Consider the following 57,671-nt stretch of genomic DNA (forward strand, 5'->3'; position numbering starts at 1 on the left):
ACGGTGGCCATTATTCGGTGACCGGGATTGGTCAAAATAGTTTGACTATTAGCGGCTAAAATCGCCCGGCGCTAACAACGTTATTCGAGGCTATCGTGCAGACGATTCCTATTTCTCGTTTGCAAGACAGTTTGTCAACGGCATGATTTCGCTCAGGCAATTGCAGCGCATTATGTTTTTGGGGGATTTGGGCATTCAATATGCGCTTATGAGTGAGCGTGCGTTCTCGGCGATTAAGTTTCGCGATTGGAAGCAGGCCTCGGGAGCTGAGTTTTATCCCAAACGATTTGAGCGAGAACAGAACGCTCGACGAAAGTACCTGGATACTGTAAACGGATTTGACTCTGATGGTGTCGACATTAGGGATTTGATGGCAGGGAGGGTTGATTTAAATGATCCAAGAGTTAACGGATCGTGGGCCGAGTAGGACATACCCCGTCTACTACCTTGAGGATGCAATGAACAACCTCGGCGACTGCTTTGACTATGCCGTTAACGATTATGGGGCAGAAGGATCGGAAGTTGCTGAACTCTTTTGCCTGAGCGGCGTAGCCCGCGAGTTCGAATGCGGCAACGCATGGGTAGTGTCGGGAAAATCGGGCGTTGAGCTGTTCGCGCTTATCGCCGAAAGGTCGGGCTATCAATCAAGGCCGATGCCAAATCGAACCTACCGATTCGAAAAGACACCGGAATATTGGACAGGCTGGATATTGGCATACCTTCAGTGGCGCCTAGGAGAGTCTTTCGAAGATTTGCTGCATGTCGTTCCATTCGATGTGCTACGCAGCCTGTACTACCCCTGGCACGAAGCCTCGGAGGAACGCGTGGCTCGTCTCGTCTGCGATATGGCGAAGAAAGCGTCCAGGCAAACCAAACTTGCGTTAGCAAGAAAGAGGCTCAAGAAAACCCAACAAGACCTGGCATACGAATCGGGTGTGTCACTCCGCTCAATCCAAATGTACGAGCAGCGCCAGAGAAACATCAATGAAGCTTCGGTTACAAGCGTAAGAGCCATAGCAAAAACCCTCCACTGCAACATCGAGGACCTCCTAGAACCAGTCTTCGAATACAAAGAAACCAGCGCCGCCTAAACCAAGCACACAGCCGATGCCCGCCTCTAGGAAGTGCTCCAGCCTAGCAAGAGCCCCTACCAATAAAAAGCCAAACTATCAGCCCGGCGCCTTTCCAGAGCGTAGGTCCCTGTAGCCGCTGCCGGCGAAGTTAACATAGGGGAGGCCAGGGGGCTTTGCCCCCAAATCTTTCCGCAGGACGGCAGGACCCCCGCCGCACGAAGTGCGCAGCGGGGGTCCTGCCATGTCCGAGGACGATTTGGGGGCAAAGCCCCCTGGCCTCCCCGGCGAGTATACGGGACGGCGACTACAGGTATTCGATCTGGGCGCCTTCCGTGTCGCACGTCAGAATGTGCGTGTCACACTTGGGGAACTGCTCACGCAGCTTGACCTGCAGGAACTTTGCCACGATGGTGTCGTCGGTCACAGCCATGAGGGTCGAGCCCGAGCCGCTAATCCAGATGGTCTTAGCGCCGCCGTTAAGGCAGGTGTCGCGCACGGCGTTGTAGTCGGGGATCAGGCGGCGACGATAGGGCTCCTGGATGCGGTCGTCGTTGGCGGCGGCAATCAGGTCCAGGTCACCAGTCTCCAAGCCGCGCGTCATGCCGGCGATGCGGCCCATCTGCCACACGGCGGTGGAGAGTGGAATCTCCTGCGGCACGACCTTGCGTGCCTCGCTCGTGTGCACCTCGTAAGGTGGAATCACGGTAATAAAACGCAAACGATCGCTCACCTCGTAGCGCAGGCACTGGGGGAGCGAATCGGTCGGCGTAAAGGAGCAGACGGCGCCGCCCAGGATAGCGGGGGCGACGTTATCGGGATGGCCCTCGACCTCGGTGGCGATGCGGACGAGCTCGGCGCGGTCGACGGTATGGCCCGTCAACGCGGCGGCAGCCATGATGCCGGCGACGACGCAGGTGGAGCTGGAGCCCAGGCCGCGGGCGACGGGCACGTCGGTCTGGATGTCGATGGCAACGGGAAAAGCCGGCTCGCCCCATGCGGCCAGCGCATCGACAAAGCTCACATAGACCAGGTTGTTCTCGTTTTGGAACTCTTCGGGGCAGCCCGTGATGGTGAGCTTGTCGGCGCGCTCAAAGGTAAAGTGCGAGTAGAGGCTGACGGCCATGCCGAGGGTATCGTAGCCAATGCCCAAGTTGGCGCTTGTTGCTGGGACGGTGATCTTGATCATGTGAGTCCTCCTGGCGTGCCTGGCTGTTTAGTTCGCTGCTCGGGCAGTCCTGCGCAAGACGGAAAGCACATTAAGTGCTTTCCTTTGCGTGCGGAACTCGCGACGAACTAAACAGCCAGGCACGCTATGCACGTTCGTCATCATCCCGGTAGGTATCTGATAAAAGAAGGTGCGCCGGCTTTCGCCGGCGCCTTATAAGGGGTTTAGTTGGTTGCTATCTTTTTTGCAGCCTGCTCTACGTAGCTGGCCATCTCATCGACGTCGCAGACGTCTTCGAAGCGGACGGGCTTGGACTCGAGCTCGGCGAGCTGTGCCGGGGCGACCGTGTTGGTTGCCTGCTCGAGCACGTGCATGGCCTCAAAGTCGTCCTCGGGAACGTCGAGCCCCAGGGCGTCGCAGCAGGCGCGCGGGAACTTGTAGGGGCTGGCGGTCGAAAGCAGCACACGGGCCTTGGCGCCCTCGGCGGGAGCGACCTTTTCAAAGACGTGATAGCCGCAAGCAGTGTGCGGGTCGATTACGTAGCCGTTCGCATCCCAGCAGCTCTTGATGGCAGCGCGGACTTCGTCTTCGCTGGCCCAACCGCAGCCAAAGACGCTCTGAATCTTTGCCAGCAGGTCGGCGGGAACCTCGTAGCGACCAGTCTGTGCCAGCTGCTCCATAAGGCCGGCAACGAGTTCGCAGTCGCCATCGGACAGGAAGTACAGCATGCGCTCCAGGTTAGAGCTGATGAGGATATCCATCGACGGCGAGATGGTGGTGAAGAACGGACGGTTGCGGTCGTAGACGCCGGTGGTCAGGAAGTCGGCGAGCACGTTGTTCTTGTCGCTGGCCACGACGAGTTTGGCGACGGGCAGACCCATGCGCTTGGCGTAGTAGCCGGCCAAGATATCGCCAAAGTTGCCGGTGGGCACACAGAACTCCACGGCGTCGCCGGCCTCGATGGCGCCGGCGCGCAGCAACTGCGCATAGGCGGCAAAGTAGTAGACGACCTGCGGTACCAGACGGCCGACATTGATGGAGTTGGCGCTCGAAAGCACCGTGCCAGCAGCCTCCAGGCGCTCGGCAAGCTCCTTATCGGCAAAGATGCGCTTGACGGCACTCTGGGCATCGTCGAAGTTGCCGCGGATGCCGCAGACGGCGACGTTATCGCCCTCCTGTGTGGACATCTGCAGGTTCTGGACGCGGCTGACCTTGCCCTCGGGATAAAAGACGGTGATGCCCGTGCCCGGAGCGTCGGCAAAACCGGCGAGTGCGGCCTTGCCGGTGTCGCCCGACGTGGCGGTGACGATCATGATGCGCTCGGCGCCGCCGTCCTTGGCGGAAGTGCGGGCCATCAGACGGGGGAGCATCTGCAGGGCGACGTCCTTGAAGGCGCTTGTGGGGCCGCCAAAGAGCTCCATCACATAGGTCTGAGGGGCGTCGGCGCTCGGCGCGGCGTCGAGTTTGACGAGCGGCGTGACCTCTTCACTCGCAAACGTGCCGCGGTATGCCTCGTCGATACACGCCGAAATTTCTTCGGCCGTGTAATCATTCAGTAACATTCCCAACACATCTTGAGCGATTTCAAAGTACGATTTATCTGCAAGCGAGCTGATATCGACCTGCTGGGTGCCGAGCTCGTCCGAGACAAACAAACCCCCGTCGGGAGCGATGCCGGTGCGGATTGCCACCTTACTTGAGCACGATAAAGTGCGTCCTCGTGTACTATGATAAGTTCCCATATAACACTGCTCCTCGGATGCCTTGGTCCCAATCGGTGAAACCATGGTATCAGAGCGCGCAAAACAGGTTTGCAGAGGCTTTTAGAAAGGTAACCTCAAGCCCATGATTAAGATTGCCAAGTTTGGCGGCTCGTCGGTCGCCGACGCCGAACACTTTAAGAAGATCAAGGCCATCGTCGATGCCGACCCTGCCCGCCGTTTTGTGGTGGTTTCCGCCTGCGGCCGCCGCTTTAAGGGCGACACTAAGGTAACCGACCTGCTCTACCTGGTTAACGCGCACGTTAAGTATCACGTGTCGTGCGAGGAACTACTCGAGGACATCGGCCAGCGCTATTTTGATATCGCTGACGAGTTGGAGCTCACCTATCCCATCCGCGAGGAGTTCGCGGCCTTTGCCGAGCGCGCCCGCTCGGGCGGCTACTCTACCGAGGAGCTCGTGAGCCGCGGCGAGTACTTCACCGCTCGCTTGATGGCCGAGTACCTGGGCCTGCCGTTCCTGGACGCCGCGACGGTTGTGGCGTTCCATCACGACGGTACGCTCAGCATGAATCGCACCTCCGAGCTGGTGCAGGAGTACGGCCAGCAGGGCGGCTTTGTTATGCCCGGTTTCTACGGCGCGACGCGAGAGGGCCAGATCAAGCTGCTCGACCGTGGCGGCGGCGATATCTCGGGCTCGATCCTGGCCAAGTGCCTGGGCGCCGACCTGTACGAGAACTGGACCGACGTCTCGGGCTTCTATTCCGCCGATCCGCGTATTGTTCCCGAGGCTCAGCCCATCGCCCGCGTTACCTACGAGGAGCTGCGCGAGCTTTCGTACATGGGTGCAAGCGTCCTGCACGAGGAGGCCGTGTTCCCCGTGCGTGAGGCGGGTATTCCGCTGGTCATCAAGAACACCAATGCGCCGCAGGACCCCGGCACCATCATTAGCGAGACGGCTGACGAGGGCGAGGCAGAGCCCATCATTACCGGCGTGACCGGCAAGCGCGGTTTTGTCGCCATCAACGTCGCCCGCGACCGCACCAAGCCCCGCGTCGGCTTTATGCGCCGTGCGCTTTCGGTCTTCGAGCGCTATGACGTCTCCGTCGAGCACATGCCCACCGGTGTTGACCGCTTTGGCGCCGTGGTGCAGGAGCAGGACGTTCACGATTCGCTGTACTCGCTCGTGGGCGACATTCAGCAGGAGGTCGAACCGCTCGAGATCGAGGTTGTCGAGGGCCTGGCGCTCATCGCTACCGTCGGCCGTAACCTGCGCGGCCGCGCAGGTATCTCGGGCCATCTGTTTGGTATGCTTGGCCAGGCCGGCGTGAGCGTGCGCATGATTTCGCAGAGCTGCGACGAGATCAACATCATTATCGGCGTCGAGGAGAAGGACTTCGACCTGGCGATTCAGACCATTTACCGTGCCTTCTCCGATGCGAACGGCATTGTGAAGGTCTCCGACTTGGAGGCCCCCGCGCCGGCCGATCCCACCCTGGCCGCGCTCAAAAAGTAGCGACTGCTCGATAGATTTTTGGGTCATGTCTCAAAAATCTACGGCGGGGCGTTTCGTTTCGGTTTCGTTTCGACGGGGCGGGTTTCATGCCCGCCCTGTTCTTGTATAAACTGGCAACAATAATCGGCCTGCTCGGCGTGCGGGCAAAAGCCACAACCTTTAAAGGGGGAAGCATGAAACAGTACACGGTTGCTATTTTGGGCGCGACGGGAGCCGTGGGCACCCAGATGCTCGAGTGCCTCAACGAGCAGGAGTTCCCGGTCGGCAAGCTCAAGCTGTTGGCAAGCGCACGCTCCGCGGGCAAGACCGTTGAGTTCCGCGGCGAGCAAATCGTGATCGAAGAGGCTTGCCCCGAGGCCTTTGAGGGCTGTGACATTGTGCTTGGCGCTGCCGGCGACGATATCGCCAAGGAATTGCTGCCCGAGGCCGTAAAGCGCGGCGCCGTCGTGGTCGACAACAGCCACGCCTTCCGCATGGATCCCGAGGTGCCGCTGGTCGTGCCCGAGATCAATGCCGACGATATCAAATGGCATCACGGCCTTATCGCCAATCCCAACTGCGCGACCATCATCGGCCTGGTTCCCACGTGGCCGCTGCATCAGCTCGCCGGCGTGAAGCGCATGATCGTCTCGACGTACCAGGCGGCTTCGGGTGCTGGCGCTCCCGGTATGGCCGAGCTTGAGGCTCAGCTGGCCGCTCTGGGCCGTGGCGAGGAGATTCCCGAGCCGCGCGCGTTTGCCGCCCAGCTCGCGAGCAACCTGATTCCGCAGATTGGCGGCGTCAAGGAGGAGGGCTTTACCTCCGAGGAGATGAAGCTGCAAAACGAGGGCCGCAAGATTATGCACCTGCCCGAGCTGCGCGTGAACTGCACCTGCGTGCGCGTGCCCGTGCTGCGTTCGCACTCCGAGAGCATTACGCTCGAGTTTGAGCGCGACATTACGGTGGAAGAGGCCCGTGCTGCGCTGGCTGCCGCTCCGGGCGTGAAGCTGGTTGACGACATGAGCGCCGAGGATGCGCACGACCGCTTCCCCATGCCGATGGACACCTCCGACCAGGACCTGATTTGGGTCGGTCGCGTACGCCGCGACATCTCGAACCCCGAGGCTGCGCGTGGCATCACCTTCTGGTGCTGCGGCGACCAAATCCGTAAGGGCGCGGCAACCAACGCCGTCCAGATTGCTAAGCTGCTCTGCGAGTAGTGTGACCTGTCCGGCGGGGGCCGGGCTTAGTTTTCAGAACGTCCTCGACCATGTGTGGCGCCTTGTCCTGCTCCTTCGGAGCCGCGGACAAGGCGCCACACTGGTCTGCGGAGTGTTCTGAAAACTAAGCCCGGCCTCCGCCTGCGGTGACGCTGCTGCGAGCGGCCTGCGATGGGGCCGTTGTTGGTTGGGGCCGCTGGGCTGATATGGGGGCGCGTGACTGTTGCGGGCCCTGGTCCCGGCGGCGGCCCCGGCGCTGCGCGCCTGCTGCCTTGGGTGACTTTGGGGTCGATTGGGGTTGTCTGCACAATTCGCGGTATTATGGTGCGGAGTTTTGAAAGGAGCCGCTGGTGGTCACGACGACGTTTGCTTCGCCTTTGGGCGAGATTTTGCTTGCCGCTGATGGCCGTGGTTTGACAGGGCTTTGGTTTGAGGGACAGGAGCACTTTGGCTCTACGCTTCTCAAAGAAGATGCAGAGCATGTTGAAGGTACCGATGCGGTTTCCGGTATTGGTGGCATGTCTTCGGCGAATCCGGCCCATGGTGCGGCTTCTTCGGTGCTTGAGCGTTCGTGGGCTTGGCTGAATGCTTATTTTGCAGGGCAGGAGCCTCGGTATACGCCGCCGTTACATATGATCGGTACGGCGTTTCAGCGTGAAGTTTGGTACGAGCTGCTTTCTATTCCGCGTGGCGAGGTTGCCACGTATGGCGAGATCGCCCAGCGTGTTGCGGCTCGGCATCGTGTACCGGGAAACGATGACCCCGTTGTGTCTCCCCGTGCCGTGGGGGCCGCGGTCGCGCGTAATCCCATTTCGATTATCGTGCCGTGCCATCGCGTGGTGGCGGCCGACGGATCGCTCAACGGATATGCCGGCGGGCTTGATCGCAAGGAGTGGCTGCTGCGGCTTGAGGGCGCGTACGAGGTGTAGCGCTCGAGCACTTTGCATAGCCAAGATGCCGTGAAAGAACGGGACACGCTTTCCGAATGGCGTCCCAAGCGGAAACCGTGTCCCGGAATATAGCCTCAGAGTGGGACGCCGTTTCCGGTTGAGACCGCCTGCCTGGACATCGATCTACGCCCGCTCCTGCAGGGCGTAGATCGATTTATCCATGTTGAACAGGTAAGCCACGACGCAGACAATAAAGAACATCGGCAAGTTACCAAAGCCGAAGACTTCGCAGCCAATAAGGATGGGTGCGAGCAGCGTATTGGTGGCGCTGCCAAAGACGGCTGCGTAGCCCAGTGCGGCGCAGAGCTCGACGGGCATGCCGAGTTGAGCCTCGTTATGGCGACATCTGGGTAACAGAAAGGCCCGCGTTCCTCAGAGGCAAGATAGGCAATTCTGCTTCTGAGGTAGATCTCAATTCTGCCGACCGCACTGCCGACCGCATCAAACATTAACTGCCGGAGGGCTCGGTCAAATTCATACGTGTAGATGATGGTTTCGAATGTTGTGCCTTCGCGAAAGATGGTAATCCCGGACTTGCATTTGGTTTTGTAGGGAAACCAGTAGGCCGACAGTCTGTAGTGGTTGGCTTCGACCAAAGCTCGCTCGAGTTCGCTTTGATCAGAGCACTTAAGACCCTTGTTTTCTGTCAATAGTGCTATTTGTTCGTTGATGGATATCCGCGACTTCTGGTATTTCATTAAGCCTCTTGATAGAAAAAGAGCTGGAGTTGCGCATCGTTGAGAGGCTTTCCAGCTTTAGCAAAACAAACTTATAAGATGCGACGGGCCGCGTCAAGATAATTGCCGGACGGCCTAGGAGGCGGCTGGTTGGCTGGCTTAAAACCTAGCGCGTGAAATGACGCTCCACGCTATTCAGCGCGCTTGATAGGATGACGAACCACAGTCTTAAGTTTCTCCGGTGCGCATTTGCGTGGATCGGAGAGATAGATTTCGTGATGTAAACGGGTGTCTGAGAGGTCGGGGACATAGCCCTGCTCGGTCGTGTATTCATGCATAGCGTCTACGGTCGCCGGCTCGCTGTCATAAGGTCCGGTATGCATACATTGAACGCAGAGACCCTCGTCAACTTTAAGCAGCTCGACGGCAGAAAAGTCCAGTTTCTTTTTGGTCGTGGCTTCCGCGACTGCCCAGCCAAAGTCATCTCGGGTGACGAAATCGGGCAGGCGGATGCACGAGATAAAGTTGAAATCGTCCTTGCGTACATAATCGATGTCGCCGCTCGGGGAGTCTTGCCACCAGAAACCCTCGAGCGGCGGTACCACAAAGTCGAAATAGCCCTCGATACTCCTTGAACCTTTCTTCGACATCTTGACGGTATAGGCGATGCCGTAAAGCAGCGGCAGGGCGTTTTGATACTCGCCACCTTCGGTATTTGGGTCGCCTTTTCCGCGAACGGCAACGTAGCTCATAGGCGGGACAGTTACGATACTCGGCTTGCTTGCAGGTTTGTAGAGCTCCTTGCATTCCTTCTTAAAGTCGAACGCCATGTTGGCCGCCTTTCTGCGTATTGGCCTGCTTAGATAGCGGAATCATATCATAGAAACGAACAGCTGTTCGAATGATTTGGCTGACAGATTGAGATGTGTGCGTTGTGTTTGGCGGTCGGCCTGACCCCGTCGATGATTTCTCTGCCTCCCCGGCGCCTCATCTATAGCTTCCATTTCCCCATATAAAACCCGCCAAAATAAACCTGTCCCTTTTTGGTCGGTGCGAAATGGGTAATACTAAAGAGTTATCCGACCAGATGGGAACCGATCGATGGCCTATATCGAATTTAAAGACGTCATCAAAGCATACGGCGAGGGCGATGCCCGCATTCACGCGCTCGACGGCGCGAGCTTTACCGTTGAGCGTGGCGAGCTTGCCATTATCCTGGGCGCTTCGGGCGCCGGTAAAACCACGGCGCTCAACATTCTGGGTGGCATGGATACGGCGACCTCCGGCACCGTGACGGTGGACGGGCGCGACGTGAGCTCCGCCAACGAGGCTCAGCTCGTGGAATACCGCCGCGCCGATGTCGGCTTTGTCTTCCAGTTCTACAATCTGGTCCCCAACCTGACGGCGCTCGAAAACGTCGAGCTCGCGGCGCAGATCTGCCCCGATTCGCTCGATGCCGAGCAAACGCTTTGCCAGGTTGGCTTGGGTGAGCGCCTCGCCAACTTCCCCGCGCAGCTTTCGGGCGGCGAGCAGCAGCGCGTGTCCATTGCCCGTGCACTGGCAAAGAACCCCAAGCTGCTCCTGTGCGACGAGCCCACGGGCGCGCTCGACTATAAAACCGGTAAGCAGATCTTGCAGCTGCTGCAGGATACCTGCCGCAAGCAGGGCATTACGGTCATCATCATCACCCACAACTCCGCGCTGGCGCCCATGGCCGATCGCCTGATCCGCTTTAAGAACGGTCGCGTGGAGAGCGAGACGGTCCAGCAAAATCCCGTGCCTATCGAGACGATCGAGTGGTAGCGCCCATGGACCAAGACCGCCAAAACAGCCTACGCCGCGACGCGCAGAACACGGAGCGCGAGCAGGATTTTACGACCTACCGCACTGCCCAAAGCTCAAACGATATGGTGCCGACGGTTTTTCGCCGTGGCATCTACCGCACAATCCGAGGCAGTCTTAAGCGCTTCTTGTCAATCGTGGTCATCACCGCGCTTGGCGTGAGCGTGATGTGCGGCCTTAAGGCGGGTTGCGAGGACCTGTGCGATTCGGTTGACGCCTACTTCGACCAGCAAAATGTCTATGACATTAACGTGCAGTCGACCTATGGCCTGACTGACGATGATCTCGCCGCCATCCAAGAGGTCGATGGTGTCGAGACGGCCGAGGGCATCTACACCGAGACCGCCTACACCGCCGTGGGCACAACGCGCGAGCGCGTGGTCGTGCAGAGTCTCTCCAAGGAGAACATCGATCAGCCGGTGCTCGTGAACGGCGATTTGCCCGAGAGCGCCGATGAAGTCGCGGTGACTTCGAAGTTCCTGAAGGCATCGGGCAAGAAAATCGGCGATACGGTGAGTTTTGCCGCCAATGACGCGAGCTCGTCCAATCAAAGCGCCAAGGACCAGTTTGCCGCGGGCGATTACACCATTACGGCTGAGGTCCTCGACCCCACTGATGTAAGTTCTGACTCGACAGTCAACGCCTTTCGCGCTGCTTCGGCGGCGGACTATAAGTTCTATGTGAGCGAGGACGCCGCGACATCTTCTTCCTACTCCGCGGTCCACGTGATCGTCGAGGGAGCCAAGAGCCTCAACTCCTATTCGGATTCCTACGCGGCAAAGATCGATGAGGTCAAGGGCAATATCGAGAAGATCCGCGAGGAGCGTGAGAAGGCGCGCGCTCAGGAACTGACGGTCGACACGCCGGCAAGCTTGGATGCGGCCGAGCGCCAGGCGAATATGCTCTTTGGGATTGAGCAGGACAACATCAATCGCATGGCAGAGGGCAGCGAGGAGCGCGTGCAAGCGCAGGCCGACCTGGATCAGCGCCGCGCCGCCGCCGACCAGCAGTTTGCCGATGCCCGCGCCGAGCTTTCCGATCTGGGCGAATGCACCTGGTACATCCAGGACCGCGGCAATATCGCAAGCTACTCGAGCGTGGAGAGCGATAGCTCGTCAATTGAAGCCATCGCCACGGTGTTCCCGTTCATCTTCTTTATCGTCGCCGTGCTCATCAGCCTTACCACCGCCACGCGTATGGTCGAGGAGGAACGCACACTCATCGGCCTGTATAAGGCGCTCGGTTATTCGCGCGGACGCATCCTGTCCAAATACGTGGACTATGCGCTGTGGGCCTGTCTGATCGGCGGCGTGCTCGGCAACATCATCGGATTTGTGGGCCTGCCGCTGTTCCTGTTTACGGTGTTCGACGACATGTACTCACTGCCCCAGATGCTGCTTTCGTACGACATCGTGTCCTCGATCGTTTCGGTGGCGCTGTTTGCCGTGGGCGTGGTGGGCGCCACGATTATCGCCTGCCGCCACGAGATGGCCGAGACCCCGGCCTCGCTTATGCGTCCCAAGGCCCCGCGCGCTGGCTCGCGCATTCTGCTCGAGCGCATCGGCTTTATCTGGCGCCGCATGGGCTTTTTGAACAAGGTCGCTGCACGCAACCTTTTCCGCTATAAAAAGCGCGCCTTTATGACCATCTTTGGCATCGCGGGTTGCACCGCGCTTGTGATCTGCGGTATGGGTATTCGCGACACGTCGGTCGCGCTTTCGCCCAAGCAGTACGGGCATATCACGCGCTATGACTTGCTGGCGGTCGCCAACCCCGATGACTTTACGCAGACGTGCGCGGCGTTGGATGAGCGCAGCGCGGCCAATGATTCCAACGTGACCGTAACTTCGACGCTGCCGATCATGACTGACAACGTTACCTTTACGTTTGGCGGCAAGAGCGAGACCGTGCAGCTGATCGTGGTGCCCGATGACCGCATGAACGATCTGGACGACTACGTGTGCCTCGAGGACGAGTCCAAAGAGCCGCTGTCTTTGCGTGACGGAGACGTGTATCTGAGTAAGAGTTCACAGCTGGTGCTGGGGATTCAGCCGGGCGATACGGCACACGTCCAGGATTCGTCGCTCAATGTCGCCAAGGTCAAAGTCAGCGACATTTCGCTTAACTATCTGGGCAACACGCTTTACATGACGCAGGGCACCTATGAGCGCGCGTTTGGTCGAAGCGCACGCCTTAACGGCGTCTTTGTGCTGCTTAAGGGCTCGTCGGCCGACCAGATTGCGTTTAGCAAGAATCTTAAGAGTGACGGTTGGCTTACGATTTCGAGCACGGCCGAACATTGGCAGAACTACGAGGCGAACTTTACGATTATCAATTCCGTCGTGGTGCTCGTGACCTTTATGGCGGCGTGCCTATCGTTTGTGGTGGTGTTTACGCTGTCCAACACGAATATCTCCGAGCGCGAACGCGAGCTGGCGACCATCAAGGTGCTGGGCTTCCGCCGTGGCGAGGTGCACCATTACGTCAACAAGGAGACGTTGATCCTCACGGCGATCGGCGCTGCGCTGGGCGTGCCGCTGGGTGGCTTGCTGGCCGAGAGCTTCACGTACATCCTGCAGATGCCGTCGCTGTACTTTGATGTTGAGGTCGAGCCGCTAAGCTACGTGCTCGCCGTGGTGCTTTCCTTCGGCTTTACGATCATCGTCAACCTCGCTACCAACCGAACTCTCAACAAGATCGACATGGTCGGCGCCCTCAAGAGTACCGAGTAACCTGCCTGGGATTCAAGCTGTAGCGAGCTGTAACGTACCACAACCGCATTTTTGCATAAACCGCCCCGCCGATTGCATATTTCGGCGGGGCGGTTGCTTTTTGCCCGCGGGTACCCCAGGGGGCGGCGTGCAAATTCCGGAGTATTCAGCATCCCGGAGCCCGCGGGTGCGGGAGCGGGCGCACAAAACAGCGCTTAAAGTCCTGATTCTGAACCCCCAACGCCTCAAGAGTCGCTCGTTTTTTACAGGATGCGGCCCATGGCGCCTGCCTTTCGCCCAAAATCCAGTATGCAGGTGCCCTCGGCTGCTGAATACTCCAAAAAATGCACGCCGCATCCTACCCCAGGCACCCGCAGCTACTCTGCGAGTGCGTGGCCTAATAGTAAGTTGCGGTGGAATAGTTCCCGTTTATGGCTCTGCTATGCCAAACGGGAACTATTCCACCGCAACTTATCGAGAGGGCTCTTGGTTGTTATTTGCACTGACATTTGTCATGAAATGGCAGGTCGTTAGGGGTTGCTACTGGTAGTTGCGGTAGGGTTGGGGCAGATTCTAACTAGAAATGGTGGTCGTTACCGGTTGTTTTCGGCATACTCGCCTCATTCGATTACGGTCACCACATGAAAGGAACCACCATGGACCTTGCGATGGCACAGCGTCTCGTCGATCGCCGCAAAGCTGCCGGTCTTTCTCAGGAGGCCCTTGCTGCCCAACTGGGCGTAAGTCGCCAGGCTGTCAGTAAATGGGAGCGCAGTGAGTCCTCACCCGATACCGATAACCTTATTGCGCTCGCCGCACTGTATGGCGTGTCGTTGGACGAGCTGTTGTATGGGGAAGCGGCTAGCGATGCCGACGACCTTGAGGACGGCAGTGCCGACACCGAGACGGCGGATGTGGCTGACGAGGCTGAGGATTCTGCCGAGCACGCCGATTGCGGCGACAAGCCACTTGTCGATATTTCCCTCGCGCGCGGTATCCACGTCATTGATCCCAATAAAGGCGAGGAAGTACATGTTGGCTGGAGCGGCATCCATGTGACCAACGACCGCAAGGGTGAAGAGGTGCACGTGGGGCCGGGCGGCGTACATATTGACACGCTAGAGGACGACGGGCACAGCGTGCACACCAATGCCGATGGCACCGTGGTTATCGACGGCGAACAATTCTCCAGCTGGAAAGAGGCACGCGACAAGCTCGACCATCATGGCAAGCATTTCCACACCAAGCTCGGTCGCGCGTGGAATAAGTTCCCCTTTCCCGTGCTTGTCGCCCTCGCCTATCTGGCACTCGGCATTATTTGCGGCGTGTGGACTACGGGACTTTTCCTCGTCTTTTTGATTCCCGTCTACTACGCGCTTGGCGATTTCATCGACCGACGTCATCTGTCAAAGCTTGTCGACGCCGTCTACCCGGCAGCTGCCATAACTTGGTTCCTCTACATGTGGCTCTGCCTGGGACAGCCCCATCCCGCATGGGTCATCCTCATCACGATTCCCATCGTAAAAGCGCTTATGCACTGGTGCCGCAAACAATGGAAGCACCGCAAACAGGCCTAAACCGCCAGCGCCACTCATCCGACACCGCCCGTCCCTTCCAAGTTGCGGTGATATAGGGACTGTTTTGAGGCTCCAAAGCGCCAAACAGTCCCTATATCACCGCAACTAACAAACAATTGGGTCAGTTCCGGCACGGAGATAAGCATTGAGCTGACTGCGCGCCAAGAAAAGGGCCTATTTACTACGTTTAGCCCGAAGGGGCCGACCATACCCGCCTTTTTCGAAAACTGGCAAGCTTTCTACCTGCGGTTTTATTTTTACAATCTTTGTCATGGTCGAGGGTGTGGTAGCAAACGTAGTAGATAGGTCCATTTTGTGGCAACGGATCATTCAAGCTCAATCTCGAAGGCTGAAGAGAGCCTCTCATCCACGCCTGCGAGCGAAAACCAAATAGAATGAAAGGCAAATGGAAAGCCCGTTTGACGAGCGGAGAACATATGCGCGACGTAGCCGAAAGCGACTGGAAGCTGTTTAAGAAAATGCTTCCTCAATGGCAAGAACGTTATATGGAAAAGCTCATCGGCCGGTACGTTGAGATGCTGAACGGCGACAGCGAAGCGTCCAGTAGATTTTGGGCGCTAGAAGAGCGTATCAATAGGGATAAGCTGTCCTCAGGAGTGCTGGTGAACGACCTTCGCCGCAGTACAATGCACCGTGAGATAGCCAATTTGCTTATCGACAGCGTGATTACCCTCGACGATCTTGACGGTTTTACCGAAGACATTAAAAGCTATGCGCAACACTGGACTGGCCAGTAAGAGCACTGAACGACAGACATCCCCAGCAAAGCGGGGCAAACGCCGGGCCACCTAATGGTTGTCCGGCGTTTGCCCAGATTAACCTGCCAAAGATGAACCTGTCCCTTTTTGGCGGGTTACTCGGCGCTTTTAAGAGCGCCGAGTAACCCGTTCTGGGATTCAAGCTGTAGCGAGCCACCGACGCGCCCACAGCCACTAAATTGCATAAACCGTCCTGCCGATTGCATATTTCGGCGGGGCGGTTGCTTTTTGCCTACGGGTAACCCAGGGGGCGGCGTGCAAATTCCGGAGAATTCAGCATCCCGGAGTCCGCGGGTGTGGGAGCGGGCGCACAAAAGCGCATTGAAAGCCTGACTTTGAGCTCCGGCGCCTCGAGGACCGCTCATTTTTTTGCAGAATGCGGCCCGCGGCGCCTGTCTCTCGCCCAAAATCCAGTATGCAGGCACCCTCGGCTGCTGAATACTCCCAAAAATGCACGCCGCATCCTACCCCAGGCACTTGCAGCAAGAAGACGAATAGCCTCGGCCTCCCCGGTTACCGCAGGAGGCCCCAGGGCTTACCTCCCAAATCTTTCCGCAGGACGGAAGGACCCCGCCGCGCGAAGCGCGCAGCGGGGTCCTGACATGTCCGAGGACGATTTGGGAGGTAAGCCCTGGGGCCTCCGATGGGAGCAGTTCCAGCCGGGGCTATTCGTCGCCGAAGCTGATGCCCAACGCCTTGGCCTCGCGTACCAGGTCGCTCTGGGGATCGACATACTTGAGCTTGCCGGCGACCTCCTCGAGCGGCATGTGGCACATCTTGCCGTCACGCAGGGCAATCATGTAGCCAAACTCGCCGCGCAGGCAGCCGAGCGCTGCCTCGACGCCGCACTGGGTCGCAAAGATGCGGTCCTGGGCGTCGGGCTGGCCGCCGCGCTGCGTGTGGCCGGGGATGGCGACGCGGGTCTCGCGACCAGTCTTGGCTTCGATCTCCTTGGCGATGTCGTAGACAATCGACGGACTCGTGCGCTCGGCGAGCTTTTTCTTGTACTCCTTCTTGGACAGCGCCGCGTCCTCCTTAGAGATGGCGCCCTCGGCGACGGCCACGATGGTAAAGCGGCTGCCGGTTTCCATGCGATGCTCGATGGTCTTGATGACGTTATCCATGTCGTAGGGGATTTCGGGAATCAAGATGACATCCGCACCGCCCGCGACGCCGGCGTACAGCGGAATCCAGCCAACCTTGTGGCCCATGATCTCGATGACAAACACGCGGCCGTGGCTCGAGGCGGTAGTGTGGATGTCGTCGATGCATTTGGTGGCGACGTCGATGGCGCTCGTAAAGCCAAACGTCAGCTCGGTGCCCCAAGTGTCGTTATCGATGGTCTTGGGCAGGGCGATAACGTTGAGGCCCTCTTCGCGCAGGCGGTTGGCGGTCTTGGTGGAGCCGTTACCGCCCAGCATAAACAGGCAGTCGAGTTGCAGCTTATGATAGGTGTGGACCATCGCCGGCACCTTCTCGACACCATCGGCTTCGGGGGTATCCAGGCGCTTGAACGGCGTGCGGCTCGTGCCCAGGATGGTGCCGCCGCGGGTGAGGATACCGCTAAAATCGGCGGGCGTCATGACGCGGAACCTGCTGTAGATAAGGCCCTGGTAGCCGTCCTCAAAACCATAGATCTCGATAGGTTCTTCGCTATTGGTCATAAGCGTTTTGACGATGCCGCGCATGGTGGCGTTGAGCGCCTGGCAGTCGCCGCCACTGGTAAGAAGACCGATCCTGAGCATGATGAATCCTTCCGGGCAAGTTATAACATGCGCATAAGTTTACCCCCGCACACTGTTGATACGGGGGTAAAACGTGTTAGCTCAAGCGTATGGAAATGTAAGCAACGTCAGGGAACGTAAGGTCGACGGGCCTGGCTCCTTACAGTGCGAAGGCATCGACGTTGCCCCAGTGGCGGCGCAGCGTAATAGCGGCGGCGGGTTCGGTATTGTCAAAGACGACCGACCATTGCGTATTGCTGGTGATGTCTTCCGGATTGGGCTCTTGGGCTGCGGCGCGAAGGGCCTTCCAAGCGACTGCCTCGTCCTGGGCACCGGCGTGGGCGTCAAGGACATCGGCGATTGCGACGGCGCGCTCTTTACCATGGCCCAGCTCACCATTCTTTTGGTTGGGCAGCACTTCGTCGCCATAGCAGGCGTAGAAGTTCGTAACCTGGCGTACAGGAGTTGCTTTGAAAGCGCGGTCCGGATCGTGCGGATCCCACTCCACCACCCGCGCGTCACCGGCGGCGTCGTTGATAAAGAAGTGGTAATCGCGTCCTGCCATGGCGTGCATGTCGTAGGCGGAAAGCAGGTCGACAGCTTCTTGCGTGGTGGCGGCACGGTCGAGCACCAGACGGATGGCGAGCGAGGTATTGATGACGGGGCGTTGCGTGTCCTGGTCACAGGGCTTGGAATCCAGGGTGAGTACGGCAATGGACACGCCGCATTCGTTAACACCGTCGAGCTGGGCAAACGGGCCCATGAGTGCGGCGGCGCGTCCGCCGACGGAGTCAAGCGGAGTGTTATCACCCAGGTTGTTAAGGGCAGCAAACCCGATGGAGGTATAGCCGTCGCGTGGGTGATTGCGCACCAGCAGCGCCGAGGCGTCGTCCTTAAAGTCGTAATTGCGACCGGTGCGCACGCGGCCTTCGGCATCTACGGCGACAAAAGCGCTGCAGGCAAACTGGGGCGCCCGGACATGTACCGGCACACCGGGCAGCACCTGCGCCACCACGGCATCGATGTAGGCCTGGTCGTCGCGCACGCCAGCGGCGATGATGCGATCAAGATCGTAGTCGTAGGCGATGTCGATTGCGTACAGGTCATAGCCATCCGCGTAGCAGGTCAAGCGTTTGAGCGACGCGACGGACTTGATTTGCTTGCGGTAAACGATGCCGATGGCAGCGGCAAGGCCGACGGTGACTCCTGCGACACCGCAGGCGATGGCAATGTTACGTGGCTTCATGACGGCTCCTCTCGTCCTGTTAGCGCAATTGTCGCAAAAGGAGCGCGGGCATGATGGCTCAACTTGGTGAGTGGTGCGGAATTAAGCACGGAATGAAGAGTGCGGTGCTGGCGCGGCGGGGTATGCTGGAGGGGACCATCAACCCAGCGAAAGGGGAGAGCATGACGGATCAGGAAACGCCCGAGCGCGTGCACGTGACGGCCGACGATATCGAGGCCGCCAACGACCTTGTCGACTTTATCGAGGCATGCCCCAGCATGTTCCATACGGCGGCGACCATTATGGCCGAGCTCGACGAGGCGGGCTTTACCTATCTGCCCGAGAACGCGGCGTGGGATATCGAGCCGGGCGGGCGTTATTACACGCAGCGTAACACCTCGAGCGTTGTTGCCTTTAAGGTGGGCGAGGACCTGGCTGCTACGTGGGGCGAGGACGGCGTTGCCGGCGACTACCATTTTCAGCTGACGGCGTCGCACAGCGATTCGCCGACGTTTAAGGTCAAGGCTGTGCCTGAGCTCGATGGCGCAGGTGAGACGTTGCGCCTGAACACCGAGGCATATGGCGGCATGATCGACTACACCTGGTTTGATCGTCCGCTGGCGCTGGCCGGTCGCGTGCTGGTGCGCGAGGGCGACCGTATCGAGAGCCGCTTGCTTGCCACCGAGCGCGAAGTCGCTATCATTCCGAGCCTTGCCATCCATATGAACCGCGGCGTCAACGAGGGCTTTGCTCCCAACCGGGCCGTCGACCTGTGCCCGCTCATCAGCGCCGGCGAGCTGAAACAGGGCGACTTTGACGCCCTGATCGCCGACGAGCTGGACGTTGGGCCCGAGCAGATCCTGGGCCGCGATCTGTTCCTGGTCAATCGTCAGGATGCGCGCATTTGGGGCTGGGCCGACGAGTTTATCTCGACGCCCAAGCTCGACGACCTGGCATGCGCCTACACCTCGCTGCAGGCATTTTTGGGTGCCGAGAACGCGCACGACGTTTCGGTCTTCTGCTGCTTTGATAACGAGGAGGTTGGCTCCGAGACCAAGCAGGGCGCCATGTCGACGTTCTTGGCCGATGCACTGCGCCGCATTAACGGCTCGCTGGGCTTTGACGACGAGTCGTACCATCGTGCACTTGCCGCATCGATGCTTGTAAGCTGCGACAACGCACATGCCGTGCACCCCAACCACGCCGAGAAGTGTGACGCCCGCAACCAGGTGGTGCTCAACGGCGGTATTGTCATCAAGGAGGCCGCCAACCAGCACTATTGCACCGATGCCTTTAGCCGCGCGGTGTTCCAGGCCATCTGCGATGACGCCGACGTGCCCACGCAGGCCTTCGCCAACAAGAGCGATATGGCCGGCGGCTCCACGCTCGGTAACCTGTCCAATATGCAGGCGAGCATGCATGCCGTGGACGTGGGCCTGCCGCAGCTTGCCATGCACTCGAGCTACGAGACCGGCGGCGTGCGCGACGTGATGTACGCCATCCGCGCCCTCACCGCCTTCTACGAGCGCAACCTAACCATCAACGGCGCCGAAAGCGTGGAGCTCTAAAACCTACCAAAAAGGGACAGGTTCATTTTGGCAGGTTTTATCTGGGAAAATGCCTCAATGCCAACAGCTGGACAGAATTGTTATGACACCGCAGGTTGGGCAAACGTCAGCGAGCGATGTCCAGAGCGAACAAGTCGGCATGAAAAAGGCGAGGCATTGACCTTCTGGTCGTGCCTCGCCTTTTGAATGGCAAATTGTCGCTCTGGGCGGCGCGCAGCGTCGACCGGTCCGCCGTTCGTTAGAACGGCGGAACAAGATTAGTGCTCGATCCAACAACGTAAAGTTTCGCCGGCTTGCAGGTGACGCAGGTTCTCTGCGGCGATGTCGACAACGTTGTTGAGCGTGGCGGCTAGGTGGAACCAGCCGGAGACGTGTGGCGTGATGAGCATGTTGGGCGCATCCCACAGTGGGCTTGTTTCAGGCAACGGTTCGGGGTCGGTGACGTCGACCGCGGCGCCGGCGAGATGTCCCGACTCCAGGGCGGCAACCAAGTCGTCGGCGACCACAAGGTCGCCGCGGCCGCCGTTGGCAAAGAAGGCGCCCGGTTTCATCGCGGCGAAGAACTCGGCGTTCGCCAGGCCGCGGGTCTCGGGTGTGCTGGGCATAAAGGATGCGACGATGTCAGCCTCGGCCAGGCGCTCGGACAGGGCATCCATACCGTCCATGTCCTCAAACACAATGGGGTAGACGAGCGGGTGGCGCTTGATGCCGCGGACGTGCGCACCCATGTTGCGGCAGAGCGTGGCAAAGTGGCCGCCAATGTCGCCCGCGCCCAGCACCAGCACATTGGCGTTTTTGAGCGAGGTGACCGGCCCCAAATCCTCCCAGCGATGCTCGCGCTGCAGGTCCTGGTAGCCGGGCAGGCGCTTCATCATGGAAAGGACCATGGCAAACATGTGCTCGCTCACGGCCTGACCGTAGGCGCCGATCGAGCAAGACAGCTTGGCTTCAGCCGGCACGGTGCCGGCGGCCAAGTAATCGTCATAGCCGGCGGTCTGCAATTGCAACAGCTGGAGATGCTCGCATGCGGTAAGCAAGGCAGGGTCTATGTTGCCCAAGATCACGTCGGCATCGGCGACCTGCTCGTGCGTGGCGGCGTCGGCGCTCGTGTAGATAAAGTCCTCGCCCGGAGCACTCGACTCAAGAATTGCGCGATGGCGGTCATTGACGGGCAGCAAAACCAGGATGTTCACTAGCGGTCCTCTCCGCTCGACTTGCCAAAAAGGGACAGGTTTATTTTGGCAGGTTTTATCAGGCAAAACGTTTAAATAAAACGCCGGATGCAAGACGAGCGTGCCCGTCAGCATCCGGCGTATCCACGGCTACCAGCTCAGCAGCTCGTAACCATCCTCGGTCACCACGAGTTGTACCTCGCACTGGGCCGAATCGCTGCCGTCCTTGGTACGCACGCACCAACCGTCGCCCTTGCTGATCTTGATGTCGGGCGCTCCGGCGTTGACCATGGGCTCGATGGTAAAGACCATGCCCGGAGCCATGATGGTGTCCACATCGGGCGCCTCGGTGGTAAAGCCCACAAACGGGTCCTCGTGGAACTCCTTACCGATGCCGTGTCCACCGTACTCGCGCACCACGCTAAAGCCGGCGTCCTCGACCGTCTTTTGCACGGCCTCGGCCATCACGGACAACGGCAGCCATGGCTTGACGGCTGTCAGGCCCGCCTCCACGCTGGCGCGGGTGACGTCGACCAGGCGCTGGCGCTCGGCCGAGACCTCGCCGATACAGAACATGCGGCTCGAGTCGCTAAAGTAACCGTCCAGGATCGTGGAGCAGTCCACGTTGATGATGTCGCCCTCGTGCAGCACATCCGCATCGCAGGGGATACCGTGGCAGACGACGTCGTTGATCGAGGTGCACACGCTCTTGGGATAGCCCTCGTAGTTGAGGTCGGCCGGCGTGCCGCCGTGCTCAACGGTGTAGTCGTAGATCATCTGGTCGATCTGGTTGGTGGTCATGCCCGCGGCGATGTGTTCGCCTACGTAATCGAGCACGCCCACGTTGATAGCGGCCGAGCGCTTGATGCCCTCGATATCGGCGGGTGTCTTGTAGAGCGTGCGAGGCAGAACCTCCCAGCCCTCTTCCCACAAGCGCTCGAGGCGCTCATCAAAGGCGCTATGGCATTTCTTGTATTTCTTGCCGCTGCCGCACCAGCAAGCGTCGTTGCGGCCAGGCACGGGTCCTTTGTCATACATGGCTAACTTCCTTTCATCCGCAGCTAGTATAGCCCACCCACGCGTCCATAAAAGTTGCGGTGATATAGTTCCGATTTAAGCGGTTTAACAGCATAAATAGGAACTATATCACCGCAACTGATGGAGCGGGATGGCGGGCACTAGCTGCTGCGTGGTTTTGCTAGTAGCTCACCTGGCAAGGGATGCCGAGGACGCGCACGCGCGCAGCAATGGCGTCGAGCACCTCGGGCGCCGCTTTGGCAAGGCCGGCGACCGGTGTCTCGCGCGCTACCGTGTAGATGGTCGCTTCTTGTGGGCGAATGCGCTCAAGCGCCGCGAGCCAGGGGGCAACGTACTCCTCGCCGGTGTTGTCGATGAGCTTGCCCTGATACTCGCCGGTCAAAAAGATCGTCTGGATAATAACGTGACCGTCAAAGCTTGCGAACGTTTCGATCTGGTGCTCGACGTCGTAGGGGCCAACAGGCTGGTCGAGCAGCTGGATAAACGTCGGGTCGACGGTATCGAGCTTGAGGATGTTGTCGTCGACCATCATGAGCGCGTCGTGCACCTGGGGGCGGTCGGCGCGCGTGCCGTTGGAGAGCACGGCGATCTTGGAGTTTGGGGCAAGCTCGTCGCGCAACGCGACGGCGCCGGCGATGGCCTGCGGAAACTCCGGTGCGGCAGTGGGCTCGCCGTTGCCTGCGAAGGTGATCACATCGGGGAGCTCGCCCTCGGCTGCCATCTCGCGCAGCTTTGCCTCGAGCGCGTCGAGTACCACGGCAGCTGTGTTGTACGGCTCATGACAGGGGCGCTCGGCGTTGAGGCCGTTTTCGCAGTAAATGCAGTCGAACGTGCAGATTTTGCCGCTGGCCGGCATCATGTTGACGCCGAGCGAGAGACCAAGGCGACGGCTGCGAACGGGCCCAAAGATGGGGCTGGCATTCAAAAACGTAGACATAGGCATATGCTCCTCAAGACAATTGTGCCTAAGCATAGCATCGGCTCCAAAGCAAGGTGCGGGCTCTTGCTTTACAAGTTTCGTTTTTTCACGTCGCTCATTATGCCGTGCCATGAAAAGCCTCGGGTCGGGTAAAGTTAATCTGTTAACAAGGCGTAAGGCAATGCGGGTCCATCCAACCGCACTGACGTGCAACTGGATGAGCATTGATGATGGGGGCGCAACATGGATTTTACGGTAGAGAATGCGGGCACCACGATTGCCTGTCGCGAATATGCCGGCTCGGATGTGTCGCCTGATACTCCTGCCTTGGTGTGCGTGCACGGCGCTTGTGTCGACGGCACATTTTTTGACGGTATCGCTTGTGAGCTCAGTCGCAACTACCGCGTAATTGCCTACGACCGCCGCGGCTGCGGTGACAGCAGCGATGCGGCAGACGACAGCTATGATCTTGCCGCTCAGGCCGCCGACCTGCAAGCCGTGATCGAACACGTTGGCGCTCCGACAAATGTGCTTGCGCACAGCGCCGGTACGTTGGTGGCGCTGGAGCTTCTTCGCACCGAACCCCATCTCGTCGCCCGTGCGATTCTGCATGAGCCGGCTGTGTCGGCCGAAGGCGTCGGCATGGGCACAGCTCCGGTTTTGCTCGATATGATTGCGGCTGGAAAGGTTTCAAGGGCGCTCCGGCTTTTCTTGGGAGCCCTTGGCGACTTGGACCCCGAGGCTCCCGGGACGACCGAAGCGGAAGTCAAACATGCCCTGCGCAATGGTCGTTGCTTTATGGCGAACGAATATGGAACAAATATGACATATGCTCCCGACTGGGAGCGCGCCCGCGCGTCAAAGGCGGTGTCGGCCGTGTTTTTGGGCGAGCTTTCGGTCGACACACCCCGCGAGGCTGGTACGCGAGCGGCTGCCGAATATCTCGATTGCCCCCTTGTGACGATCCCGGGCGCGCATAACGGTCTGCGCGATCGCCCCGTTACGGCGGCAAACGCCGTTCGCGATGTCTTGGAGCGTTAGCACGCTCGATGACCTGCGGGGAGAGGGGCTGTTAGCGTTTCGTCATTGTTAACGAATGCGTCCATAACCGCGCGCCCGCGGCTCCATTACCGCCGTTTGCCAGGTCATAAAAATGCAACGATAATCGCGCGTTTGCCTTCAGCTGTTAGATGTTACCCTTGTACCAATTGATATGCACCGTTGCCGTGCGTAACGATAGAAAGGGCCCCATATGCTCAATAATCACGAGGTCAATCTAACCGACGAGGAGGCTGCCGCTGAGGTCGCCCGCGTCGCGAAGACCTACCCCGTGGTGCGTTTGCTGTCGGCCGATCAGATTAAGAGCGAGCCTAACTGCCTGCTCGCCGGCAATCGGTGCCCTTGTCTGCGCCAGTCAAGTCTTGAGGCCTTGGCAGGTTCCGATGATGTATCGGAGCAGCTGCTCAATGATGGTACCGAGTACCGCGCTCGCCTGCGCCCTCTGAAGGTCGAGGGCGAGCCTCACGTCCTGCTGATGGTGCGTCCGATCGATGAGCAAGAGGCTGCAGAAGAGGACCTTGTCTACACCGACGTGCTGACGAGTGTGCGCAATCGCCGATATTACGAGGAAAAGCTCCGTAGCGCCCGCATGAATGCCGGCGTTGCGGTGATCGACCTTGATGATTTTAGGGTCTTCAACGATACGTGTGGCCGCCATGCCGGCGACCTTGCGCTCGGTGCTGTGGCGACAGCCATACACAGCGGAATTCGTTCGACTGACGAGCTTGTACGCTATGGCTGCGACAAGTTTGTGGTCGTCATGCCCAATATTCCCTCCGATGACTTCACCCGTCGCCTGCACCAGGTATCCGATGCCGTTCATGCCACGATTGTTCCGGGCCATGAGTACGTGAGCTTGACGGCATGTGTTGGTGGCGTTCGCATTCATGGCGAGACGATCGATGAGGGAGTTGGCCGCGCTGTCCAGTTATTGAGCCGCGCTAAGGCAAAAGCCGGTACGGTCGTGACCGACGCCGATTCCATCGAAGCCTTCCAAAGCGAAAAGCCTTTGGTGCTTATTGTCGATGACTCCGACATGAACCGAGCCATTCTCAACGAGATGCTCAAGGACGAGTATTGCATCCTCGAGGCCGACAACGGTCGTACGGCGCTCGACATGGTCGACCGCTATGGCGATGAGTTGTCGCTCGTGCTGCTGGATATTGTCATGCCGGGCATAAGCGGTTTTGAGGTGCTGGCCAATCTGTCGCGCCGATCGGGTATCGACAATCTGCCTTTCATCATGATTTCGAGCGAAGATTCCGATGATATGGTTCTGCGCGCGTACGAGCTGGGCGCCTCGGACTATATCAACCGCCCGTTTGACTCCCGTGTCGTGCGCCGCCGTGTAAGCAACACCATCCGCCTATACGCCAAACAGCGCCGCCTGACGAGCCTGCTGTCCCAGCAGTACAACGAGCGCGTCAAGAACAGTCGCATGCTCATTGACATCATGGCCGGCGTCATGGAACTTCGCAACGGCGAGAGCGGCAGACACGTTACGAACATCGAAAAGCTGACCGAGCTGCTGCTTGGCTGTCTGGTCCAGCGTAGTGGCACGATCTCCCTCGACAATGAGGAACGCTCTACGATTGCCCTGGCTTCGGCGCTGCACGATATCGGCAAGATGTCGATTGACGATGCGATTCTCAACAAGCCCGGACGCCTTACGCCCGAGGAGTTCGAGATTATAAAGACGCATACCACGATCGGCGCCGACATGCTGCTTGAGCTGGGTAGCCATCACGCCGGCAATGCGCTTATGGAATATGCGTACCAGATTGCGCGTTGGCATCACGAGCGCTGGGACGGCAAGGGTTATCCCGATGGTCTTAAGGGCGACGAAATTCCCATTGCCGCACAGGTGGTTTCGGTGGCCGACGTGTACGATGCCCTGACGAGCGTGCGCGTGTACAAGGACGCTATCCCGCACGAGGAAGCGATCCAGATGATTCTGGACGGTAAGTGCGGTACCTTTAACCCGTTGCTGCTCGATTGCCTGCTCGAGGTGCAAGACCAAATTGCCGAGACGTTGGCACGCCCCGCTGACGTCGTCGCGTTTCCCACGATTTAGTTCGAACAAAGGAGTTTTTAACCCATGATTTCCATGCGTGAGGCGTATGAGAAGATCGGCGCTAATTATGATGACGCGTGCGCTCGGCTGATGGGCGAGGAAATGCTTGCCCGCTTTGCCCTCAAGTTTTTGGATGACGAGAGCATGGACAAGCTGGAGGCCGCCATGGCGGCGGGAGACGCCGAAGGTGCGTTTATGGCAGCGCACACGCTCAAGGGCGTGAGTCAGAACCTGGGATTCGATAATCTGTACGAGCCGGCGGTCGTGGTGACCGAAGCGCTGCGTGGTGCCGATGCCGTTGACGGCGCTCTCGAGGGAATGCATGCGCTGCAGCAGCAATATGCGGCCACGATGTCAGCCCTGCGCGAGGCGGCTGAATAAGAGCTTGCGGGCCTTGGGCTGCGTGCCGGCCACATATAGGTAAAAGGGCGCCCCGCCGGACCATGTGGTCGGCGGGGCACCCTTTTGTGTTGTGCTGTCCGTAAACTAGCGAGCCTGCTTAACCTTTGCCGCTGCCTCGACAAACGACTTCCACAGGTTAAAGTCGGTCTCGAGCGTCTTCCACGTGTACTCGGGGTGCCATTGCACGCCTAGACAGAATGGCTGGCCTTCGACTTCGATGCACTCGGGAACGCCGTCGGTTGCCTTGGCGACCAAGCGCGTGCTTTTACCCAGACGGTCGACGCAGCAGTGATGTGCCGAGTTGGTCTGGATCAGCCTGTGCCCGCCAACCGCGCGCTCCAGCAGCGAGCCCGGCACGACCTCGACGGGGTGCACGGGATCGTTGAGCACGTGGGTATGGCGCCACTGCGTGCGGCCCTCGCGCGCACCCAGGCTCGGCACGTCCATGCACAGGGTGCCGCCGGTGGCGACATTGAGCAGCTGCGTGCCTCGGCAAGTGGTAAAGAGCGGCTTCTTGGCGCGAAGCACCTCGTTAACCAGCTTAAACTCAAAACGGTCGCGAATCTCGCAGCACAGCGTGGGGTCGTAAGGACGCTCGTCGCCCCAGCGTTTGGGGTTGACGTCCGGGCCGCCGGGAATAGCGATACCGTCAGCGATTTCCACGTAATGACGGATAACATCGACGTCTTCGGTAATAGACATCTGCAGCGGCAGGCCACCGGCGGCAAGGATGGCATCGACAAAGACACTTGCGATTTCCTCGTTGGGGGAGAGCGTCTCGCTCAAAAACGGTTTTGCCTCTTCCCAACGCGACGCGACGAGGATGAGCGGACGGTCGGCGGGGGCGACGTCGACGTACGGGGTGTAGGACGATGAGGTGCGAGTTCCAATCATGGGCGTGGCTTTCGAATCTAAAGGTGACAGGGCGCATGAGAGACGTGGGGCAACACTTCCGATGGATTTGTCCCACGGGGCGGCTGGTTAGTGGCCCTTGATGGAGTTGAGGAAGTCCTGGGCGCGCTTGGTCTGGGGATGGTCGAAGAACTCGTCGGGCGTGCCGGTTTCCACGATCTGGCCGTCGGCCATAAACACGACGCGGTCGGCCACGCGGCGGGCGAAGTTCATCTCGTGCGTGATGACGATCATCGTCATGCCCTGCTGGGCCAGACGGACCATGACCTCGAGCACCTCATTGATCATTTCGGGATCGAGGGCGCTCGTGGGCTCGTCAAAGAGCATGGCCTTGGGCTGCATGGCAAGCGAACGGGCGATGGCTACACGCTGTTGCTGACCGCCCGAGAGCTGTGCGGGCACCTTATCGGCCTGTTCGGCCACGCCCACGCGGCTCAGCAGGTCCATGGCGCGCTCACGAGCTTCCTCCTTGGACACGCCCAGCACATCGACCGGCCCCAGCATGACGTTCTGCAGTACGGTCATATGTGCGAACAGGTTGAACTGCTGAAACACCATGCCCAGTTCGGCACGCATGCGGGCAAGGTCCTTGCCTTCCTGCGGCAGGGGGTCGCCCTCGATGAGGATCTCGCCCGAGTCGATGGTTTCCAGACGGTTGATGGTGCGGCACATGGTCGACTTGCCCGAGCCCGAGGGTCCAATCACAACGACGACCTCGCCGCGGTCGACCGAGAGATTGATGTCGTTGAGGACGTGCAGATCGCCATAGTGCTTATCGACGTGTCTGAGCTCGATCAGCGGCTGATTGCCGGTGGAAGAGGTGCTCTGTGCCATGGTGCTCGGCTCCTTATGACTCGAAATGGTAAAGCGTTAGCGGATGATGGTCGCGCCGGTCTTGTGCGAAACATAGACAGCGGCCTTGTTGATCGCGACGTTGATGAGGATGTAGATGACCGCGATAACTAGGTAGACCGACACGAGGGCGTCGTAGTTGGTAATGAGCACGCGGGCGTTTTGCATGAGGTCGGGGTAGCTCACCACGTAGGCAACGGTGGTGTCTTTGACTACGACCACAAGCTGCGAAATCAAGGACGGAATGATAAACCGAATAGCCTGCGGCAACACGATTTTAAAGGTGATTTTAGCTTTGGAGAGACCGAGTGCCTGGGCTGCCTCGACCTGACCGCGCGGCACGGCGTTGACGCCGGCGCGGAAGATCTCGGCCAGCACGCCGGCCGCAGCGAGCGCGACAGGCAGCGTGAGCATCCAAAACGACGGTAGCGCGATCTTGTACTGGGGCAGCACCAAAAAGAAGAAGTAGATAAACAGCAGGCTCGGCACGCCACGGAAGAAGTCGGTGAGCACGCGGCAAACCAGCTGCAGCGGCTTAATGTCGCTGGTACGGCCGAGCATAAGGGCTAGGCCCAGCATCAGCGCGATGGCGCCGGCGGTGAGTGCGACTTTAACGGTGCCCTCAAAGCCGGCAAGCAAGAACTTCCAGGTGGTGAGGTGCGTAAAGAAATACCAATAGTGGACCGAAAGCTGACCGGTCACATAAAAGCGCTGCAGTACCAGGATGGCGAGCGCGGCGACAGCAACAAGCGAGATGGCGGTGCCGATGCGAATCTTGGCGCGCATCTTGGGGCCGGGAGCCTCGTAGAGCGCGTCGCGCATGGTGAGCGCGGAGGTGGAGTGCTTGCTCATCGGAGGATCCTCACCTTCTTATCGATGTAGTTGCCAATGTGGCTCACCACAAAGGCTGTGCCCAGGTAGCCGAGCGCCGAGATAAAGAACGCGGCGACGCCGCCGAGCGAGCGCGTGTTGATGTAGCTCACTACGCCGGTGAGCTCCTGCGGTTTAAGCGGCACCTGGCTGCCGAGCGCGGTAGTGAGCATGACGGCGATAAAGAGGTTCGTCATGGGCAGCACGCTCGAGCGCAGCGCCTGCGGAATCACGATCTTGGCGAGGATACGGCTGAAGCTCATGCCCAGCGAGCGGGCGGCTTCCACCTGGCCGACGCCGACGGTGTTGATGCCGCTCATAAAGTTCTCGGAGCCAAAGGCCGAGCCCAAAAGAACCGTGGCGACGATAACGCAGGCGCGGTAGGGCAGAACGACCTTAAGCGGCGGCAGCGCATAGACGACGATGATGAGCAGCGCGATGCCGGGGATGTTACGGAAGACCTGAACATACAGGTCGCCAAAGACGCGCAGCGGCTTGAGCGGCGACACGCGCATCACGGTGACGGCGACGGCCAGCACCATGGCGATGACAAACGACTCAAGCGTCATGCCCCAGGTTGCTAGCAGCGCGTCGATATAGTTCTGGCCATAGAGCGACCAGAGCTCGGAGAGACTCATGCGGACCTCCCGCCGGTAAGGAAAGGGGCTCCCGTGTGTATGGAAGCCCCGACAACTCAGTGAGGAAACAGTTTAGCGCAATAAAGCGAATCGTGCGTTTCCGTATGGTTTCGTTGCGGCCGTTACCAGGCTCGCTGCCTAGGCGCCGATCTCGGGCAGCTCGGGAACGTTGGTGTCGCCCGTACGGTCGCCGATGCAGATCTGCCACAGCTCGGTCCAGGTGCTGTCGTCCTCAATCTTCTTAAGGAAGTCATTGACGAAGGCGACGCCGTCGGAATCGAGCGGCAGGCCGATGCCGTAAGGCTCCTTGCTGCCGAAGGGCTTGCCGGCGATCTTGTACTTGCCGGGCTCACGAACCAGGGCGCTCTGCTGCATGTTGTTATCGATGACGTAGGCATCAACGCGACCCTGCTGGAGTGCCTGGCGGGCCTCCTCGTCGGTCTTGAACTCCTGCTGGCTGGCCTTGGGAGCGAACTCCTCCAGGATGGCGGGGCCGTTGGAGCCGGACTGGACGGCGACGTTCTTGTCGGCCAGGTCGTCGACGCCCTTGATGTCGTCGTTATCGGCGAGCACCAGGATGGCTTGCTGGGTGTAGTAGTAGGGACCGGCAAAGGAGACGAGCTTCTTGCGCTCGTCGGTGATGGTGTAGGTGGCAAAGACGGCGTCGACCTGGCCGTTCTGCAGGACGGACTCGCGCGTGTCCGAGGTCACCTGGGTGATCTCGACCTTGTTCTCGCCCAGAATGTAGTTGGACAGGAGCTGTGCGATACCGGCATCGAAGCCACGGGTCTGACCGTCTTTTTCGTTGAGGAGGGAGAAGAGCGTGGAGGTCTGAACGCCACCGATCTTAAAGACGCCGGCGTCCTTGACGGCCGTCGCCCAGGTGCTGGCGGCGATGGCGTCGTCATCGGCCTTGGGGCCGTTGTCGACGAGCTTGTCGAATGCCTTGGCGTCGAGCGTGGTGGAAGCCTCGGTATCCTCGGAGCTCTTGGAAGAGCCGGCGGCGGAACCCTTGTCGGCCTCGGCGCTGGTGTCGGAGCAGCCGGCAAGACCAAGGCCGGCGACGGTTGCGAAAGTGGCGGCAACGAAGCCGCGACGGTCGAGAACGACCTGCTGGGAGAGGTTCTTGCTCATGGTAGAACACCTTTCTCAATAAAATCCCTAGCGGTTGAGTAGAGTTATACCCTATCGCGCTCAAATGGGTCAACAGGAAATAACTCAGAAACATACTTACCTTATGGGTTATTCTACCTACTAAAAAGGGACAGGCGCCTTTGTGGTGGTTCTTGCAGATGTGGCGGCCTGCCTTGCTGCTTTGTCTCAATCTGTAACAGGTAGACGGGAAAATGGGTTCTTACTGTTACAGATCGAGATTTTCTCTTCAGGGGAATTCGAATGTCTCAATCTGTAACATCTGGACGGACAAAAGGTTTCTAACTGTTACAGATCGAGACAAACGTTCTTAGCTCCCGACGTTTGTCTCAATCTGTAACAGTTAGACGGGAATTCGGGCCCTAGATGTTACAGATTGAGATAATCGCGTCGCGAAAATAAAAACCTCCGCGGGGGTGCTTCCCTTGCGGAGGTTTTTTCTACTCGTTCAGCAGACGTACGGTTTCGGCGGCTATGTTCTCGACCGTCATGCCGTTCTGAGCGAGCAGCTCGTTGGGGTCGTAGCGGTCGGGGAAGCCCTTGGCGATGCCGAAGGTGCGCGTGCGCACAGGCGTGCAGGCCAGATAGCACGCGACGCGCTCGCCCCAGCCACCGTCCAAGATGCCGTCCTCGAGGGTGACGACAACGCGATGCTCGGCGGCAAGGCTATCGAGGAACTCGCGGTCGAGCTCGGTTGCAAAGCGCGGGTTGACGAGCGTGGCCTCGATGCCGTACTCGGCAGCCAAGCGGTTTGCCACGCGCTCGCCCAGCTCAAAGAAATCGCCGAGCGCGAGCACGGCTACGTCGCGGCCCTGACGCACCACGTTGTAGCGCGCGACGCCGTAATCGGCGTCCTCGGCGGGAGCCAGATCGGGGCGGCTTACCAGGCCGATGCCTGGTACGCGGATCGCCACGGGATGCTCGCGGTGGTCGAGCGACCAGCTCAGCATGGACAGATATTCCTCCATGCAGGAAGGCGCCAGGTAGCGCATGTTGGGAAGAGCGCCCAGCATGGAAATATCAAAGAACGAGAGGTGCGTCTCGGATGTGGTGCCAAAGATCGACGCGCCAAACACCAAGATGGTTGCGGGGGCGTCGTTGAGGCACAGGTCGTGCCACAGTTCGTCGTAGGCGCGCTGCAAAAACGTCCCGTACACACCAAAGACTGGCTTGGCGCCCGAGCGCGCAAGCGCGGTGGCAAAGGTCACGGCGTGTTCCTCGGCAATGCCCACATCGACGAACTGTTTGCCGGCGGCAGCGCGAAGCTCGGGCGTAAAGCCCATGATGTAGGGTGTGGCGGCCGTGATGCCCACGACCTGCTGATCGCGCTTGATGGCGGCGCTGAGCGCCTCGCCCGTAATGTCGGCATAGGTGCGCGGCGCAGGCTCGCTCGGATGGCCCGGGCAGAGCTTGCGTCCAGTTGCCATGTCAAACGGACCCACGTGATGCCAGTGTTCGGGGTCGCTCTGGGCCGGCTCAAAGCCCTTGCCCTTGGCGGTGGAGACGTGCAACACGATGGGATGATCGATATTGCGCAGTTCCTTCAGCGTGTCGACCAGGGCCAACACATCGTTACCGGCGTCCAGATAGCGGTAGTCGAGCCCCATCGCGCGGAAAACGTTGCGCTCACAGGTGCCGTTGCTGGCGCGCAGCTCGGCCAGATTGCGATACAGGCCGCCATGGTTCTCGGCAATGGACTGGTCGTTATCGTTGACGATGATGATCAGGTTGCTATCGAGTTCGGCGGCATTGTTAAAGCCCTCAAACGCCAAGCCGCCCGAAAGCGAGCCGTCGCCAATGATGGTGATGACGTTGTACGCATCGCCCGCCAGGTCACGAGCGTGCGCCAGGCCGCAGCCCAAGCTCACCGAGGTCGAGGTGTGACCCATGGCGAACAGGTCGTGCTCGGACTCGTCGGGATTGGCAAAGCCAGAAGCCTCACCATAACGCTCCGGATCGATATAAGTGTACGCGCGCCCGGTCAGCGCCTTGTGGGCGTAGGTCTGGTGCGAAACGTCAAAGACAATCTTGTCGATGGGGGAGTTAAACACGCGATGAAGCGCGACCGTAAGCTCAACGACGCCCAGGTTGGGGGCAACGTGCCCGCCGACGGCGGCGGAGCTTTCGAGGATTGCCTGACGGATCTCGCCGCAGAGCAGCGGAAGCTCGGCGCGGTCGAGAGCCTTGACGTCCTCGGGCGTTGTCGTTTGCGTAAGCAGCATCGTTGTGGGTTACTCCATGCGAATCGTGCGCCGGCACTCCCTCGGCCGGCACAATTGCACAAGACAGTCTCGCACATTTTGGCGTTTGATATGTGACGGCGGCGCGGTAATTCGCCAACTGGTGGGGCAAAACGTTTTGTCCGATGCCATACTGATATGTTCCATGATGTTTTTATCGATTGTGCACAGGCCGTGGCTTGTCGCCGTGAGTCGCTGGAAGGAGGCAGCATGTCCGATGCCGTTCGTGCCGAAAAAATCGCGCACGAGGTCGACTATGCCGCCCGCCAGCTGGCCCAGGCGGGCCGCTTGGACCTGACCCACGAGTTTATCCAGCATGGCGACGTGACGGTCTATGCACATGTGACTTCAGTAGCGCGGGTGAGCCTGTCCTTTGCCGAGCGCTTGGGCCGTGCTGGCATTTCGGTCGACCGTGCTTCGTTGTTGCGCGGGGCCCTGCTGCACGATTACTTTCTCTATGACTGGCACGATCCCGACCCAAGCCATCGGCTGCATGGCTTTCGCCACCCGTTTTTTGCCCTGGCACGTGCGGAGGAAGATTTTGAGCTGACGCCGCGCGAACGGAATATTATCGTGCGGCATATGTTTCCGCTGGTGCCGGTGCCGCCGACGTGTCGTGAGGCTTGGATTGTATGCCTGGCAGATAAATGGTGCGCTCTGCGCGAGACAGTCTCCGGTCGTCTGCGGCGCAAAGGCGGCGCGAACGATTCGAACGAGGGCTCGAGTGACGGCACGAGCAAAGATTCGAGCGAAAAGAGGAGAGGGTAGACGGTGGAAACCGCGATCGATATGGCGTTTGGCGACGCGACGCTTGCCGCCTGTCCGCTCTCGGCGTCGGTGCTCTCGTTTGCCTTCTACGGTTTTTGCGGTTGGGCATGGGAATCGACAGTATGCGCCATTCTCAACCACGGACGCTTTGCCAACAGCGGCTTTTTGCTGGGGCCGTGCTGCCCCATCTATGGCGCGGGCGGCATTGCCTGCTGGCTGCTGTTGCGCGGAATTCCTGACGCGTCGACCCAGTTTGTCGCCGCAGCGCTCGTATGTAGCGTGATTGAGTACAGCGTGGGCGTGCTGTTGGAAAAGACAACAGGCGCACGCTTTTGGGATTACTCGCACCTGCCGTTTAACTTGCACGGACGTATCTGTCTGTACTGGGCCTGCGCGTTTGGCTTAGGCGCGTTGTGTATTTGCCGCGTGGTGGAGCCGGCGGTGTTGGGCCTGCTTGCCCATCTGCCGGTGCTGATTGTGCGGCTGTCCGCCTTTATCGTCGCGGTCGCGATGATGGTCGACGCGGTGTGCTCGTTGGCGAGCTGGCGGCGTCTGTCCGATCAGCTGGAGCGTGTGCGCGCCGACCTTGCCGACCGCATTAATGAGTCGCTTGCCGATGCCTCGGACTCAATGCTCGAGCGCATTCCCGAATCGACGATTGACTCGGTGGCGCAGACGCATATCCGTAGCCGTGCCGTTAACGCGTGGCTGGCCGAGCTGGGTGACGCCGCGCTTGACGCCCTGCGCGAGAAGGCTTCGATGCCGACGTTTATCGCGGATGGTGCTCGCGGCCTGGCGCTTGCCGCCCGCCGCGTGGCCGATGCCGCGCCGAGCATGCCGCGTCCGTCGCTCAGTCGTCGCCTTGCCGGCAAGCGCATGAGCCGTCCGGTGCCAAGCGTGTCGCTCAGCCGACGCGACCTGCGCTTCTTCAATGCCTTCCCGCGCTTGCGCATTAACCGCTACGAGGGCGTCATCCGAGCTACCGACCTCCGCGACCGCGCCCGCGAGCTGTTTCGGCGCTAGCCGGGACGGGCACGCTCACGGCTCCCTTGCTCGCGTATTTCCCGTCCGTTTCGCGTCCGTTGCCGTGCCGTTTCCAAGATTGCGGCACCGTTTCCATTCGACAACGCAGCGTTTAACAACGCCGTATCTGGTCTACACCAGTTGCCCCTCGGCCGCATTATGGGCGCCGACAACGTTCATGCGATCAAGGGGGAGCGAATGTACGATACGGGATCGACAACGTTTATGCTCATCTGCACTATGCTCGTGTTTTTAATGACACCGGGTCTGGCGTTTTTCTATGGCGGCCTGTCCAGGCGCAAAAATGTCATCAACACCATGCTCATGTGCTTTGGCGCCATTGGTCTGGTTGGTGTGCTGTGGATTGTTGCCGGCTGGTCGCTGGCCTACGGCGGCGACGGTTCCAGCCCGTTTATTGGAGGCCTTGACCAGCTACTGTGCCTTCCGGTGCTCAACCAGGTGCTGCAGGCGGCCGAGGGCAATGCCACTGACAGCGCCGTCTACCCTCAGATCATCAACATCGCCTTTCAGATGGCATTTGCCATGATCACTGCTGCTATCGTCACGGGCAGCCTGGCCGGCCGTGTTAAGTTTGGTGCCATGACGGCCTTCCTGGGCATTTGGCTGCTTGTGGTCTATGCGCCGCTTGCCCACATGGTTTGGGGCGGCGATGGCTCCTTTATCGGTGACATTATCGGCGCACTCGACTTTGCCGGCGGCGACGTGGTGCACATTTCGTCCGGTCTTACGGGCCTGATTCTCTGCTTAATGCTCGGCCGTCGTCGTGGCTTTGGCATGGTGAGCTACCGTCCGCATAACGTGCCGTTTGTGGCGCTGGGCGCCGGCCTGCTTTGGTTTGGCTGGTTTGGCTTTAACGGCGGCAGCGAGTTTAAGGCCGACGCCGTGGCGGCACTCGCCATCCTCAACACCGTGACGGCCAGCGCGGCGGGCATGGTCTCGTGGCTTGCCGTCGAGCGCGTGCACACCGGTCGCCCCACGCTGGTGGGTGCCAGCACCGGTTTGGTTGCGGGCCTTGTGGTGGTCACGCCGGGTGCGGGATTTGTCGAGCCGTGGGCGGCGCTGGTTATGGGCTTGATCGTATCGCCTGTCTGCTACCTGGCCATCAGCCATCTTAAGACCAAGTTCGGCTACGACGATGCGCTCGACGCGTTCGGTTGCCATGGTATCGGCGGCATCCTGGGCGGCGTGCTCACGGGCCTGTTCTGCGTGCCGGAGCTCTCGTGGACCGGTAAGGGTGGTCTGTTCTACACGGGCGACGTGTCGCTGCTCATCTCGCAGATTTTGGGCATTGTGGTGACGGTCGCTATTGTGCTGGTGCTCGACTTGGTAATCGCCGCGGTGGTCAAGGCGCTGTTCCACGGCAGTCTGCGTGTGGACGAGGCAGACGAGGCGCTGGGCCTGGATGCGAGTCAGCACGGCGAGAGCGCCTACCCTTCGTTCTCCGGACTCGATTAGCAGCTTCCCCAAGCACCGCACCTCGGCCTTCAATCGTCGTTTGCGTACCTTAAGTACGCGGCACTCCTCTTTCAGGCCGATCTGCGGCACTTGGGAAACCTGCTAAGACCTGTTAGTTGCACTTATCTGATCTACAAGGTTGGTCTGTGGCACCTGGAAAACCCGTGCCATGTGAGGGACAATTCATTTCTTTTTTTGAAGAGAGGAATTCACTATGAAGAAGATTACGGCGATTGTTCGTGCCGAGAAGCTTGAGGTTCTTAAAGACGCGCTGTTTGCTGCCGATGTCCGCGGCATGACTATCAACCAGGTGCAGGGCTGCGGTGCGCAACATGGCTGGAAGGAATACGTGCGCGGCAACGAGTTGCTTGTCAACACGATCCCTAAGGTGCAGTTCACCCTCATCTGCGCCGACGAGCACGTCGACGGCATTGTCGAGATTATCTCCAACGCCGCCCGCACCGGCGCCGTTGGAGACGGCAAGATTTGGGTCGAGCCGGTCGAGGAAGTTATCCGCATTCGTACCGGCGAACACGGTCCCGCCGCGGTGTAGAATCGACCGTCTACCATCCGCAACGTTAAAATGCTGCAATGAGGCACAAGACTTGCGTTGTGGATGGACGGATTATGGGTCGTAATAAATATCCCGAGGAGACTGTCGCGAAGATTCTCGATGCGGCGCTGGAGCTATTCTGCGTACAGGGTTATGAGGGGACGAGCATTCAAGACATCGTCGACCGCCTCGATGGCATGACCAAGGGTGCTGTCTATCATCACTTTAAGAGCAAAGAGGAGATTTTCAACGCCGCATTTGATCGGGCAACGGCTCCGATTGCTGAGCACCGTCGCGCGACACTCGGTGCTGGCAATATGACGGGAGCTCAAAAGCTCAAACGACTTTATGCGCCCGAGTCCATCGTTCCGCAAATCGAGCTATGGGCTCGCATGCATCCTGCGGCAGATCCGGTAAAAAGCTCGCGGCTGCTGGCGATGCAGTACCAAGGTTCGTTTGACGAGTCGGCCGATGGCAATCTCTTGCCAGTAATCGAGGAGGGCATCGCCGACGGCTCCATTGCGTGCGAATGCCCGCGCGAAGCAGCGGAGGCCGTATCGTTGTTAGCGAATCTTTGGCTGCTGCCATTGTTCCGTCCGCTCGAGCCCAAGGAGCGAATGCTTGCTCGCGCACAATGTTTGGCGCAGATGGCGGCCGCGGTGGGGCTTGATTTGGGTAATGAAGTGCTCCAGACAACGGCCCAGATTTGGGACGTATGGAACCGTGCCGGGTGGTAATATAGATACCAACGGTATGTAATTGATTTGTGAGGGTAGCCACGGCTGCCCTTTTCAAGTCATTAAATACATACTAACAGTATGTATTTGGGGGCAGGCTTATGGCTGGGATGCGAAGAATTAGCGTTTCATTGGCGCCAAAAACAGTGCGATCTATCAGGCTATTTGGTCTTCTTGTTGCACAGCTGTGTGCGTATTCGATGCTGTCGGCACTGTGCTTTGCGTGCCCGCTTTACTTGTTCGATTGCAGCGGCTCCTCAACGTTATATGGCGCCGTCGCGGCGATAGCGTTCATACCGGGCGTGCTCGCGACTCCGGTTGGCGGGATTTTGGCGGATCGGGGAAGACATCGCGGGGTTCTTGTGGTACTCGGCATTGTTCTGATGGCTGCATCACTGCTGTTTATCCCCATGAAGCGTTCGCTGCCTCTTGCGGTTGTCGTGGCAGCAATGCTTTGCGTCCAATATGGCATCCAATCGCTGCTGAAACCGATGCTTCAAATTGAGGCGGTGCGCATGACGGGCCAAGAAAAGGTTGAGCGTGCCACTGCGTTGGTCTCGCAGATAATCATGATGAGCAATATCTTGGGGCCTGTAGTCGGGACGGCAGTCTATGGGTGCTTTGGTATCGATACTCTATGCGAAACCGCGGCGTTGACGTTTACGATTTCAGCCCTGCTGTTCGGGGGCGCACTCAAGCAAAATGCCTCATCTGAAACGATGGGAGACGGCGCGACTCGTACGACACGCCGAAACGATTTTCGGGAGTTGATTCGGTATCTGTCTCAAAACTCATCATTGCTCGTTGTGTTTTTGATTGCGGCTATTTTGAACCTTGCGTTAGTTGGGTTAACGATTGGTGCTCCCGTTATTGTTGCAAAGCATCTCGGAATGCAGTCATCCTTTGTTGGGATTATTGAGGTGGCTATGGGCTTAGGTGGTCTTGTCGGCAGTGGTTTGGTCGGTATTTGGCCGCATCGTTTTTCCTTCAAGGGCATATGTCGATATGTTGCGATGATCTGTTTAGGAGTCGTACCGATTATTGTCACGCTACTGAGCGGTCCTAACGAATTTGCGTTTGTCGCGCTTGCGGCTGGCTCGGCATGGGTCATGGCGTGGGCAAGCGTTACATCGGTTGAAGTCGTTTCATTCGTTCAGCGGTCAGCGCCAAAGGAACTCTGCGGAAAAGTGCTGGCACTCGTTTACATGGCGCTTTCCTGCGCAACGCCTATTGGCCAATTGGTTTACGGGCTCGCATATGATCGATGGACTCCGGCGATTGTATTCGCAGGAATGTTGGCGGTGCTGACGTTGATGACAGCGCTGTTTTATCGGCTGAAAAGTCGCTTATGGCGAATGTCTTAAGGCACTGGGGCACCGTGAATTTGTGGAGGCAGTGGCACGTCGCGCCGGGACGCCATTGTTTGGGCACGCCCGTTCTCGTCTACAATATCGTGCAGACGAAGGAGAGGCATGCCCATGATCAAGATGTTTGCGAGTGACTTAGACGGAACGCTGCTGAACGCCCTGCACGAGGCGGATGGGACCATCCGCCGCGCCATTCGCGAGCTGACCGAGGCTGGCCTGCATGTGGTTCCCGCGACCGGACGCTCGACGCTGCCGATCGGCGAGCATGGCTTTACGGGCCTGGCGCTTGACGCCTGCTGCTCCAATGGATCAATCGTGCGCGACAGTCATGGCGAGGTGCTCAAAACCTGGACCATCGATCCGCAGGTTACCGAGGAGCTGCTCAAGGCATTCCCGGGCATTTGCTTTGATTGCTCCACACCCGATGGCATGTTCTCGAGTGGGTCGTTCGAGATGCACCAGGCGGGCTTTAAAAAGGACAGCCCCATCAAGCGTATTGTGATGCGCGGCATGCGTGTGCGCGGCGGGTATCACGAGGAACAGTATTTCGACCAGTCGATCGGCGACATCCTGCGCCACGATGTGTGCAAGATCAACTGCCGCGTGACCTCGCCCGAGCTGGAGCGCGACCTTAAGGCGTATTTGGCCGAGCGCTCGGACCGCGTGGTCAACGCGCCGTTCGATCCGGTGATGTTCGAAATCACGGACGTGGCGTGCAACAAGGGCGAGAGCGTGGCCTGGCTGGCGGGCTACTACGGCATTGCCGAGAACGAGGTCGCGGTCTACGGCGACGGCGGCAACGACATCGCCATGCTCAAGCGTTTCCGCCACAGCTACGCGACCAAAAACGCAAGCGATGCAGCTAAGGCCGCCGCGAGCGCGACCATCGGCAGCTGCATGGTCCACGCCGTCCCCAAACACATGCTCGCCACCATGCGCAAGCAAAACTCCCGCACTGTCATCGAATAATGTGACAAAGGGACAGTCCCTTCGTCACAGGGGTCTGTGTGCTTGGAATACGAACATATATTCGTATATATAACTAGGCTCTGGTAGAATCGGTATCGTTGACGGCAGTTCCATGTGCCGGGCAACGCCCTCCATCTGATGGGAGGTGATGCCCATGACCGATCTGATTGATTTTGTGAGACTTCTGACCGCTTTGGTCTCGTTCTTCACAGCGCTCGTCGGGCTTTCCGAGGCACTCAAGCAACGTTCGAAGCAACGTAAAAGGGGTCGCCGCCGCTAAGGCGTTGACCCCTTAATCCAAGCAACGGCGCTGTCCAGCTTTCCAGAACTTGGGCTGCCGTCGACACTATTCTACCCACGAATGACATTTTGGACAATCGGTAATGCCGCTCTAAAAGCCTGGCACAACCGGCACAACCTAGGCGGTCGCTGGATGTGACAAAGAGGCTGCCCCTTCGTCACATCCCAAATATTGCCTTTACGTGTTGATGCACACGGTGTGCAATAATACTCGCACTGTGCAATAGCGCACAGGCTGAGTAACAAGGAGGACGCTTGTCCCAGCTCGAGAAATGCGATCGCCGGTCCCTTCGCTCGCAGCGTGCCCTTCGCCAGGCGCTTGCCAGCGAGCTTGCCGAAAGCGGCGATCTTTCGCGCATTAACGTCGCGTCGCTCACCGAGCGCGCCGGTCTTACGCGCCGCACGTTCTATTCGCACTACCGCGATATCCCCGACTTTATCAGCCAGATCGAGAACGGCCTGCTTGCCGAGATTCGCGAGCGGGTTGAGCTTATCACCGCAGCTCAATTACCCGATCTTTACCGCAATATCGACGAGCTCGAGCCGGCACCCGGTTCGGTTGAGCTGCTTCGCTATCTTGCGGCTAATCGCGACCTTATCGGGGCCCTGCTGGGCCCGGGCGGCGACCCCGCCTTTATTAAAAAGATCATCGATACCGCACGCGAGGCCGTGGTGCCGCGTGCACAGACGGGCATTTTGGGCTTGGCGCTGGGCACCTTCTTTGACTACTACGTCACCTATGTCGTGAGTGCCGAGGTCGGCATGATCCAACGTTGGTTTGAGCGTGACCTTTCCGAATCGCCCGAGACCATGGCGCGCATTATGACGGTCATCGCTTTTGTGCGCCCTGGTGACCTGTACGGCCAACCCATCGATATCAACGTGCCGGAATACGGCATGAAGCTATTGAATCTGCAGCTCGAGGATGCGGTCGACACCACCGCAACCGTCGAGTCCAACAACTAAGAGGAGAGACAATGAGCAAACTCGTCGAGGGCATTAAGGACCGAATGGTCGCTGCCGCGCGTGAGGCTGCACCCGCCGTGGTGGACGCCGCGCAGAAGGCGGCGACCGCGGCTGCCGAGAAAGTTGCTGAGGCAGTTGCCGATGCCAAGAACGTGGCAGGGGAGACGTCCGTCGTCAGCGAGCCCGCCACCGCCGCTGAGCCCGTAGCCGCCGCCCAGGCCCCCGAAGGCGCGATCTTCAACCCCGAGAACGCCCGCGGCAACCTGCACCTGGGCATCGACGTGGGCTCCACCACCGTCAAACTTGCCGTGCTCAACGACGACAACCAGATCGTCTACGCTAAGTACCAGCGCCACCACACCGACGTTCGCGCCTGCGCCCGCGACCTGTTCGAGGGCGCTGCGACCGTGCTGCCGACGGCCCAGATGACCTGCGCCATTACCGGCTCGGGCGGCCTGCTGCTGTCCCAGTGGCTCGACCTGGAGTTTGTCCAGGAGGTCATCGCCAGCAAACGCGCCGTCGAGACCCTTATCCCGGCCACCGATGTTGCCATCGAGCTGGGTGGCGAGGACGCCAAGATCATCTACTTCGATAACGGCATCGAGCAGCGCATGAACGGCACCTGCGCCGGCGGTACGGGCGCGTTCATCGATCAGATGGCCACCCTGCTGCACACCGACGCGAGCGGCCTTAACGAGCTCGCGGCCAACGCCACCACCATCTATCCCATCGCCAGCCGCTGCGGCGTCTTTGCCAAGACCGACGTCCAGCCGCTGCTCAACGAGGGTGCCCGCCCCGAGGACGTGGCCGCTTCCATCTTCCAGGCCGTCGTGACCCAGACCATCTCGGGCCTGGCGTGCGGCCGTCCCATTCGCGGCAACGTCGCCTTCCTGGGCGGCCCACTGCAGTACCTCTCCGAGCTGCGCCACCGCTTCTACCTCACGCTCAACCTGGACGAGGAGCACCGTATCGTGCCCCAAAACGCCCACCTGTTTGTGGCGAGCGGCGCCGCCATGGCGCACGAGTCCAACAAGCTCAGCACGTTCCCGCAGCTCATCGAGGCCATCGATGCCCTGGGTGACACGCAGGGTGCCGAGGTCGAGCGTCTGGATCCGCTCTTTGCCACCGACGAGGACTTTGCCGAGTTCAAAACCCGCCACGACCAGGAAGTCGTCCCCAAGGGCAAGCTCGAAGGCTACACCGGCCGCGTGTTCATCGGTATCGACGCCGGCTCCACCACCATGAAAGCCGCGCTCGTGGGTGAGGACGGTCAGCTGCTGCACACCTGGTACGGCAACAACAACGGCGACATCCTGGGCACGGCCAAGGTCATCATGGCCGATTTCTACAACCACATTCCCGCCGGCTGCACCATCGGCCACGTGACTACCACGGGCTACGGCGAGGCGCTGCTCATCGAGGCCCTCAAGGCCGATTCCGGCGAGATCGAGACCGTTGCGCACCTGCGCGGCGCCAAGGCATTCCTGCCCGGTGTCGAGTTCATTCTGGACATTGGCGGCCAGGACATGAAGTGCCTGCGCGTCAAGGACGGCGTTATCGAGCACATCATGCTCAACGAGGCCTGCTCGTCGGGTTGCGGTAGCTTTATCGAGAGCTTCGCCGTCTCTATGAACATGGACGTGCGCGCGTTCGCCGATGCCGCCATCCATGCCAAGGCCCCGGTCGATTTGGGCAGTCGCTGCACGGTCTTTATGAACTCGCGCGTCAAGCAGGCGCAAAAGGAAGGCGCCACGGTGGGCGACATCGCGGCCGGCCTGTCCTATTCCGTCATCAAGAATGCCCTGTTCAAAGTCATTAAGCTGCGCGACCCCAAGGAGATCGGCAGCCAGGTGATCGTCCAGGGCGGCACCTTTATGTCCGATGCCACGCTGCGTGCGTTTGAGCAGCTCACTGGCGTTCACGCCGTGCGTCCCGACATCGCCGGCTGCATGGGCGCCTATGGTGCGGCCTTGCTCGCCCGCGATCGCGCCGGCGCCGACGGCACCTCGACCATCCTTTCGGCCGAGGACATCGCGCACCTTACCGTGACGCAAAAGCACGTCCGCTGCGGTCGCTGCTCCAACAACTGCCAGCTCACCGTCAACGATTTTGGCGGCGGTAGGCGCTTCATTACCGGTAACCGCTGCGAGAAGGGTGCCGGCCACAAAAAGCAAAAGACCGAGGCCCCCAACCTCTTCAAAAAGAAAAACGAGCTGCTCTTTAACCGCGAGGTGCTGAGCCCCGACGAGGCCCCGCGCGGCACCGTCGGCATCCCGCGCGCGCTCAACATGTACGAGAACTACCCCTTCTGGCACGCGTTCTTTACGCGCTTGGGCTTTAGCGTACAGCTGTCCGACCAGTCGAGCAAGAAGACCTACCAGGCGGGCATCGAGTCCATGCCGTCCGAGAGCGTGTGCTACCCGGCAAAGATGAGCCACGGCCATGTGATGAACCTCATCGACCGTGACGTCGACTTCATTTGGATGCCGTGCGTGCGCTGGGAGCGCAAGGAGGATCCGACCGCCGGCAACTGCTACAACTGCCCCATCGTCATGAGCTACCCCACGGCGCTGGCGCTCAATATCGACGAGATTCGCGAGCAGAACATCGAGTTCCTGTATCCGTTTGTGCCCTATCACGACAAGACCGAGCTCAAGCGCCGCCTGTACCAGGTGCTCGCCGTCGACCGCGTGGCCGATGCTGAGGCCGGTCGCGGTCGCGTGCGCGGTCCTAAAATCACGCGCTCCGAGGTTGATGCCGCCGTCAACGCCGCCTTCGAGGCCGATGCGCGCTTCCACGAGGATATCCAGACCATGGGCGAGGAGGCCCTTAAGTGGGTCGAGGACCACGGCGGCCACGGCATCGTACTCGCCGGCCGTCCCTACCATAACGACCCCGAGATCAACCATGCCCTGCCCGAGCTTATCTCGAGCTTTGGCTTTGCGGTCTTTACCGAGGATTCGCTCGCGCATCTGGTGAAGCCCGAGCGCCCCATCCGCGTCGTCGACCAGTGGATGTACCACAGCCGCCTGTACGCCGTCGCCCGTTTTGTGACGATGCGCAACGACCTGGACCTGATTCAGCTCAACTCTTTCGGCTGCGGCCTGGACGCCCTGACTACCGACCAGGTGCAGGAGATCCTGGAGGCCAGCGGCAAGATCTACACCGTGCTCAAGATCGACGAGGTGTCCAACCTGGGCGCCGCGCGCATCCGCATCCGCTCACTCATGGCGGCGCTCAAGGACCAGGAGGCCGAGCGCTTGGCCGAGGCCACGGCCGCGGGCGAGGCCTACGAGCAGGGTGATGCCGCGCCGGTGACTCCCTCCAAGGATGCTCCCGCGTTCGCGAGCCGCAAGTACACGTTCGAGGCGCAGCGTGGAAGCGCCTCGACCGCGTGGCCCAAGGTGCCCTTTACCGAGCAGATGCGCGAGGAGGGCTATACCATCCTGTGCCCGCAGATGGCGCCGATCCACTTTGACCTGGTCAAAGAGGTGTTCCGCGGTGCCGGCTACAACTTGGAGCTGCTGCCCTCGACCGATCACGACGCCGTCGAGGCCGGCCTGCGCTATGTGAACAATGACATTTGCTATCCGTCCATTTTGGTGACCGGCCAGATTATGGAGGCCATCGAGAGCGGCCGGTACGACTTGACCAAGACGGCCGTGGTTATCAGCCAGACCGGCGGCGGCTGCCGTGCCACCAACTACATCGCGCTCATCCGCAAGGCCCTGTGCGAGAGCGGCCACCCCGAGATCCCGGTAATCTCGCTTTCGGCCGTGGCACTCGGCGAGGACAACCCCGGCTTCAAGATTACGCCGGCGCTGCTTAAGCAGGCAGTCTACGCGGTGCTCTTTGGTGACGTGATGATGCAGATGCTCTACCGCTGCCGTCCGTACGAGGCAACGCCCGGTGCCGCCAACGCGCTCTACGAGGAGTACATGGCGCGCGCCCGCAAGCTGGCGCCTAAGTTCAACCGCCACAACTACACCAAGCTGTGCCGTGAGGCCATCCGCGCGTTCGACACCATGCCGCTCGTGGGCGAGGGTACCAAGCCGCGCGTGGGCGTGGTCGGCGAGATCTTGGTCAAGTTCCACCCCACGGCCAACAACCACGTGGTCGACGTGATCGAGCGCGAGGGCTGCGAGGCCGTGGTGCCGGGCCTGCTCGACTTCTTCCTGTACTCCATGAGCAATGCCGAGCTGCAGAAGGACGAGCTGGGAAGCTCTGCCACAACGCGTGCGGGTATGCAGGCGCTCATCAAGCTGGTGGACTGGATGCGCACACCGGTGGAGGAGATGCTCGAAAAGTCCCGCCGCTTTGAGGCACCCGAGCGCATCGGCACCATGGCCGACAAGGCCCGCACGGTGCTTTCGGTGTGCAACAACATGGGCGAGGGCTGGCTGCTCACGGCCGAGATGCTCGACCTGATCGACCACGGCGCGCCCAACATCATCTGCACGCAGCCCTTCGCGTGCCTGCCCAACCACGTGGTGGGCAAGGCTGTAATCAAGGAGCTGCGCCGCCAGCACCCCGAAAGCAACATCGTCGCGGTGGACTACGACCCCGGTGCGTCCGAGGTCAACCAGCTCAACCGCATTAAGCTCATGATCAGCGTGGCCAAGGAAAACATGCGCGCCGGTAAGGGCTTTAAGCTCGAGAAGGTGGCGCCGCTCGCGATGGACGAGGTCACCGGCCAGATGCGTGCCCATGATGGCTGCGTGAGCTGTGGCTCGGCCAGTGAGGAGGCCGTTGCATCGGTCGCCAAGCGTCTGGGACGTGGCATTAAGAAGTAGCTGGCCTGCTATGGGCTGGATATGAGACAAACGGGTGGTAGCCGTACCGGCTACCACCCGTTTTTGCTGGACATATGTTGCGCAAATGACCTTGCTACAGCCTTCCGTGGGCTTGCCCGATTTTTGGGCCGGTTTGGGCTTTGAGGACAAGTTACTGCAGGCCCAAGGCGATTTTTCGCTCAACGCGGGCCAGCACAGCGTGACCTATCTGCCAAACGACGAGATGATCGCTGCGGACTGCCCATCGCCACCTACGAGATGGAAGCCGAAAAGTACATCTACCGCGTGTACAAGTACAAGCTGTAGGGCTGTGCTTAGGTTTGACCAATGGAGTATGAAAACACGCCGTTCGCCGATGCCCCCTCCGCGAGTGGCAGCCATATGGTTTGATGTTAGAAACATATAGTTGTCGCCAGCCTGCTGGCGACGTTCCCCCTGATATCGGAGGTTCCAGGTATGTTTCGTGCTCCGTTAAACAACTATCGGTTGGGCTAGCATGGGTCGCCGTGCTATTTCGATAGCCCTTGCAGTGGTCTGCCTGGCTGTGCTCCTGGGCGCTACGGGGCTGTTTGCTATAAGCCGAGAAACGTCCTATATGCAGGAATGCGCTTCCGAAGGGTTTGCCATTGACGGTTACTATCGGGACGACAAGACGAGTCGGGAAACCCTGGCCTTTCTTGAAGAGGATAACCATCGGTGGCAACTGGTCGACAAAGACGGCAGCTGCGTTGACGGGCAGTTTAAGCGTACGGATGACCCCAACATCCTGATATTAAAGAAGGAAAACGGCGAAGAATTCGGTACGGTTCACGTTGCGTATATATCGCGCCGGCGCGATCAGGGGCAGATCTACCTAATTAGAAATACTAAGGTGACCCGATTTTATCTTGTGAGCACCGATCCGGCGTTTACAGTGGAGTCTGGCGATGTCGATCTGGACAGTTGATTCACGGCAATAAAACAGCGAGCGGGGTGCGGGTGTGAACTGCACCCCGCTATTTGCTCGTGTCCGTATCGCGTCTGCGCCTCGTCGTAACTTGCGTCCGCGCGAGCATTCGTCCCGCGCCGGCATTACTCCACATCAAACTCCATGCGATCGAGTTCGGGCACGTTGAGGTCAATGAGCTTGCGGGCGACGTGACGGTCGTGCGCCCCAAGCGTCTCGCTTGTCGTCACGTGAGCGACAACCTCGCGCTCGACCATGCCCTCTTCCTCGCCTTCGACGGCCGAGGTCTCGACGGCGACGGTGTAATCCTTAAAGCCCGGCAGTACCGCCGCGAGTTCGCGCGTGGTCTCGGTGACGCCGTAGCCGTCCTGAACGCCGGCCTGCGCCGAGCCAATGGAGCCTGCGGTCATAACGATGCAGGGGATGGCAAAGATGACCGTTCCCACGATGATGCGGCGGCGCACTTTGCGTGACAGCTCGTCGACCTCGGCATTTTCCTCGGCTGTCACAATGCCGTCGCCGTTGAGGTCGCGCTTGAGCGGCACGCGCAAAAGAAGCAGCACGGCTTCGGCAGCCAGCGCGATAAAGACCACGTTGATGCTAAACTCATAAAGCGCCGAGAGAAACAGTGACCCGCTTGCGATGGCGATGCCGTAGCCCGCCGCGCACAGGGGCGGCATGAGCGCGGTCGCCACGGCCACGCCGGCGATGAGCGTGGCGGGTTCCTGGTCGCGCGAGTTGCCCAGCCCGCCTGCAAAGCCGCCTGCGAGTGCGACGGTAAGGTCCCAGACGGTGGGTGTCGAGTTGTCGATGATGGCGGCCGTGGTGGTGCCAAGGGGCGAGAGCTTAAAGTACAGCGTGGACGTGACCAGGCAAAAGGCCATCTGCAGCGCAAGGCTGGCGACGGCTTCGACGGTAATCTCGCGGTCGAGCGTGGCGATGCCGTATGCCATGGCAAGGACCGAGCCCATGAGCGGGCAGATGAGCATGGCGCCCACGATGGCGATGTCCGAATCGATATCGAGGCCGATGCTCGCGATCAGCATGGCGATGATGAGGATGCATAGGTGGGAGCCAGTCAGACGCGCCCCGTTTACAAAACGCTTGCGGATCACGTGATAGGGCGCGCGTCCCCCGCGAATGTTGAACGCGCGCTTTAAAAAGCGACCAGCCTGCTCGGCAGCCTCACTATGGGCAGGGCGGATGCCGTGGCGCCGGTGATGGCGTTCGCGTAGTCGCTTGATCTGTTGTTTGTCGAGTTCCATGTCCACCTCGTTCCAGCGCGGTCCGCGCAACGCGCCCGTTGTCCTAACTCTACACCGTGGCGGGCGAGGTGTCTGTTGGATGCGGAATCCGATAGGACGGATGACGCGGGAGCAAATGCAAATCACAGGCTCAATTCCATCACGCGAAAATATGATGCACCAGCTCCTTCAAATGTGACGAAATTGTGAAGCACAGGAGCATGAATTTCAAAAAATACGCTGGTCGCCAATGTTGCGCAACAGAATTCAAAAATCAGCTCCTACATTTTGAAGCGTATGGATACATCCGTGTCAAAGGGAGAAAGCCATGGCAAACTACAGTCCACAACACTTTGAGCCTCGGGCTAAGGCCGTCAACGTCAAGGGCGTTGCCAACCGCGCCGTCGCAACCGTTTTGACGGCGGGCCTCATTGCTCAGCCGCTCATGTCGCCGCTGGCGGCAATCGCCGCACCGTCAACCGATAACGGCGATTCTGTTCAGGGGGGGGGTAGTTCTGTAGAGAATACCGTTGCCGCCGGTAACCAAGCGGTCGTAAAGACGGCTGCCCAGCTGGCCGAGGAGTCGGCAAAGCAGCTCAAGGACGCTCAGGCCGCCTACGATGCCGCCCAGAAGAAGGCCGACGCGGCGGGCCAGGCTCAAAAGCAGGCGCAGCAGCAAAAGAATCAGGCCTCGCAGGCTGTGAGCGACAACGAAATCGAGCAGAACGCAGCAGAAGTCGCCGCGCTCCAGGAGAAGATTGACGAGCTCAAAGCCGCCGTCGAAAAGACCGAGCAGCAGCAGAAGAAGCTGGGCGACCTGAACGATCAACTCGATCAAGCCAACAAGAGTGTCGAGGACAAGACCCAGGCGCTCAAGGACGCCAAGGCAAAGCAGGATGAGGCCAAGAAGGCCCTCGATGATGCCCAGGCCAAGCTCAAGGCCATGGGTATGGACGAGTACGAGGCCGCCAAGAAGGCCGTCGAGGACGCGCAGGCAAAGCTCGATGACGCCAATAAGGCCGTTACTACTGCACAGGCCAATCTGGACCAGGCCAAGGCTGCCGAGGCCAGCGCCCAGCAGGAAAAGCAGAATACCGAGGCCGCTCTGACTTCCGCCCAGGCCAAGAAGCAGGAGACTGCCGCTGCGCTCGCAGCCGCAACCACCGCGCGCGATAACGCCCAGCAGAAGCTCAGCCAGGCGCAGGCCGCGCTCGATGCCGCGACCTCGGGCACGGGTATCGACCTGAACGCGCTCGAGGCTGCCAAGGTCACTGCCGCCAGCGAGCTCGCGACCGCGCAGGCCGCGCTCGATGCCGCGACGACTGCAGACGCCACCGCACAGGCGAACCTGCAGGCTGCGCAGACTACCGTCACCGCCGCGCAGGAGAAGGCCAACGCCGCCAACGCTGCCGTGGCATCTGCCCAGTCTGCATACGATGCTGCAAATAAGGAGTACAAGGACGCGGCCAGTAAGCGTGACGCTGCGAAGACGGCATACGAGCAGGCTCAGCAGACCGAGGCCGACAAGAAGGCGGAGTACGACCGACTTGTCGAGGTCCGCCAGCAGAAGCGCGACGAGTTCGATCAAGCCCGTGCTGAAGTAGCCGCCGCACAAAATGCCTATAACACCGCGAATGCCGAGGTCGAGAAGCTTAACCAGCAGATTGCCGACCTCAAGTCGAACATGACCGTAGACCAGAATGTCATCAGTCAGGGCATGTTCGGCTTCATGAACTACATCATCGGAGGCAGCCAGTTCACGGCAACGCAGAAAAAGAATGCCCAAGATGCCGTGTCGATGCTGACCGGTGCTGAGGACAAGGCCGAATGGTATGACCAGTACGTCGATCAGGACATGTCTCGCGACACCAATCCGCTTTCCCTGGAGCAGATGCGCAACGCCCTGACCTATCTCGATACCCAGAATAACCTCCGCAAGGCGAACGGTCAGTCTGAGCTTAGCGTCAGCCTCCGCATGACTGCGGCAGCCGCCCTCAATACATCATATTCATCGAATATCTGGGGGCACTCGAACTGCTATTTCGATCAAGGTGAGAACCTTGCAGGCGGCGGCGGGGCATACGCCGGAGGCGAGACCGAGGATACTCTCGGCTGGCCATATACCGGTCTCTACACCCAGGAGAAAGAGGCATTCGATAAGTACGTCGCGCAGTATGGCGACGAACTCGGTAGCCATCGATATGATTCCTACTATATCTACCAGCACTACAACAGCATCTACCATGAGTGCGGGCACTATCTCAACATCATCGATGCCGGCGCGAAGGCTATCGGCATCGCGACAGGTAGCGGTAAGAACACCGATTCCGAGGTAACCGTTTTCGACTATAGCGGAAGCAAGGGACAGATGGATTTCACTGTCTCCGAGTTCAAGAAGCTCCTCAACGACTACATCGATTCCGCCTACAACGCAGGCGGTACGCAGGAGCAGAAGGAGCAGCTGAAGCAGCTTCAGAACAAGCTGGCAGATGCGCAGAAGAACTTCGGGGCTGCTGGAACGGCTTATTCTAACGCATTGGATAAGCAAGAAAGCGCTCGCGACGCCTATACCGCGGCCGACACGAACGTGAACGCCGACAAGGGCGAGTACGAGAAGGCTCAGTCCGCTACTGCTGCCGCCAAGTCCGCCTATGACGCTGCCGAAGCCGAGCTTAAGATCATCGACGTCAAGACGCCCCAGACCAAGCTCGACGCCGCCAAGGGCGAGGCCACTACTGCCCAGGCAGCTCTCGATAAGGCTAACGCCACGCTTGCTGACAGCAAGACGAAGGCAGCCGATTCCGCTGCTCGAAAGGCGAAGGCTCGCAGCGCCCGCTATGCCGCCAAGGCAAAATCCGACCAGGCCAACGAGGCGTATGACAACGCTACCGCTTCGGTCAAGGACCTTGCCGCCAAGTGCGATGCCGCCAAGACGGATCTTGCGAACAAGCAGGGCACGCTTAACGATGCCAAGAAGGCCGACGATGCCGCCCAGGCAGGTGTAGACAAGGCCAAGGCAGCAGATGCCCAGGCCGCGACCGCTCTTTCGGGCGCCAAGCAGGCAGTTGCCGCCAAGACGCAGGCCCTGTCCGACGCACAGGCGAAGGCCAAGGCCGCCGAGGACGAGCTGGCCACCGCAAACAAGGCCTTCGAGCGCTTCGCCGGTGCCCAGAAGGCGGTCGACGACGCCAGGGCCGCCTATGACGCTGCCGTCGCCGGTGTCGCCGATGCCCAGAAGCAGCTCGAGGCCGCCAACGAAGCCGTCGTCGATGCGAACTTCGAGATCGTCAAGGCCAAGGCCGAGCTTGCCAGCGATGAGGCACTCAAGGCCGATCTTGAGGCTGTCGACCACAAGGCCTCCCTTGCCGCGGGCACGACGGGCAACGAGAAGCTTGTCAAGCTGAACGCTGCCTACGCTCGCTATAAGGCCGCCGTCGATGCCGCTGCTGGTCTCAAGGCTGCTCTGAGCGATGCCGATGCCAAGCTGTCCGATGCCAACGACGCCTATGCCGCCGCGCTTGCCGAGCTTGGCGATGCCAAGGATGCCCTGGCTGCCGCGCAGGCCGAGTACGACGAGTATCATCCCAAGGCTGAGCCGCAGGCCAAGGCTCAGGTTGCGCAGGCTGCTGCAAAGGCTCCTGTCGCCAAGAAGAAGGCAACGTCGGCCGCGCTCGCCCAGACTGGCGACAATTCCGCTCTTGCGGGCGAGGTGTTCGTCATCGGCGGTATCACCCTCGTGGCCGCTGGTGTGACGCTGAGCGATCGTCGTCGCAAGCAGATGTAGCGTTTCGAGCGTAGTTTCTGCAACGAACTTCGGTTCATAGCAGGAGCGCTTCGATGGCTTAACCGATAAGGCCGGCGCGCTGTCATGCGCAGCGCGCCGGCCTTTCTTCGTTTCGATATCAAAAAGCCCGGTCGGTAGCCGCGAAAGCTACCGACCGGGCAAATCGTAGGCAATATGGTTGCTGTCGAGCAGCTGCTCAGCTTAGCCCAGCAGGCTTAAGCCAACGGAGACAAACGCCAGGATAACGCCGACGATGGACTCGCCGCCGAGCAGGCCGCTGGCAACGACCAGACCCTGTTCCTGGAAGGCGGCGTCCTTGGCAGCCCTCTCTTCGTCGGAAAGACCAGCGGTGGCGTCGCGGTGGGCGGACCACTTGTCGTAGGCGAGCTTGACGCAGGAGCCCAAGAAGGCCGTGAGCGACATGTAGAACGGCAGGTACACGCCTAGGCCGATCATCATGGCCGGAATGCCGAGCCAGTACATGACGATGCCGGCGATAAAGCCACCAACGAACCACGGCACGCTCGGGATACCCGAGACCATGGTGGCGACCACACTTGCCTGCGCGGCAACGAAGCTCTTGTCGGGACCAAAGGCGTCCGGACCATAGGCGGTGACGAGCGCGACCATGACGGCGGCGGCGACCAAGGCGCCCACGATGCCGCCGATGGCCTGGCCGATCCACTGCGCACGCGAGTTGGTGCCCAGCACAGCGCCAGCCTTAAAGTCGTTCATGACGTCGCCCGCAAGGCCGCACGCCACGGCCACGATGCCGGCGATAAAGAACAGCTTGACCTGCGCGAGCTGCGCGAAGGCCGCCACGATGAGCATGACGATGAGGCCAAAGATCTCCATGGGGTCGATACCCGTCTGGCCGCAGCTCTGTGCGCTCATGATGGTGGTGACAAAGGTGAACAGCGTGACGATGACGGCCGGAACGGGGCCAAGGTCGAGCGCGATGGCAACGATTACGGCGATGGCGGCAGCGCCCAGGCCGATGATGCCGGCGTCGAGCTTAAGGGAGCCCGAGATGAGCGACTGCTCGTCGGTGTCGGTGGAGCTGTCGGCAGCAAGACCGCGGACGATGCCGGCGACCTGCGGCAGGATGTCCTTGAGGACGACGGCGACGCCAAAGCCCATCATAAGGCCCATACCCAGGGACTTGACGATGCCCTGTGCGGTTACGACGTCGAACAGGCCGGCAGCGGTGCCGCCGACGATGATGCCAAAGTTGCCCAGCAGCGCGCCGGCAAACCAGAAAGCGACCGGGGCGAAGCCCACGAGGAAGCCGACGGAGAGCAGCATGGGCGAATTGTAGATGCCAAAGGTTACGCCGGGGATGTTGAGCGTGCACAGCATGCTGGGCACAATGCCCAGGGCATCGCGCAACACGCTGTAGATGCCGGCGAGGGCCATGGAGCCAAAGAGCTGCTTGCCGGTCTTGCCGCCGGCCTCGGTTGCGCGCAGGGTCTGAGCTGCGGCGTTGCCGGTGGGGAACTCAAGCGCGGCGTCTACGATAAAGTGGCGGTGGATGAGTGCCGTTGCCAGCAGGCCCAGAATGGTGCCGGCGAGCGCCACGATAAACATGTCGAGCCAGCTAATCTGGTCGGCATAGCCCAGCATCCAAGCGCCCGGGATGGTAAACGCCAGACCGCCGGCGACCATGGCGCCCGCGGACATGATGGTGTGGGTGACGTTGGCCTCGTTGAGGCTGGCGTTGCCCATGAGCTTAAGGAAGAACAGCGAGATGACGGCAGCGAAGACGATCGGCCAGGGGAGTGCGCCCATCTTGAGGGCGGTGTAGGCCGAGCTTGCCGTGATGATCACGCAGCCGAGGACGCCGATGACGACGCCACGCAGCGTGAGTTGCCCGCGCATCGAGGCGCGGTTCAAGGGATTGCTCATATATAACTCCTTTGCGTATATCCGCTTCCCCCGGGAGCGCCGCTACGGATACGGCGCGGGAAGTCGGGTTACCAAGGGCCGCCGCGTGAGCTCGCGCGCGGCCGCGCATCAGTATAGCCGCAAGTTAGTCATTTTGGGATGACTGGTTTAGGTAGGCGATATACTGCTGGGCAGACGAAAGGAGCGCCGACGATGCTAAATGGGTGCGCATATATATTGACGGTCGACGTGGGCAACACGTTCATTCGCTTTGGCCTGTTTGCCGAGGATTCGGCCGCGGCGCAGGAGTGCCCGCTCGCGACGTGCGAGATCACCACGCCGCCGAGCATCACGGCCGACGAAGCGCACATGCGACTTGCGCAGGTCATGGTCGCGCTCGCCGCCGATGCAGGTGTGCCCGGGGTGCTCGTACCCGCCGCGGCCGTGCTGAGCTGCGTGGTCCCGGCGCTCGAGCGCCCGTGGAAGGCAGCACTTTCCCGTACCTGCACGGGGCGCGTGCTCACCGTGGGGCCGGGCCTCAAGACCGGCATGCCCGTGCACTACGACGATCCGGCCGAGATCGGCCCCGACCGCATTGCCGACGCCGTGGCTGCCCGCGCTGTCTACGGCTCGCCGTGCATCGTGATCGACCTGGGCACCACGACCAATATCGAGGTCATCGACGCGCACGGTACCTTTGTCGGCGGCGTTATCGCGCCGGGGCTGGCGCTCGGCGCCCGTTCGCTCTCGGCCGCTGCGGCGCGCCTGCCTCAGGTTGAGCCCTCGGCGCCGACGCATGTTATCGGCCGCAACACGCGTGAGGCCATGCGCTCGGGCGTGGTTCTGGGCGAGGTGGCCCGCATCGACGGCATGCTCGACATGGTGCTCGCCGAGATGCGCGCGACCAAGGCCGCGGGGGAGGGCGATGTGCCCATCGTCATTACCGGCGACGATGCCGAGGCACTTGCGGCCCTTGTCGGTCATAGCCTGACGGTCGATGACGCACTGACGCTTCGCGGCCTGGCCGAGCTCTACCACATCAATCAAAAGCCCCGTCGCGCGTAGCGATGGGGCGGTGGGACAAAAACGTTTCCACCTTCCACCTGCTACAATGGGTCAAACTGTTGCGATTACGGAGGTGTCTGCCATGTCGGACGATCTTCATCAAACTGCGTCGGGCAAGCGCCGCGACGTTATTAGCTGGGATGAGTTCTTTATGAGCGTGGCCATCGCCGCGCAGCGCCGCAGCAAGGACCCCAACACGCAGGTGGGCGCGTGCATCGCCAACACCAACCACCGCATCCTTTCGGTGGGCTACAACGGTACGCCCTCGGCGCTCAACGACGACTTTTTCCCGTGGGGCACGAGCGACGACCCGTTGCAGGACAAGCACAACTACGTGGTGCATGCCGAGGCCAACGCCGTGCTCAACTACCGCGGCTCGCTCAAAGACCTTGAGGGTTCCACGGTCTACGTCACGCTGTTCCCGTGCCACGACTGCGCCAAGATCCTGGCGCAGGTGGGTGTGGGCGAGGTCGTCTACCTGGACAATAAGTATGCCGACACCGATGACGGCCGTATCAGCCGCCGCATTCTCGACTCCTGCGGCATCAGCTACCGCCAGGTCATCGTCGATGTCCAGATTGGTACCGGGGGACAGGCTCGACAGTAATATGCGTTGTCGCTATCTGACGACGAATGCAGTTCAAAGAGCCCCGTCCCAAATTGACTACTCGTGAAAGTCGCGTCTGCGCGCATGGACGGCTCGTGAGCGGGTACATGGCTGTAGTAACATAGCTTCTGTCCGCGGGCGTGCCCGCGTTATTGTGAGAAAGGAGCCCCTGTGGCTGTTAACGAAGAGCTGCTTAAGAAGGTTCTTGAAGAGATCCGCCCCAACCTGCAGGCCGATGGCGGCGATATGGAGTATGTGGGCGTCGACGACGAGGGTGTTGTCAAGCTTGAGCTTCAGGGCGCCTGCGCCGGCTGCCCTATGAGCGCACTGACCCTGTCCATGGGTATCGAGCGTATCCTCAAGGAGCATGTGCCCGGCGTTACCCGTGTTGAGCAGATCAATGCCTCCGGCGAGACCGACGACCTGTACGACGAGTACGCGCCGTTCTAAGATTCGAAAGCTGCGGACGGCATACTCCGCATAGACGTTACGCCCAAATATGCGGCTGCGAGCGCAAGGCCCGCGGCCGCATTTGTATGTAGGGAGCAGGGGGACCGATATGCTCAACGACCTCTACCATATGCTTGATCCCGTCGCCATTTCGGCGGGGCCCATCACCATCTACTGGTACGGCTTGGCCTATGTGGTCGGAGCTTTGCTCACGGCGGTCGTCATGTATCGCACGCAGCGCCGTTGGGGTTTTGACATCACGATTGATGACCTGACGAGTGTCGTGGTCGGCGTGGTCTTTGGCCTCATTATCGGTGCGCGCCTGTTCTACGTCGTCTTTTACGGTGATGGCTACTACTGGGCGCACCCTCTCGAGATCTTTGCCACCAACGAGGGCGGCATGAGCTTCCACGGCGGTTTGGTGGGCGGCATTATCGGCGGCATCATCGTATGCCGCATGTATAAGCTCGACGCATGGACTTTGGCAGACCTTGCCGTCATCGGCGCGCCGCTGGCCTTGTGCCTGGGCCGTTGTGCCAACTTTGTCAACGGAGAGCTGTGGGGCAAGCCGACCGATCTGCCATGGGGCGTGGTCTTTGGCGGGACTGCGGGCGATATGCCGCGTCACCCCTCCCAGCTCTACGAGGCATTTCTTGAGGGTATCGTGCTCTTTTGCATTCTGCAGGTGCTCAGCCGCAAAAAGCCGCTATTGCCCCAAGGCACGTTTATGGGCGTGTTTGTGATGGGGTACGGCATCGTCCGCTTCCTCGTCGAGTTCGTGCGCGTGCCCGATGCACAACTGGGCTATCTGCTGGGTGGCGTCATCACCATGGGCCAGCTGTTGAGCCTGCCGCTCGTCTTCGCCGGCCTGGCGCTCATCATCTTCGCCCGACACCGCAATCGCCCCCAGCGCATCTACCTCGACGCCTAACCACCACAAAAGGGACAGGCACCTTTGTGGCGGTTTGCTGGGCAACGATGACAGAACCGTAACGTTTCCCCAGATAAGACCTGCCAAAATAAACCTGTCCCTTTTTGGCAGGTTTCTAGAAAGGCTTTCGGACTGTGAAGGATTCCGACCTCTCCACAACGGCTGCGCGCGACGCCGCTCGCATCGTCTGGTTTAAGCGCTACCCCGCCAAGCAGACGCTCATCGCTTTTTTGCTCGCGCTGTTGGCGACCACGGCGTTTTCCATCGATCCCGCCCCGGTGTCGAGCAACGCAGTCTTGGCGATTGACCCCAAAGCCTCGGGCATGCTGTACGTGTGCTACGAGGTGCTCCTCTCGTTTGCCGGGCATACCGACGCGGTCATGTTGCTCGCGCTTGCCTGCCTGCTCACGCTGCCGTTTCGCTACGTCTTCTTTGGCCGCGGCGACGCCTGGCGTCCCTCGGTCATCCTGCCATCGCTGTTTTTTGCCATCTGTATGGTGTTTGGCCGCAGCTACGACCTCACCGACTCTGCCGAGATTGTGCTCGGCGACAAGGCCCGCATCATCTGCGCCTGGATCGGCGGCGCGGGCTGGATGCTCTTAGCGGTCGTTGCCTTCTACCTCGCTTTTGAGTGTCTGGATTGGCTAAGCTCTCGGCGCATTCCGTTTTTCGAAGCGCACTTTGGCCGCGTATGGCGCGTGGCTCACGCCGTGCTCTCGGTCCATCCCTTTGCCGGGCCCTTCCTGGTGCTTATGA

46 protein-coding genes and 1 pseudogene (1 of these 47 running past the window's edge) are annotated in these 57,671 nt (G+C 60.1%); 29 read left to right on the forward strand and 18 right to left on the reverse strand.

What is annotated here, in order from left to right; all coding sequences use genetic code 11:
- The first annotated feature begins 392 nt into the window (after nt 1-392).
- A complete protein-coding gene (locus FGQ67_RS00010) occupies nt 393-1,091 on the forward strand; it encodes a helix-turn-helix transcriptional regulator (protein WP_249934332.1) in 699 nt (232 codons plus the stop codon).
- A gap of 286 nt (nt 1,092-1,377) precedes the next feature.
- Here FGQ67_RS00010 and thrB read toward each other — a convergent pair whose 3' ends face one another.
- Both thrB and thrC read right to left on the reverse strand, forming a co-directional pair.
- Nucleotides 1,378-2,259: a homoserine kinase gene (gene thrB / locus FGQ67_RS00015; protein ID WP_006234874.1), complete on the reverse strand. Its 882-nt coding sequence runs from the start codon at nt 2,257-2,259 to the stop codon at nt 1,378-1,380.
- Between the two features lie 203 nt (nt 2,260-2,462).
- Nucleotides 2,463-3,980: a threonine synthase gene (gene thrC, locus FGQ67_RS00020; protein WP_138339530.1), complete on the reverse strand. Its 1,518-nt coding sequence runs from the start codon at nt 3,978-3,980 to the stop codon at nt 2,463-2,465.
- Nucleotides 3,981-4,083: 103 nt separating this feature from the next.
- Between thrC and FGQ67_RS00025 the strand changes: the two genes are divergently transcribed.
- The 3 genes from FGQ67_RS00025 (at nt 4,084) to FGQ67_RS00035 (ending at nt 7,600) form a co-directional block, all read left to right on the forward strand.
- Nucleotides 4,084-5,472: an aspartate kinase gene (locus tag FGQ67_RS00025; protein WP_138339531.1), complete on the forward strand. Its 1,389-nt coding sequence runs from the start codon at nt 4,084-4,086 to the stop codon at nt 5,470-5,472.
- A gap of 173 nt (nt 5,473-5,645) precedes the next feature.
- The gene (locus tag FGQ67_RS00030) at nt 5,646-6,671 is read left to right on the forward strand and encodes an aspartate-semialdehyde dehydrogenase (RefSeq protein ID WP_117640200.1); all 1,026 of its coding nucleotides are present in this window, start codon (nt 5,646-5,648) and stop codon (nt 6,669-6,671) included.
- 350 nt (nt 6,672-7,021) lie between these two features.
- Nucleotides 7,022-7,600: a methylated-DNA--[protein]-cysteine S-methyltransferase gene (locus tag FGQ67_RS00035; RefSeq protein WP_249934333.1), complete on the forward strand. Its 579-nt coding sequence runs from the start codon at nt 7,022-7,024 to the stop codon at nt 7,598-7,600.
- Between the two features lie 144 nt (nt 7,601-7,744).
- On the opposite strand, the gene FGQ67_RS10015 is transcribed toward FGQ67_RS00035, so the two are convergent.
- From FGQ67_RS10015 to FGQ67_RS00045, 3 genes and pseudogenes are all read right to left on the reverse strand, one after another.
- Nucleotides 7,745-7,939, reverse strand: a complete 195-nt coding sequence (locus FGQ67_RS10015) for a chloride channel protein (RefSeq protein ID WP_055286854.1) — start codon at nt 7,937-7,939, stop codon at nt 7,745-7,747.
- Nucleotides 7,940-7,971: 32 nt separating this feature from the next.
- Nucleotides 7,972-8,319: pseudogene (locus FGQ67_RS10370) on the reverse strand (Abi family protein); the annotation flags it as partial.
- 170 nt (nt 8,320-8,489) lie between these two features.
- Nucleotides 8,490-9,128, reverse strand: coding sequence for a GyrI-like domain-containing protein (locus FGQ67_RS00045; protein WP_138339533.1), 639 nt, complete (start codon nt 9,126-9,128; stop codon nt 8,490-8,492).
- 271 nt (nt 9,129-9,399) lie between these two features.
- Between FGQ67_RS00045 and FGQ67_RS00050 the strand changes: the two genes are divergently transcribed.
- From FGQ67_RS00050 to FGQ67_RS00065, 4 genes are all read left to right on the forward strand, one after another.
- Nucleotides 9,400-10,101 carry an ABC transporter ATP-binding protein gene (locus tag FGQ67_RS00050; protein WP_138339534.1) on the forward strand — a complete coding sequence of 234 codons (702 nt, stop codon included), beginning with the start codon at nt 9,400-9,402 and terminating at the stop codon, nt 10,099-10,101.
- 5 nt (nt 10,102-10,106) lie between these two features.
- The gene (locus FGQ67_RS00055) at nt 10,107-12,872 is read left to right on the forward strand and encodes an FtsX-like permease family protein (RefSeq protein WP_249934334.1); all 2,766 of its coding nucleotides are present in this window, start codon (nt 10,107-10,109) and stop codon (nt 12,870-12,872) included.
- Between the two features lie 635 nt (nt 12,873-13,507).
- The gene (locus FGQ67_RS00060; protein WP_138339535.1) at nt 13,508-14,428 is read left to right on the forward strand and encodes a helix-turn-helix domain-containing protein; all 921 of its coding nucleotides are present in this window, start codon (nt 13,508-13,510) and stop codon (nt 14,426-14,428) included.
- A 437-nt stretch (nt 14,429-14,865) separates the two neighbouring features.
- On the forward strand, nt 14,866-15,186 hold the full coding sequence (locus FGQ67_RS00065; RefSeq protein ID WP_055286844.1) for a hypothetical protein: 321 nt from the start codon (nt 14,866-14,868) through the stop codon (nt 15,184-15,186).
- A 686-nt stretch (nt 15,187-15,872) separates the two neighbouring features.
- Here FGQ67_RS00065 and FGQ67_RS00070 read toward each other — a convergent pair.
- Both FGQ67_RS00070 and FGQ67_RS00075 read right to left on the reverse strand, forming a co-directional pair.
- Nucleotides 15,873-16,952 carry a 6-phosphofructokinase gene (locus FGQ67_RS00070; protein WP_089572334.1) on the reverse strand — a complete coding sequence of 360 codons (1,080 nt, stop codon included), beginning with the start codon at nt 16,950-16,952 and terminating at the stop codon, nt 15,873-15,875.
- 139 nt (nt 16,953-17,091) lie between these two features.
- Nucleotides 17,092-18,177: a carcinine hydrolase/isopenicillin-N N-acyltransferase family protein gene (locus FGQ67_RS00075; RefSeq protein WP_138339536.1), complete on the reverse strand. Its 1,086-nt coding sequence runs from the start codon at nt 18,175-18,177 to the stop codon at nt 17,092-17,094.
- A gap of 161 nt (nt 18,178-18,338) precedes the next feature.
- Between FGQ67_RS00075 and FGQ67_RS00080 the strand changes: the two genes are divergently transcribed.
- The gene (locus FGQ67_RS00080; protein ID WP_171025104.1) at nt 18,339-19,724 is read left to right on the forward strand and encodes a M18 family aminopeptidase; all 1,386 of its coding nucleotides are present in this window, start codon (nt 18,339-18,341) and stop codon (nt 19,722-19,724) included.
- A gap of 257 nt (nt 19,725-19,981) precedes the next feature.
- Here the strand turns inward: FGQ67_RS00080 and FGQ67_RS00085 are convergent, their stop codons facing one another.
- From FGQ67_RS00085 to FGQ67_RS00095, 3 genes are all read right to left on the reverse strand, one after another.
- The gene (locus tag FGQ67_RS00085) at nt 19,982-20,917 is read right to left on the reverse strand and encodes a D-2-hydroxyacid dehydrogenase (RefSeq protein ID WP_138339537.1); all 936 of its coding nucleotides are present in this window, start codon (nt 20,915-20,917) and stop codon (nt 19,982-19,984) included.
- A gap of 129 nt (nt 20,918-21,046) precedes the next feature.
- Nucleotides 21,047-21,934 (reverse strand): type I methionyl aminopeptidase, encoded by an 888-nt coding sequence (map, locus tag FGQ67_RS00090; RefSeq protein ID WP_138339538.1) that lies wholly within the window; start codon nt 21,932-21,934, stop codon nt 21,047-21,049.
- Between the two features lie 160 nt (nt 21,935-22,094).
- Nucleotides 22,095-22,871 carry a radical SAM protein gene (locus FGQ67_RS00095; RefSeq protein ID WP_138339539.1) on the reverse strand — a complete coding sequence of 259 codons (777 nt, stop codon included), beginning with the start codon at nt 22,869-22,871 and terminating at the stop codon, nt 22,095-22,097.
- 225 nt (nt 22,872-23,096) lie between these two features.
- On the opposite strand from FGQ67_RS00095, the gene FGQ67_RS00100 reads away from it, so the two are divergent.
- The 3 genes from FGQ67_RS00100 to FGQ67_RS00110 all read left to right on the forward strand — a co-directional run bounded on the left by FGQ67_RS00100 (nt 23,097) and on the right by FGQ67_RS00110 (nt 26,367).
- A complete protein-coding gene (locus tag FGQ67_RS00100; RefSeq protein ID WP_138339540.1) occupies nt 23,097-23,894 on the forward strand; it encodes an alpha/beta fold hydrolase in 798 nt (265 codons plus the stop codon).
- Nucleotides 23,895-24,105: 211 nt separating this feature from the next.
- Nucleotides 24,106-25,986, forward strand: coding sequence for a diguanylate cyclase (locus FGQ67_RS00105; RefSeq protein ID WP_138339541.1), 1,881 nt, complete (start codon nt 24,106-24,108; stop codon nt 25,984-25,986).
- Between the two features lie 24 nt (nt 25,987-26,010).
- The gene (locus FGQ67_RS00110) at nt 26,011-26,367 is read left to right on the forward strand and encodes an Hpt domain-containing protein (RefSeq protein WP_212745986.1); all 357 of its coding nucleotides are present in this window, start codon (nt 26,011-26,013) and stop codon (nt 26,365-26,367) included.
- 105 nt (nt 26,368-26,472) lie between these two features.
- Here FGQ67_RS00110 and FGQ67_RS00115 read toward each other — a convergent pair whose 3' ends face one another.
- The 6 genes from FGQ67_RS00115 to FGQ67_RS00140 form a co-directional block, all read right to left on the reverse strand.
- Nucleotides 26,473-27,282 carry a gamma-glutamyl-gamma-aminobutyrate hydrolase family protein gene (locus FGQ67_RS00115; protein WP_138339542.1) on the reverse strand — a complete coding sequence of 270 codons (810 nt, stop codon included), beginning with the start codon at nt 27,280-27,282 and terminating at the stop codon, nt 26,473-26,475.
- An 87-nt stretch (nt 27,283-27,369) separates the two neighbouring features.
- Nucleotides 27,370-28,134 (reverse strand): amino acid ABC transporter ATP-binding protein, encoded by a 765-nt coding sequence (locus FGQ67_RS00120; RefSeq protein ID WP_138339543.1) that lies wholly within the window; start codon nt 28,132-28,134, stop codon nt 27,370-27,372.
- 36 nt (nt 28,135-28,170) lie between these two features.
- A complete protein-coding gene (locus FGQ67_RS00125; RefSeq protein ID WP_138339544.1) occupies nt 28,171-29,004 on the reverse strand; it encodes an amino acid ABC transporter permease in 834 nt (277 codons plus the stop codon).
- Nucleotides 29,001-29,660, reverse strand: coding sequence for an amino acid ABC transporter permease (locus FGQ67_RS00130; protein WP_138339545.1), 660 nt, complete (start codon nt 29,658-29,660; stop codon nt 29,001-29,003). Before FGQ67_RS00130 ends, FGQ67_RS00125 begins: the two co-directional genes overlap by 4 nt.
- 138 nt (nt 29,661-29,798) lie before the next feature.
- Nucleotides 29,799-30,794 (reverse strand): glutamate ABC transporter substrate-binding protein, encoded by a 996-nt coding sequence (locus FGQ67_RS00135; RefSeq protein WP_138339546.1) that lies wholly within the window; start codon nt 30,792-30,794, stop codon nt 29,799-29,801.
- Nucleotides 30,795-31,252: 458 nt separating this feature from the next.
- A complete protein-coding gene (locus FGQ67_RS00140; RefSeq protein ID WP_138339547.1) occupies nt 31,253-33,034 on the reverse strand; it encodes a 1-deoxy-D-xylulose-5-phosphate synthase in 1,782 nt (593 codons plus the stop codon).
- A 228-nt stretch (nt 33,035-33,262) separates the two neighbouring features.
- Here FGQ67_RS00140 and FGQ67_RS00145 point away from each other — a divergent pair, with 228 nt between their 5' ends.
- The 11 genes from FGQ67_RS00145 to FGQ67_RS00190 all read left to right on the forward strand — a co-directional run bounded on the left by FGQ67_RS00145 (nt 33,263) and on the right by FGQ67_RS00190 (nt 46,950).
- Nucleotides 33,263-33,820 (forward strand): HD domain-containing protein, encoded by a 558-nt coding sequence (locus tag FGQ67_RS00145; RefSeq protein ID WP_138339548.1) that lies wholly within the window; start codon nt 33,263-33,265, stop codon nt 33,818-33,820.
- A gap of 3 nt (nt 33,821-33,823) precedes the next feature.
- Nucleotides 33,824-34,843: a putative ABC transporter permease gene (locus FGQ67_RS00150; RefSeq protein ID WP_249934335.1), complete on the forward strand. Its 1,020-nt coding sequence runs from the start codon at nt 33,824-33,826 to the stop codon at nt 34,841-34,843.
- A 198-nt stretch (nt 34,844-35,041) separates the two neighbouring features.
- The gene (locus tag FGQ67_RS00155; RefSeq protein ID WP_138339549.1) at nt 35,042-36,319 is read left to right on the forward strand and encodes an ammonium transporter; all 1,278 of its coding nucleotides are present in this window, start codon (nt 35,042-35,044) and stop codon (nt 36,317-36,319) included.
- 214 nt (nt 36,320-36,533) lie between these two features.
- Nucleotides 36,534-36,872, forward strand: a complete 339-nt coding sequence (locus FGQ67_RS00160) for a P-II family nitrogen regulator (protein WP_138339550.1) — start codon at nt 36,534-36,536, stop codon at nt 36,870-36,872.
- 74 nt (nt 36,873-36,946) lie between these two features.
- Nucleotides 36,947-37,609 carry a TetR/AcrR family transcriptional regulator gene (locus FGQ67_RS00165; RefSeq protein ID WP_171025106.1) on the forward strand — a complete coding sequence of 221 codons (663 nt, stop codon included), beginning with the start codon at nt 36,947-36,949 and terminating at the stop codon, nt 37,607-37,609.
- A 101-nt stretch (nt 37,610-37,710) separates the two neighbouring features.
- A complete protein-coding gene (locus tag FGQ67_RS00170; RefSeq protein ID WP_138339552.1) occupies nt 37,711-38,973 on the forward strand; it encodes an MFS transporter in 1,263 nt (420 codons plus the stop codon).
- A 114-nt stretch (nt 38,974-39,087) separates the two neighbouring features.
- On the forward strand, nt 39,088-39,945 hold the full coding sequence (locus tag FGQ67_RS00175) for an HAD hydrolase family protein (RefSeq protein ID WP_138339553.1): 858 nt from the start codon (nt 39,088-39,090) through the stop codon (nt 39,943-39,945).
- Between the two features lie 154 nt (nt 39,946-40,099).
- Nucleotides 40,100-40,225 carry a hypothetical protein gene (locus FGQ67_RS10315; RefSeq protein WP_255413493.1) on the forward strand — a complete coding sequence of 42 codons (126 nt, stop codon included), beginning with the start codon at nt 40,100-40,102 and terminating at the stop codon, nt 40,223-40,225.
- 275 nt (nt 40,226-40,500) lie between these two features.
- Nucleotides 40,501-41,211, forward strand: a complete 711-nt coding sequence (locus FGQ67_RS00180; protein ID WP_138339554.1) for a TetR/AcrR family transcriptional regulator — start codon at nt 40,501-40,503, stop codon at nt 41,209-41,211.
- Nucleotides 41,212-41,222: 11 nt separating this feature from the next.
- Complete coding sequence (locus FGQ67_RS00185; RefSeq protein ID WP_138339555.1) at nt 41,223-46,004, forward strand: 2-hydroxyacyl-CoA dehydratase; 4,782 nt, start codon at nt 41,223-41,225, stop codon at nt 46,002-46,004.
- 496 nt (nt 46,005-46,500) lie between these two features.
- Nucleotides 46,501-46,950, forward strand: coding sequence for a hypothetical protein (locus tag FGQ67_RS00190; protein ID WP_138339556.1), 450 nt, complete (start codon nt 46,501-46,503; stop codon nt 46,948-46,950).
- Between the two features lie 125 nt (nt 46,951-47,075).
- On the opposite strand, the gene FGQ67_RS00195 is transcribed toward FGQ67_RS00190, so the two are convergent.
- The gene (locus tag FGQ67_RS00195; protein ID WP_138339557.1) at nt 47,076-48,215 is read right to left on the reverse strand and encodes a DUF389 domain-containing protein; all 1,140 of its coding nucleotides are present in this window, start codon (nt 48,213-48,215) and stop codon (nt 47,076-47,078) included.
- Nucleotides 48,216-48,522: 307 nt separating this feature from the next.
- Here FGQ67_RS00195 and FGQ67_RS00200 point away from each other — a divergent pair, with 307 nt between their 5' ends.
- A complete protein-coding gene (locus FGQ67_RS00200; RefSeq protein ID WP_138339558.1) occupies nt 48,523-51,978 on the forward strand; it encodes a CAP domain-containing protein in 3,456 nt (1,151 codons plus the stop codon).
- Nucleotides 51,979-52,179: 201 nt separating this feature from the next.
- Here FGQ67_RS00200 and FGQ67_RS00205 read toward each other — a convergent pair whose 3' ends face one another.
- Nucleotides 52,180-53,883: an OPT/YSL family transporter gene (locus FGQ67_RS00205; protein ID WP_138339559.1), complete on the reverse strand. Its 1,704-nt coding sequence runs from the start codon at nt 53,881-53,883 to the stop codon at nt 52,180-52,182.
- A gap of 192 nt (nt 53,884-54,075) precedes the next feature.
- Between FGQ67_RS00205 and FGQ67_RS00210 the strand changes: the two genes are divergently transcribed.
- From FGQ67_RS00210 to FGQ67_RS00230, 5 genes are all read left to right on the forward strand, one after another.
- The gene (locus tag FGQ67_RS00210; RefSeq protein WP_138339560.1) at nt 54,076-54,927 is read left to right on the forward strand and encodes a type III pantothenate kinase; all 852 of its coding nucleotides are present in this window, start codon (nt 54,076-54,078) and stop codon (nt 54,925-54,927) included.
- Nucleotides 54,928-55,009: 82 nt separating this feature from the next.
- The gene (locus FGQ67_RS00215; RefSeq protein WP_138339561.1) at nt 55,010-55,534 is read left to right on the forward strand and encodes a deoxycytidylate deaminase; all 525 of its coding nucleotides are present in this window, start codon (nt 55,010-55,012) and stop codon (nt 55,532-55,534) included.
- A 171-nt stretch (nt 55,535-55,705) separates the two neighbouring features.
- Nucleotides 55,706-55,984 (forward strand): NifU family protein, encoded by a 279-nt coding sequence (locus FGQ67_RS00220; protein ID WP_138339562.1) that lies wholly within the window; start codon nt 55,706-55,708, stop codon nt 55,982-55,984.
- Nucleotides 55,985-56,093: 109 nt separating this feature from the next.
- A complete protein-coding gene (lgt, locus tag FGQ67_RS00225; RefSeq protein ID WP_138339563.1) occupies nt 56,094-56,915 on the forward strand; it encodes a prolipoprotein diacylglyceryl transferase in 822 nt (273 codons plus the stop codon).
- A 134-nt stretch (nt 56,916-57,049) separates the two neighbouring features.
- Nucleotides 57,050-57,671 carry the start of a DUF6020 family protein gene (locus FGQ67_RS00230; protein WP_249934336.1) on the forward strand. 1,562 nt of this gene lie beyond the right edge of the window, so 622 of the gene's 2,184 nt are visible here — the first part of the coding sequence; it begins with the start codon at nt 57,050-57,052; the stop codon falls past the right edge of the window.

The organism is Collinsella aerofaciens, from assembly GCF_005845035.1.
In the GTDB taxonomy this organism is placed as follows: domain Bacteria; phylum Actinomycetota; class Coriobacteriia; order Coriobacteriales; family Coriobacteriaceae; genus Collinsella; species Collinsella aerofaciens_I.

What these genes read in the sequence shown, in the direction of transcription:
- FGQ67_RS00010 (WP_249934332.1), top strand. Translation starts at nt 393, where the DNA reads ATGATCCAAGAGTTAACGGATCGTGGGCCGAGTAGGACATACCCCGTC.
- thrB (WP_006234874.1), bottom strand. Translation starts at nt 2,259, where the DNA reads ATGATCAAGATCACCGTCCCAGCAACAAGCGCCAACTTGGGCATTGGC.
- thrC (WP_138339530.1), bottom strand. Translation starts at nt 3,980, where the DNA reads ATGGGAACTTATCATAGTACACGAGGACGCACTTTATCGTGCTCAAGT.
- FGQ67_RS00025 (WP_138339531.1), top strand. Translation starts at nt 4,084, where the DNA reads ATGATTAAGATTGCCAAGTTTGGCGGCTCGTCGGTCGCCGACGCCGAA.
- FGQ67_RS00030 (WP_117640200.1), top strand. Translation starts at nt 5,646, where the DNA reads ATGAAACAGTACACGGTTGCTATTTTGGGCGCGACGGGAGCCGTGGGC.
- FGQ67_RS10015 (WP_055286854.1), bottom strand. Translation starts at nt 7,939, where the DNA reads ATGCCCGTCGAGCTCTGCGCCGCACTGGGCTACGCAGCCGTCTTTGGC.
- FGQ67_RS00045 (WP_138339533.1), bottom strand. Translation starts at nt 9,128, where the DNA reads ATGGCGTTCGACTTTAAGAAGGAATGCAAGGAGCTCTACAAACCTGCA.
- FGQ67_RS00050 (WP_138339534.1), top strand. Translation starts at nt 9,400, where the DNA reads ATGGCCTATATCGAATTTAAAGACGTCATCAAAGCATACGGCGAGGGC.
- FGQ67_RS00055 (WP_249934334.1), top strand. Translation starts at nt 10,107, where the DNA reads ATGGACCAAGACCGCCAAAACAGCCTACGCCGCGACGCGCAGAACACG.
- FGQ67_RS00060 (WP_138339535.1), top strand. Translation starts at nt 13,508, where the DNA reads ATGGACCTTGCGATGGCACAGCGTCTCGTCGATCGCCGCAAAGCTGCC.
- FGQ67_RS00065 (WP_055286844.1), top strand. Translation starts at nt 14,866, where the DNA reads ATGCGCGACGTAGCCGAAAGCGACTGGAAGCTGTTTAAGAAAATGCTT.
- FGQ67_RS00070 (WP_089572334.1), bottom strand. Translation starts at nt 16,952, where the DNA reads ATGCTCAGGATCGGTCTTCTTACCAGTGGCGGCGACTGCCAGGCGCTC.
- FGQ67_RS00075 (WP_138339536.1), bottom strand. Translation starts at nt 18,177, where the DNA reads ATGAAGCCACGTAACATTGCCATCGCCTGCGGTGTCGCAGGAGTCACC.
- FGQ67_RS00080 (WP_171025104.1), top strand. Translation starts at nt 18,339, where the DNA reads ATGACGGATCAGGAAACGCCCGAGCGCGTGCACGTGACGGCCGACGAT.
- map (WP_138339538.1), bottom strand. Translation starts at nt 21,934, where the DNA reads ATGTATGACAAAGGACCCGTGCCTGGCCGCAACGACGCTTGCTGGTGC.
- FGQ67_RS00095 (WP_138339539.1), bottom strand. Translation starts at nt 22,871, where the DNA reads ATGTCTACGTTTTTGAATGCCAGCCCCATCTTTGGGCCCGTTCGCAGC.
- FGQ67_RS00100 (WP_138339540.1), top strand. Translation starts at nt 23,097, where the DNA reads ATGGATTTTACGGTAGAGAATGCGGGCACCACGATTGCCTGTCGCGAA.
- FGQ67_RS00105 (WP_138339541.1), top strand. Translation starts at nt 24,106, where the DNA reads ATGCTCAATAATCACGAGGTCAATCTAACCGACGAGGAGGCTGCCGCT.
- FGQ67_RS00110 (WP_212745986.1), top strand. Translation starts at nt 26,011, where the DNA reads ATGATTTCCATGCGTGAGGCGTATGAGAAGATCGGCGCTAATTATGAT.
- FGQ67_RS00115 (WP_138339542.1), bottom strand. Translation starts at nt 27,282, where the DNA reads ATGATTGGAACTCGCACCTCATCGTCCTACACCCCGTACGTCGACGTC.
- FGQ67_RS00120 (WP_138339543.1), bottom strand. Translation starts at nt 28,134, where the DNA reads ATGGCACAGAGCACCTCTTCCACCGGCAATCAGCCGCTGATCGAGCTC.
- FGQ67_RS00125 (WP_138339544.1), bottom strand. Translation starts at nt 29,004, where the DNA reads ATGAGCAAGCACTCCACCTCCGCGCTCACCATGCGCGACGCGCTCTAC.
- FGQ67_RS00130 (WP_138339545.1), bottom strand. Translation starts at nt 29,660, where the DNA reads ATGAGTCTCTCCGAGCTCTGGTCGCTCTATGGCCAGAACTATATCGAC.
- FGQ67_RS00135 (WP_138339546.1), bottom strand. Translation starts at nt 30,794, where the DNA reads ATGAGCAAGAACCTCTCCCAGCAGGTCGTTCTCGACCGTCGCGGCTTC.
- FGQ67_RS00140 (WP_138339547.1), bottom strand. Translation starts at nt 33,034, where the DNA reads ATGCTGCTTACGCAAACGACAACGCCCGAGGACGTCAAGGCTCTCGAC.
- FGQ67_RS00145 (WP_138339548.1), top strand. Translation starts at nt 33,263, where the DNA reads ATGTCCGATGCCGTTCGTGCCGAAAAAATCGCGCACGAGGTCGACTAT.
- FGQ67_RS00155 (WP_138339549.1), top strand. Translation starts at nt 35,042, where the DNA reads ATGTACGATACGGGATCGACAACGTTTATGCTCATCTGCACTATGCTC.
- FGQ67_RS00160 (WP_138339550.1), top strand. Translation starts at nt 36,534, where the DNA reads ATGAAGAAGATTACGGCGATTGTTCGTGCCGAGAAGCTTGAGGTTCTT.
- FGQ67_RS00165 (WP_171025106.1), top strand. Translation starts at nt 36,947, where the DNA reads ATGGGTCGTAATAAATATCCCGAGGAGACTGTCGCGAAGATTCTCGAT.
- FGQ67_RS00170 (WP_138339552.1), top strand. Translation starts at nt 37,711, where the DNA reads ATGGCTGGGATGCGAAGAATTAGCGTTTCATTGGCGCCAAAAACAGTG.
- FGQ67_RS00175 (WP_138339553.1), top strand. Translation starts at nt 39,088, where the DNA reads ATGATCAAGATGTTTGCGAGTGACTTAGACGGAACGCTGCTGAACGCC.
- FGQ67_RS10315 (WP_255413493.1), top strand. Translation starts at nt 40,100, where the DNA reads ATGACCGATCTGATTGATTTTGTGAGACTTCTGACCGCTTTGGTCTCG.
- FGQ67_RS00185 (WP_138339555.1), top strand. Translation starts at nt 41,223, where the DNA reads ATGAGCAAACTCGTCGAGGGCATTAAGGACCGAATGGTCGCTGCCGCG.
- FGQ67_RS00190 (WP_138339556.1), top strand. Translation starts at nt 46,501, where the DNA reads ATGGGTCGCCGTGCTATTTCGATAGCCCTTGCAGTGGTCTGCCTGGCT.
- FGQ67_RS00195 (WP_138339557.1), bottom strand. Translation starts at nt 48,215, where the DNA reads ATGGAACTCGACAAACAACAGATCAAGCGACTACGCGAACGCCATCAC.
- FGQ67_RS00200 (WP_138339558.1), top strand. Translation starts at nt 48,523, where the DNA reads ATGGCAAACTACAGTCCACAACACTTTGAGCCTCGGGCTAAGGCCGTC.
- FGQ67_RS00205 (WP_138339559.1), bottom strand. Translation starts at nt 53,883, where the DNA reads ATGAGCAATCCCTTGAACCGCGCCTCGATGCGCGGGCAACTCACGCTG.
- FGQ67_RS00210 (WP_138339560.1), top strand. Translation starts at nt 54,076, where the DNA reads ATGCTAAATGGGTGCGCATATATATTGACGGTCGACGTGGGCAACACG.
- FGQ67_RS00215 (WP_138339561.1), top strand. Translation starts at nt 55,010, where the DNA reads ATGTCGGACGATCTTCATCAAACTGCGTCGGGCAAGCGCCGCGACGTT.
- lgt (WP_138339563.1), top strand. Translation starts at nt 56,094, where the DNA reads ATGCTCAACGACCTCTACCATATGCTTGATCCCGTCGCCATTTCGGCG.